Raw genomic sequence first — 57,671 nt, 5'->3', positions numbered from 1 at the left:
TAAATCTGTCTTTTGATACAGATCCGTTTAACCTTTGCTGCTAAAATTTCCTTTTTCGGATTGCAGCAAGGGGAAAACTGGCGCTAAAACGATTTTGGAATGGATGAAAGCGGCTAAAAGCCGCCAAGGATGATGTTATGACCAAACTGAGCGGCAGCGATTCCAAAAGCACGCTTTACTGTTCTTTCTGCGGCAAATCGCAGCACGAAGTCCGTAAGCTTATCGCGGGGCCGACAGTGTTTATCTGCGATGAATGTGTTGAATTATGTAACGACATCATTCGCGAGGAAACCAGAGGCGCTTTGCATAAAGGTGACGGCAGCGTGCCGACGCCACAGGAAATCTGTACGATTCTTGACCAATATGTTATCGGACAGAGTAAAGCCAAGCGGGTGCTTTCTGTTGCGGTACATAACCATTACAAGCGATTGAATCACGGCGGCAAAGATGCTGATGTCGAGCTAGCAAAATCTAATATTCTTTTGATTGGGCCGACTGGATGCGGTAAAACGCTTCTGGCAGAGACTTTGGCGCGCACCTTTGATGTGCCCTTTACGATGGCCGATGCAACGACTTTGACCGAGGCTGGTTATGTCGGTGAAGATGTCGAAAACATTATCCTGAAATTATTACAGGCAAGTGATTATAATGTAGAACGTGCTCAAAGGGGCATTGTCTATATTGATGAAATAGACAAGATCACCAGAAAGTCGGACAACCCTTCTATTACGCGCGATGTATCGGGCGAAGGCGTCCAGCAAGCATTACTAAAGCTGATGGAAGGCACCACGGCATCTGTCCCACCACAGGGGGGCAGAAAGCATCCTCAGCAGGAATTCTTGCAGGTTGATACGACGAATATCCTCTTTATTTGTGGTGGGGCTTTCGCTGGACTCGACCGGATTATTGCAGACCGCCTCGAAGGGAAATCTATCGGTTTCGGTGCACATGTCGCTGCGCCTGACGAACGCCGGACGGGTGAAATTTTGCAGGAATGTGAACCAGAAGATCTGTTGAAATTTGGTCTAATTCCTGAATTTGTAGGTCGTTTGCCTGTTCTGGCAACGCTAGAGGATCTTGATCAGAGCGCGCTGGTACGTATTCTGACCGAACCTAAAAATGCTTTGGTTAAACAGTATCAGAAGTTGTTTGAGCTGGAAGATGCCAAACTCGAATTTACTGAAGATGCTTTAGCAGCCATTGCTAAAAAAGGTATTGAACGGAAGACTGGGGCTCGCGGTCTACGTTCTATTTTGGAAGGTATCTTGCTTGATACGATGTTCGAACTGCCTTCATTAGAAGGCGTGTCCGAAATCATCGTTGATAAAGATGTGGCTGAAGGCAAAAAAGAACCGGTGCGGGTTTTTGCTCAAAAAGAGAAAGACGCTAGTCCTGGCGCAGCCTAAAAATAGTGCCTAGCGGTTTAATTTGAAAAAGAAGCGGTACTCCATATCCCTTTATATTAATCAATAATAGGGATATGAGGTGCCGCTTCTTTAGGTAATAAGCCTATCAAACGAGGATCATCGTGAATTTCGATCATTCGCTGATAGGGCTGAAAATGGTGTTTTTGATAAAAACGCAAGGCGGCGGGATGATCAGAGCTACAGCTATGTAGCCAAACGCGATTGATATCAGATTTCCATGCTTTATGCAGGGTATGAATCATCACCGGATGGCCTAATTTTTTACCAATATATTTAACATCAAGACCAAAAAAGACGATTTCACATTCTCCTTTTTTGCGAAAATCTAATTCGATCATCCCTGCAATGTGATTATCATTATCCCTAAGGCGGTAAATTTCTATTTCAGGATGCGTAATCAAAGCCTTTAACGCTCGATCGTCAAGTTCCAAGCGTGAAAACCATAACCATGGACTGCCTATTTTTAGGAAAAGGTCACGATAGCTATCTGTCTGTGGATCTTCCCATCGTTCGAGGTGATAGGGGTTGTTATCAATATCTAGAATTGTGGCGTTTTGAGAGAGCCATTTATCATCAGGCTGCTTGGTCATTTCCAAGGCAGTGACAACAGAAGCAAGTTGTCCTTTTTCCAGTAGGAGGAACGTCATTGATTATTCCCATATCGCCATTGGTGGTAGACTCATTAAAACGGCATCAGCATCACCGCCTGTTTTTAAGCCGAATAACGTGCCACGATCATAAAGAAGATTGAATTCGGTGTACCGTCCCCGATAAACAGCGAGGCGCTGAAAATCTTCTTGGTTAGCGGCTCTATTTTGTCGTCTTGCTACCAGCTTTGGAAAAATATCCAGAAAAGCCTTCCCGACATCTTTGGTAAAAGCAAAGTCAGCTGTAAAATTGCTATCAAGATAATCGTAAAAAATGCCGCCGACACCGCGCTTCGTTTGGCGATGAGGAATATCAAAATAGCGGTCAGCCCACTCGCTGAAACGACTGTAATAATCAGGATGATGTTTATCGCAGATGGTTTTTAAACTCTGATGAAATTCGGCAGTATCTTCTGCATAAGGAGTTGAGGGATTGAGGTCGATCCCACCTCCAAACCAGCTTTTGGTCGTTTGTAAAAACCGGCAATTCATATGAATATTGGGGACATGGGGATTAGCCATATGAGCGACAAGGCTGATACCTGTTGCAAAAAAATGGGGATCATCCTCGGTACCAGGAATTTTTTTTGCGAAATCAGGTGAGAAACAGCCTTTGACGGTTGATATGTTAACGCCAACTTTTTCGAAAATTTGTCCTTTCATTAAAGAGCGGATGCCACGCCCCGTCTGGATACCATAGCCTTCAGTATTTTTTTGCCATGGCGTGACTTGAAAAGACGCTGGACTGGCGGCTTGGCGCTCTATCCCTTCAAATTGCTGGCAAATGCGATCTCGCAACTGATGAAACCAGTCTGAAGTGACTTGTTGCTGTTCATTCAAAAGCATTTCATCGGACTTCATGGGCAAAGCCTCCTGTTTGACGCAAGGCTTCCGCCAAAGCGATACCGGCAGAAACAGCAATATTCAAAGAGCGGAAATCGGCGAGAAGCGGTATTCGAACTTGGTGGCTGGCTGCTTGGTGGACAAAGTCGGGTGCGCCAGCGGATTCAGAGCCGAAGAGCAGAATATCGTCGGGCTGGAACGTCATTTCAGGTAAAGGAATATCGCCCGCAGTGGTCAGTAAGACACGGCGTTCGGGACGAGTGGAAAGGAAGCTGTTCCAATCATTATGTCGCACCGGTGGCGCAATTTTCGCATAGTCCATTCCGGCACGTTTCAAGGCACGATCGGAGAAAGCAAATCCGCAAGGTTCAATGATATCGACGCCGACCCCGAAACAGGCCGCCGTCCGAAGGATGGTTCCAACATTACCGGCAATATCCGGTTGAAATAGGGCTATTCTCATTGTTGGGACTATAATAAGGCTGGATGGATTATGCCAAAAATTTTCTGGCCGATATTCGTCATTTTTATATCAAAAATTTAATCGATCCGAAAAACACGCTGAAATTATTATTTTCCAGCCATTGTCTGCATTTTGCAGGATAAGAATTGATTCAAAAATTCCGAAGCTTCTCTGAAAAGAGGATGGCTAAAAGCTGAACTCGGTTCATGGTGGAACATATCTCTGGGACATGGGGGCTAGACCAGCCATTCTTTGTGAAACGACTAATGCATCGGTCTTCTGCCCAAAATAGGCTTATCGTTGCTGGCATTTCGTTAAAAACCTCTCGGCGCACCTCAAGGCATGGCGCGTTATTGCTATTCGATACGAGAAAAGGAAACGTCGCTCCTCGCGGCCATCCACATCGCTGCCGTCGCAGAATGGATGAAGCCATAACCGGCTCTAGAATGATTTTTTTGGGCATATAGATCAAACTTGCACTGACCGATGGCGGCAACAGATAAGGGTGAGCCGCGTTATTGGGGCGGATAGTCAGGCCAATGAAGTAGGGGAGGCATAAGGTAAGACTTTGATAGAAGATGCGACGGCTTTACGAATAAGAGCCATTACCGAATGGATAAGAGTGATGACTGGGTGGTGAGTGAAAAGCTTTTCTTGATTGCGGTCTGAAAGGCAATGGTTTGAGATTATTTTGAAGCCAAGGCTTTGATAGATTGGCCTGCCGCCAAAATACACCGCTTTCTGGCCAAGAAGAGCCGAGAAGAGAGGCAACAGAATATAGGGAAAACAAGAATATAGAGAAAACAGCTTTTTCGAGATTATCTTCCTGTTATTGCGATACACCTAAATCGAGCAGAGAATATTCCCCGCCATTTTGCCATGACCGGAATTGTCGCTATATCGAGCGGATGTTTCATAGGATGAAACCGCTTCGACATATCGCCATAGATTTATAATAAAACGAAAAAATCTTCCCAGAAAATCTTTCCTCGCTTTCCTTCATGTCGCGGCTGTAAAATTATGGTTGCCTTCCTTTTTCAACAGAACCTAGCCTTTATCAATCCCAAAGCCGTGAAAGGATCGCTAACTTGCTTTTACTGGAGAATGTTGGGTCATATTAAAGAACGCTGGGTCACAAAAGATTATTTCTATTGCTGGCTGTAGCCTTATCCTTGGTAGGATTTAACTGGATTTGAGCCGTTTTCATCCATTCTAAAATCATTTTAGTGTCAGTCCCGTGGGCGTTTTATTCAAAAAATTAGAGCTTTCTCTGATAGCGTGTTAAGAGGCAATGCAAGCCTATCCTGTGCAAAGCGAACCATAAAAGTTGCCTGAATAGTATGAGGGCAGGGCTTTTATTGCTTGTTGAAAGAGATTTTTGATATCTCAATGACACATCAAGGCTCATAAAGTTTTTATTGTAGTGTGAAGGCTGCAAAAAGAGAGAAGTCGGTTTACCGTAAGGCAGTAGGGCGGGGTTGCCATAGAATATGAAGAATAGCGAAGCGAAGAATGGAAAAAGTGACATGTCGAAAGATGACGAAGGTCACTCGTTAAAAAAGACCCAATCAGACTTCCCCGAAGGTCAGCCGGAAACCTCTGATAGTCTGGATCGTCGTGATTTTTTGAATGTGGCGGCGGCAGGACTGGCGGGCATCGGCGTGTGTGGCGCAGCGATACCGTTTATTGCCCAGATGAATCCTTCCAAAGATGTATCAGAGCAGGGAAAAACCGAAGTCGATATTTCGACGGTGCCGCCCGGCCAGACCGTCAAGGTCGTGTGGCGTGACCAGCCTGTTTTTATCCGCCATTTAACCGAGCAGGAAATAACCGAAGCTAATGCGGTTGCTCTTTCTGATCTGCGCGATCCTGAAACTTTGGCACAAAGAACCAAGGCCGGTAAGCAGGATTGGTTGGTAACTATGGCGATTTGCACCCATTTGGGCTGTATTCCGCAAGGTAGTCATGCCGGAGAACCCAGAGGCGAATATGGTGGTTATATCTGTTCCTGCCATGGTTCTGCCTTTGATACCGCCGGCCGTATCAGAAGAGGCCCTGCACCGACCAATCTGGTTGTGCCGCCTTATCGTTTTATCAGTCCTTCTGTGATTTCTATCGGGTGAACTTATTATGAAGCTGTCACCACCCCCTTATCAGCCCAAAAATACTTTTACCCGATGGCTGGACGATCGTTTGCCCGTTATCCGGTTATGGCATGATGTCATGGGTAAGGGCTATCTTGTCCCTCGTAATCTGAACTGGTTATGGAATTTTGGCGTATTGGCAGGGATTGCCCTGACTATCCAGATTATTACCGGTTTGGCATTGGCGATGCATTATGTTGCCAGTAGTAATGAAGCCTTTAATTCTATTGAAGCGATAATGCGCTATGTCGGTTTTGGCTGGCTGATACGATATGGTCATATGGTGGGGGCAAGTTTGTTTTTTGCCGCGCTTTATATCCATATGTTTCGCGGGGTTTATTACGGTTCCTATAAAGCGCCGCGTGAAGTGGTTTGGTTGATCGGCGTTTTATTATTCATGCTGGCGATGGCTACTGCCTTTTTAGGATATAGTCTGGTCTGGGGGCAGATGAGTTATTGGGCTGCTCAAGTGATTACCGGCCTGTTTTCGGTGGTGCCTTTTGTCGGTGAGAAAATTCGCATTTGGGTTTTGGGCGGATTTGCGCCCAATGCTGCCACCGTGAACCGTTTCTTTGTGCTACATTTCACCTTGCCTTTTGTTATCTTGGCTGTGGTTGGCCTCCATGTCTGGGCATTGCATCGTCAGGGTTCCGGTAATCCAACCGGAATAGAAGTCAAAAAAGCCGAAGAAGTCGTTCCGATGCAGCCTTATTATATTGCCAAGGATTTTGTCGCGATTTGCGTCTTTTTATTGATTTTTTGCAGCCTTGTTTTTTTCTATCCGAATGTTTTTACCGATCCCGATAATTATATTCCGGCCAATCCCTTTTCAACTCCGGCTCATATCAAACCGGAATGGTATTTTTGGCCATTTTATGCGGTTTTACGTTCTTTTACGGTCAATTTTATGGGGATACCGGCTAAATTATGGGGCGTTTTAGGCATGGGATTGTCGGTTCTGGTTTGGGGCTTGTTGCCTTGGCTAGACAATTCACCCGTAAGATCAGGTCGCTATCGCCCTGTTTTTCGTTGTTTCTTCCTGTTATTTCTGGCCGATATTCTTCTGTTAGGTTTTTGTGGTAAGCAACCCGCGGAAGAACCCTGGATACGATTAGGGCAATGGGCATCCCTTTATTATTTCGCCTTTTTTCTGGTGATTTTGCCGATTTTACCGCTGGTTGAAAAAACAAAAGCCGTGCCTTCTTCTATCGAAGAAGCGGAAAAGAAAAGAACGGATGCCTGATATGCTCAATCTTGTCCGCCGTATCGGCTTTATACGTCTTGTCTGTTTGTTAGCGGGCTTGGCTATGTGTTTCGTTTTGTTATGGGGCGTCATCCAGCCAAGAGCAAAGCAGGAATTTGATCCGGCTGCCCGTTATCAAAAGCCATTAAAATCTTTAAAATTACCCAGTGACGGGCTAACCGGCCATTTCGATAAAAAACAGCTGCGGCGTGGTTTTACAGTTTTTCAGGCGGTTTGCGCCTCTTGTCACGGTGCCAATCAACTGCGTTTTCAGGATTTAGCCGAAATCGGCTATAGCAAAGCTGAAATTGACAGTATCCGTCAGGAATGGATTAACCGGATTCCTGATATTGACCCGAATACGGGCGAAGCTATGATGCGCCAGCCCAACCGGAATGACCGGATTACAGGGCCTTATTATAACCCGTTAGGCAGCCAAGGCATTGTGACGGCACCTGATCTATCTTTGATTACCAAAGCGAGGAAAGGGGGGGCCGCCTATGTCTATTCTTTGCTGACTGGATATGAAAGCGAACCAAAAGAAATTGCTGAACGCTATCCGCAGCTTAAAACGCCGGAAGGTAATTTCTATAACCCTTATTTCAAAGGGTTACATATTGCGATGCCGCTCGCTCTTTTAAGCGAAAATCAGGTTGAGTATAAGGATGGCACCAAGGCCAGCACCAATCAAATGGCGAAAGATGTGACAGCTTTTCTGGCGTGGTCAGCTGAACCGGAATTGGAAGACCGTCATCGCATTGGTCTCGGTGTTATTGCTTTCCTATTGGTGGCGACGGGGCTTTCTGTGGTCTGCTGTTACCGGATATGGCGGAAGTTGTGACCGTGAAAAGGCAGCGATCCAATCCATTTCTTTTAACCAGTGGGATTCGGCTTTGAATGATATTGCCATAACGGCGCACAAAACCATGGGGCATCTGGACGCTGCGTTTTTTGGGAAGAGGAAAAATGGCGGCTAGTCTTGCAGCCTCCAATGCGGAAAGATGGCTGGCATCATGATGAAAATAATATTGTGAGGCCGCCTCGACCCCGTATACACCGCGTCCGGTTTCGGCGATATTGAGATACACCTCCATAATCCGCCGCTTCGTCCAAAAATGTTCGATCAGAAAGGTAAAATAGGCCTCGATCAATTTTCGGGAATAGCCGCCATTTTGCCATAGAAAAGCGTTTTTTGCGGTTTGCTGGCTGATGGTCGAACCGCCATGAATATGGCCGCCGCTGGCATTATGTTTGGCCGCCTGTTCAATCGCTGTAAAATCAAAACCATGATGAGAACAAAAACGGCTATCTTCCGATGCGATGACAGCATCCATCATGATAGGATCTATCTGATTGAGCGGCCGCCATGTCTGATTGAGGCCATAGCCATTTATCCGGTTCATGATCATAGTCAGGGTAATCGGTGGCCTGACAAAGCGGTAAAGCCCAACCCATAACAGTGAGATTAAAAGAAAATAGACAAAAATCCGGAGAAAAAAGCGAAAAAGCCGACCCATCCTGTTTTATTCCCGATTTATCCTGCATTGCATAACAGGCGGTAACGACTGTAAAGGAAATTTTATAGCAGAGTTTTTAGGCTTTATAGCTATTTTGACGATGTTTTTTAAAAGGGTATGAAAGAGGGCAACAACCATGAAAAAGACGATCAATTCCAAATGGGTCATCGGACTATTTTCTATGGTTTTTCCGGCTCTTTCGGGTGTTTTTGTTAGTCAGGCGAGTGCGGCACCGGTCGGGATTGTCCCTTATATGGCGAATTGTTCTTCTTGCCATCAGCCAAAAGGACAGGGGTCTTCTAATCTTGCCCCAAAATTAAGCAACCGGATTGGCAAGATCGCTACGTTTGAAGATGGTCGTCGGTATATGCTTTCGGTTGTCTTTAACGGTATGGCGGGGCGTGTTGTGGTCGATAATATGCCCTTTTTGGGGGTGATGACGCCGCTGGGTTCTTTGAAAGACGAAGATATAGCGGGGGCATTAAACTATATCATGTCTTTGCAAAATATGCCGCAGATCAAGCCTTTTACGGCTGCCGAAGTGAAGGCTGCCCGTGCTTTGCCCAAAAAATCGGCTCCCCAAATGACGATCGAACGGCAAAAACTGATTGCGGCACATGGGCCTTTCTAAGAAAGGCCTAGTATTTTTCGCCGGATATCCAGACGGATTGTAGTTTTAGCGCTTCATCCATAACAACGAGATCAGCTCTTTTCCCGATTTCTATACTGCCGCGATCTTGCAGTCCCAGAAAACGGGCTGGGGTCAGAGAGGCCATGCGAGAGGCCTCAACCAATGAAATATCCGTCATTTTGATCATATTGGCAAAAGCCGTTGCCGTATCGAGCAGAGAACCTGCCAGCACGTTTTTATCATCGGTAATCCGGCCATCGCGGCGATAGATCATCTGTCCCTGCAACAGGAAATGATCTTCTTCCCATCCCGTTAAGGGCATGGCATCGGTTATCAACATTAAATGGTCAGCGCCCTTTGCCTTGTAAGCAAGACGGATATTTGACGGATGGACATGTTCCCCGTCAGCAATAATGCCCGCATAGCTGTTATCGCTATCCAAGGCGGCACCGACAACGGCAGGCGCACGGCTGGTATTTTGAGACATGGCATTAAATAAATGGGTAAAGCCGCTTGCGCCAGCCTTAATCGCCTTCATGGCGGTTCCGTAATCACTGTCCGAATGACCGATAGAAACAATCACTCCAGCCTCTGTCAGCTTGGTGATGATTGAGGCATCCATTGTTTCCGGTGCTAAGGTCAGGAGAATTCGGAAATTATCCTTATTCTTTCGGGCGCTGTCGCATAAGAAGTTGATATCTTCTTCACTGATCGGACGGATTTTGCTGGCTGCATGGATGCCACGCCGCGTCATTGCAATAAAAGGCCCTTCGATATGAAGGCCGACAATGCCCTTAATGCCAGCCTGAATAGCGTCTTCAATGGCATGAACGGCTTTTTCGATCACTGTCGTCTCTTCACTGACCAAAGTGGGTAGTAAAGATGTGGTGCCAAAAGCACGATGTGCCGCCGCAATTTTTGAAATAGAGTTTACATCAGGATGATCGTTAAAAAGGCAGCCGCCACCGCCGTTAACCTGAATATCAATAAAGCCTGCCAAAAGGATCTGATGATGCAGGTCTATGGTTGGGATATCGCAAGGCAGCGGTTGATCGGTAATGGCTTTTACCACGCCATTTTCGATTAACAGACTGTGATCGGTCAATATCGTATCTGGTGTAACGATTTGTCCGTGCGTAAAGGCAAGCTGCATCAAAACTTCTTTCGGGAGAGTGGGAAAATCAGAGACAGGCGTTAGATTTTTGAAAAGGCAAAAAATAGAAGCGAATTAAGGCGCGTAAGCCTTGAGAAAAAGAGAAACAATCTGACTAACATCGGCCTCGATTTCTTCTTTATTCGCGAGATTTTCTTGGGGGATATTATAAAGTCTGGAAGCTTTACTGCGCGCGCATAGAGAGTGAAGAAAGAAAGAGGCCGCATATTCAGGGTCTTCCTGACGGATCTGTTTCTTTTCCATGGCTGAAGCAAAATAGGATGCCAATTTCCGCATGGCGGTTTGAGGCCCTGCTTCGTAAAAAATTTTTCCGACTTCGGGGAAACGCCAACATTCAACAATTGCTAGTCGAAACAAGGCTCTTTTATCAGGTTCGATAATATTTCGACAGAAATGACAGCCATATTGGTTCAGCGTAATTTCAATTTCAGCTTGTGGATTAAGCAAATCTGTATAGACTTTGTGGAATTCACCCGCCAGCCGTTCAATCACAGCCCGAAACAAGGCTTCTTTTGAAGGAAAATGAGACCATAACGTCCCCTTTGATCCTCCGACTTTGGCCGCAATCGCTGACATGGAAGTTTCAGCATATCCTTTTTCAAGGAAAAAGCGTTTTGCCTCTTCCAGAATAGCTTCTCGGCGATCAGTACCTTTATACTGCTTTGATATATTCATAATTTCCATAATGTAAAATACTCTATGGTACGGTTTTTCCCTTGACAAAAACCACCTTCGCGCACAAGAAAAAAGTTGTACTATCTAGTACGGAAGAATTTATGCATCTTAAACGACCACTCATTACCAGTATTTCTGTAGCAGCGCTATTGCTGACAGGATGTGCCTCAATTCCCAAATTGGGAAAAGCGCCAAAAGTAAAAGACGTGCATGATTATGCAACGGCGCAATCCCTTGCCGGTAATGGTTCCGCTTGGCCGGGTGAAGGTTGGTGGAAGTCTTATGGTGATCCCCAGCTTGACCAATTGATGACCGAGGCTTTGGCAAAAGCGCCGGATATGGCGATTGCTAAGGCACGCATTTTATCGGCGGCCGGTAGCAAGCAAAGAGCAGGGGCTGGATTGCTGCCTTCGGTGAATGGGTTTGTCGGAACGGGTGCCGGTCATTTAATGCGGGATCAGGAAATCCGGCAGGGTATTAAGGAAGCGCAAGGTAAGTCAGGCAGCCCTTCCGCTGGTGGTGATAATTTCAGAGATTGGGGTGATGGCGGATCATCATTCCTGACTATTCGTTATAATATTGATATCTGGGGTGGATATCGCGCCAAATTGGCAGCGGCCACATCGGAAGCAAAAGCGGCCATCGTGGATTCCCATGAAGCCGCTTTGACCCTGACGACCAGTATCGCGGCGGCCTATGCCAATCTGTCTCGTTTATTTGAAGAACGGCAGGTTCTAAATCGGACATTGGCTGTCCGTAGCCATGTATTGGAATTGACCCAGCAAAGATTGGGGCATGGGTTGGATAATGATTCAGCCATGCAAGATGCCAGTGCAAGGCTGGCTAATGCCCAAGCTGATCTGACGGCTAATCAGGAATCCATTGATCTGGTTCGGCATCAGATTGCCGCTTTGATGGGGGCAGGGCCTGATCGCGGTATGGCGATCACGCGGCCTCAATCTGTGAAATTGCGGGCAGTCGGTTTGCCGGATAATGCGGCTTTGGATCTTTTGGGGCGGCGGCCTGATATTGTGGCCGCGCGTTTGACAGCGGAAGCCGCCGGCTATCGCGTCAAAGTAGCAAAAACCCAATTTTATCCCAATGTCAGCCTAAACGGTATTGTCGGTTATCAGACGCGCGCTTTGGAGCATATGGCTACCCATGGTCTGGCTTTGGGAGCGGCAAGTGCGGCACTTAATCTCCCTATTTTCAGAGGTGGCAGCCTGTCCGGTCAATATCGCGAGGCATGGGCGACCTATCAGGAAGCCGTTGCCAGCTATGACAAAACCTTGTCACAGGCGTTGCAGCAGGTCGCTGATGCGGCAACCAGTCAAAAACAACTTAATCTTCAGCTTGACCAAACGGTTCAAGCCCTTAATCATGCCGAACTTTCCTATAATGTGTTAGCAAACCGCTATAAAAGCGGTCTCGTGACCTATATCGAGGTTTTGCAGGGGGAGGAAAACGTCCTGACCCTGAGAAAAGCAGTCGCCGATCTTCGGGCGAGAGCCTTCCAGCTTGATGTCTCTTTGATTCAGGCTTTGGGTGGCGGTTTTACGGCAGCATAACTTTTTTTGTGAGTGACAACTATGGCAGATAACAATACCACGGTTCAGGCCGCCGCAGATCAGGGTGACAGCAAGCTGTCATTGGATAAACAGGACGCTACCCAGAATACCGCTTCCGAGCCGGATGAACAGAATAAATCCAATAGAAAACGCTGGTTACGCTCTCTAGCTATTCTGCTGATCGTGATCGCGATTATCTATGGTATCTGGTATTTCTTGGTCGGTTCCCGTCATGCGTCAACTGACAACGCTTATACTAATGCTGAATCCGCGCAGGTCATGGCCTTGGTCTCGGGGCCGGTCGCGCAGGTCTTTGTTTCCGATACCCAACAGGTTCAAAAAGGGGATTTGCTGGTTCGTCTTAATCCCGATGACCAAAAGATTTCTTTAGCAAAGGCTGAAGCTGATTTTGCAGCAGCAGAAAGAAAATTCGGACAGACTTCGGCTAGCAGTGATGCCTTGTCCCAAGCTATTGTTGCGCAGCAGGCTAATGTCGAGCAAGCTGAAGCCAATTACCTGTCCGCGCAGTCAACCTATCATCGGGCAGAAACCGACTATAACCGTCGTCGTTCCTTAGTTGAATCCGGTGCTGTGTCACGGGATGAAATGACGGCTATTTCTAATGCTTTGGAAAAAGCACGGGCGGCTTTGTTGCAAAGTCATGCTGCTGTCGATCAGGCTCATGCCGCAAAAGAAGAAGCAATCGGTAATTTTGAAGCCAATCAGGCTTTGATTAAAAACACAACGGTCAGCACCAACCCGCAAGTTCGTGCCGCCAAAGCTGCCTTGGATCAGGCGCGTTTAGACAATAGTCGTCTTGAAATTCGCGCCCCTATGGCAGGCGTTGTGACCCAAAGGCAAGTTCAGGTTGGTCAGCGTGTCAATGTCGGCACCCCGATTGCAACCATTGTGCCGATCGAACAGATTTATGTCGATGCCAATTTCAAAGAAACCCAGCTTGGCAAGGTCAAGGTTGGCCAGACGGCAACGGTCAAATCTGATCTTTACGGTGGTGATGTCGTCTATCACGGTCATGTCGTCGGTTTTTCAGGCGGCACCGGCTCTGCCTTTTCTCTTATCCCTGCCCAGAATGCGACGGGTAACTGGATCAAAGTTGTTCAGCGTTTGCCTGTCCGTATTGCCCTTGATCCCAAGGAATTGAGAGCCCATCCGTTGCGCGTGGGTTTGTCGATGGAGGCTGACATTGACCTTTCTTCAAAAAATTAGTCATCGCTTTCATGACTTTTTTGCGGGTTTTTCCTTTGGTCCTCCCGATGATCAAAGGAAGCCCGCCTCGGCGGAAGGTCTTCTGTCTGGTTCTAAACAGGCCATTGCCTGTATCATTCTGGCTTTGACCAATTTTATGGTTGTGCTTGATACAACCATTGCCAATGTTTCGGTGCCTCATATCGCTGGAGACCTTGCGGTTTCTAACTCCCAAGGCACTTGGGTTATTACCTCTTATGCGGTGGCAGAAGCTATCTGTGTGCCATTGACGGGATGGCTTTCCCGTCGTTTTGGCACCGTGCTTTTGTTCTTTATTTCGATTATTGGTTTTACCAGTTTCTCTTGCTTGTGCGGTTTTTCGCATAGCCTGATGGTTCTGTTGATTTTCCGTTGTTTGCAGGGCTTTTTCGGTGGCCCGTTGATGCCAATTACTCAAACGCTTTTGCTGCGTGTGTTCAGAAAAGAGCAGCATGCGCAAGCGATGGGTATTTGGGCAATGACGACTATTACCGCGCCAATTATTGGCCCTATTATGGGTGGTTGGTTAAGTGATAACTGGTCGTGGCCGTGGATTTTCTATATCAATATTCCTATCGGGATTATCTGTGCCATGGGTGTTTTTGCTCTGTTACGGAGTGTCGAAACCCGCACCCTGAAAGAATATATTGATAAGGGCGGCCTCACTATCATGGTTATCTGGATCGCTTGTCTCCAGATTGCCCTTGACCTTGGTCACGATCACGACTGGTTGAGCAGCCGGATGATTGTCACCCTGCTTATTCTGGCGGCAATCGGCTTCGTTGTTTTCGTGATTTGGGAGCTGACCGAAAAACAACCGATCGTTGATCTTAAGATCTTCCGGCATCGCGGCTTTACGATCAGTGTTCTGTCCCTATCCTTTAGTTTCGGGGTGTTTTTCGCTTCGGCCGTGATTATTCCGCAGTGGCTTCAACGTGTTATGGGCTATACCGCAACCGATTCCGGTCTTGTGACCGCTATGTCGGGTATTCTGGCGGTATGTTTTTCTCCTATCGTTGCAAAGTTAAGCGGTAAGGTTGATGCCCGTATTCTTGTCAGTTTCGGTATTTTATGGCTGGGAGGATGCACGGCGCTCCGCACTTTTTGGGATACCAATAGCAGCTATTGGATATTTGCGGTTCCCCAATTTTTGCAGGGTATCGGGATGCCTTTCTTCTTCGTCCCGTTGACGACCCTTGCTTTATCTTCCGTGTTGCCGGAAGAAACGACTTCTGCCGCGGGTCTCATGAACTTTTTGAGAACTTTGGCGGGGGCTATCGGAACCTCTTGGTCAACCACGGTTTGGGAAGATTATGCCCGTAAAATGCATAATGAATTGGCCAATGTCATTCCGACCCCGAATGCCATCTTGCCCGTTCTGCAAATGGGTGGGCAAAATACCCTGAAAGCCAGAGCTTTTTTCGATGCTTTGGTGGATACGCAGTCTTATGCGCTATCAACGACCCATATTTTCTTTATCAGCACGATGGTTTTTGTTGTGGCTTCTTCGGTGATCTGGTTGGCACCAGCGCCCAAGAAAAAGCAAGGAAAACAGGGATAACAGTCTTCCCGAAGATGCCTGCCTTCGTATAGAAGAAACGAAGGCAGGTAATTTAAAGGGGTAGGGGCTATTTTTACAGAACGTCTAACGGGCATGATGGGCGCATTATGCCTTATTCTGGTTGCTTTCGGCTTGTCGTCGAACCGCCGAAAAATCAAAATGCGACAGGTCTTTGGGGCATTTTTAACGCAGATTATCCTTGCTATTCTTATCCTTTATGTCCCTTTCGGGCAAAATATGATGGCGGCGATTGCCCGCTTTGTGAATAATTTTATCGGATATGCGTCAGCCGGTTCGGCTTTCCTTTTTGGCCCTTTGGCGACATCGCCTTTGGGCCATAATTTTGCGATGCAGGCTTTGCCGGTTTTGATCTTTTTTTCTTCTCTGATTTCTATTTTTTATCATCTTGGCTTGATGCAGTTTTTGGTGCGTTGGATCGGGGGGGCGATTGAGAAATTGACCCAGATCGGGCGGATTGAAGCCATCAATTGCGCAACCAATATTTTCGTTGGACAAAGTGAATCCCCCTTGGTCGTGGGACCCTATTTGGCTGAATTGCCGCCCGAAAGGCTTTTCACCATTATGGTAACGGGGATGAGTGGCATTGCCGGCACGTTATTGGCCGCTTATGCCCAGATGGGTATTCGGTTGGATTATCTGTTAACGGCGAATTTGATGGCAGCGCCCGCCGGTATCATGATGGCCAAAATGATGATGCCCGATTTGAGCGATGCCGGTGATTTTGAAGAAAAAATTGCACCTCATCAGAAAAAATCAGCCAATATTATTATGGCCGCCGCCGAAGGCGCCCAACAAGGGGTCAAGCTGGCTGTGGCTGTTGGGGCAATGGTCATGGCCTTTGTTGCCTTGATGGCTATGGCAAATGGAATCTGCCAGATGGTTGGAGGCTGGTTTGGTTGGCCGGATGTGACCTTTCAAAGTTTGATCGGCACGGCTTTCCGCCCTGTTATGTGGTTGATGGGGGTGCCTTGGGCAGAGTCAGGCGTTGCTGGTAGTCTGATGGGTGAAAAAGTTATTCTGAACGAGTTTATTGCCTATATCCATTTTGGCCAAATAACGTCCGATTTGTCTCCTCATAGCATGGCTATTGTGACTTTTGCGCTGTGTGGTTTTGCTAATATTTCATCGATTGCCATTCAAATGGCCGTGATAGGCGGGATCGTGCCGCAGCAACGGCCTGTAATTGCCCGATTGGGTGGACGAGCATTAGTCGCCGCCATTCTTGCCAATTTAATGAGTGCGACCTTAGCCGGTTTATTGGTGTCCTGAATTATGTCAAAAACGATTGCGAAATATCGGTTTAATCCGCAATTATTTGAAGAAAAATATTTATTTTTCAATATGTTATGTGGTGATTTATTAAAAGATATTGTCTCTTTTTTTAATGCTTTACATTCTCTTTTGAAAAATTTTGGATCAAGGCGACAAAGTCCTGTCAGTTCTTGGCAATATAATGTAACGAATGGCGGAAATGGGGGATATCATGCAACAATGGCTTGACCGCTATTTCAGGCTGACAGAACGCGGGACAACTATTCGCACCGAAGTCATGGCAGGTTTAACGACCTTTTTAACCATGGCTTATATTATTGTGGTCAATCCGACCCTTTTGGCACAGGCGGGCATGCCTTATGCCGCAGTCGCCGCTGCCACTTGTTTTGCGGCCGGATTTGCCAGTCTTTTGATGGGTTTTTATGCCAATACGCCTTTGGCCTTGGCACCCGGATTAGGGCTGAATGCCTATTTCGCCTTTACCGTTGTTGGGCAGATGGGCATCCCTTGGACACAAGCCTTGGGATGCGTTTTCCTGTCAGGGGCGATTTTCCTATTTCTGACTTTTGCCGGTATTCGGCAAATGATTATCAAAGCCATTCCTCATTCTCTTTTTTCGGCAACGGCGGGCGGTATCGGGCTTTTTATTGCCTTTATCGGTCTTAGAAATGCCGGCATTATTCAGGCCAGCCCATCAAGTTTGGTAACTTTGGGATCGCTCGGTAATACGCAAACGCTGTTAGCGATAGGCGGCCTTCTTCTGACAGCTATTTTAATGGCTTATCGGGTGAGGGGGGCTATCCTGATCGGTATTTTGGCCGTAACTTTCATCGGTATCTTATCCGGTTTTGTCCATTTTTCGGGCAGTGATTATAGCCCCGCCATGTTAGGTAAAACGGCCTTTGCCCTTGATATTAAGGGGGCTTTATTTCGCGGTCATAATTTCGGTTCGGCCATTATCGAGATTTTGTTCATCCTGTTATTTGTTGATCTGTTCGACAATATCGGCACCTTGGTTGCGGTGACAAAACGAGCCGGTTTAATGGATAAAGACGGCACTATTCCCAATTTGAACCGGATGCTGTTAACCGATGCGATTGCGACCTTGGTTGGTGCTTTATCGGGCACCTCTACCGTCACATCTTATATTGAAAGTGCGGCAGGGGTACAGGCCGGAGGTCGAAGCGGTTTAACCGCGGTTGTCGTGGGGTTATTGTTTCTGTGCATGTTATGGGTTGCGCCCTATGCCCAGATTATTCCGATTGGAGCAACAGCCCCCGCGCTTATTCTGGTCGGGTCACTGATGATGGCTCCATTGATTGAAATTGACTGGAATAATATCGAAGAAGCCTTGCCGTCCTTTTTGACCTTGATTGTTATCCCTTTGAGTTTTTCCATCGCGAATGGTCTGGCTTTTGGCATTATTGCCTATACGGCTTTGAAAATAGCCAAGGGTAAGCTCAAAAAAGACGATTGGTTGCTCTGTCTGTTAGCGGCTTTGTTTATTGGCCGTTTTGTTTATCTGGCGAGGGGATAACGGGATGAAAATAAGCCGATATAAAAAAATAGCCGCCCTTTTAGGGGGGCTGGCTTTATTCTATGCGCCGGCTATGGCAGCTGGGAAAAGCGGTGGCGTGGTTGTCCCGAAAAAGGTGATTTCTGAAAAGAAAGCCTGTCCCTGTCCACAAGTAAAAATTCCGGTTCGGGTGGTTGTTCTGACTGCTTTTGAAATCGGAGAAGACCAAGGCGACAAAGCAGGAGAATTTCAGGCTTGGGCGAATATCCTGCCTGAAAAAATTGATTTTCCTGCCGCGCCTAGAAATCTCCGTTTTGACCCGAAGACGGGTGTTCTGGCGATCAATACCGGCATGGGAACAGGGCAGGCCGCGACTTCGGTTATGGCTTTGGGACATGATGACCGTTTTGATTTGTCCCATGCTTATTGGTTAGTGGCAGCGATTGCGGGCGTTAATCCCAATGCGTCAAGCATTGGATCCGCGGCGTGGATTGGTAATGTCGTTGATAGCGATTTCAGCTATTGGATCGACCCCAGAGAGATGCCGTCTGATTGGTCAACCGGATCAATCCCTTGGGATAAAAAGCGGCCTTATGAAACCCCGCGCCCCGATAATTCACATAATCTTTTTGCCTTGAATAAAGGCTTGCAGAATTGGGCTTATCAGCAAACCGCACAAATAACCTTGCCGGATAATGCCACCTTGCAAAAAATAAGATCAGGCTATCCCGCCTATAAAGCCGCACTGCGCCCGCCTGAAATTGTCAAAGGTGACGAGGCAACAGGGCAGGCTTTTTGGCATGGCGTTTTATCAAATAGCCATATCGAAAAATGGGTGTCTTATTGGACGGATGGCAGTGGAAATTTTGTGATGACCGGCATGGAAGATAGCGGTATTGCGAGAGCCATTGCTGTTTTATCTAAAGAAGGCCGTGCCGATTATAATCGGGTCATGATGTTACGAACGGGTGCCAATTATACATTCCAGCCAAGCGGCAGTAATGCTGCTGCGAGTTTGGCGCATGAAGGCAGTGAGCTTTCTGGCATGCAGTCGGCTTTGGATGCCGCCTTTACCGTTGGGAACAAGGTTGTGAGCGAGATAGCCTCCCATTGGGATCAGTATCGCGATCATATACCCGCCTCTTGAGGGTTGACGATTTTCTATTAAATTTGAGTATGTTACATGAATAATCTTATAAAATTTATAGCGGCTTTGCCGAAGGCAGAGTTGCATCTGCATATTGAGGGAAGCCTTGAACCTGAATTGATGTTTGAATTGGCCAAGCGGAATAAGGTTACCTTACCTTTTCCTGATGTTGAATCCGTAAAAGCTGCCTATAATTTCAACAACTTACAAGAGTTTCTTGATATTTATTATCAAGGAACCAATGTTTTAAAAACTGAAGAAGATTTCTGTGATTTGGCGATGGCCTATTTCTATCGGGCGCATCGCGACAATGTCCTTCATAGTGAAATCTTTTTTGATCCCCAGAGCCATACAGAGCGCGGTATTCCTTTCAATGTCGTCATGAATGGTTTGTTGGCAGCTGTTACCAAAGCCGAAGCCGAATTAGGCATGTCGGTTCAGCTGATTATGTGTTTCCTGCGGCATCTGGATGAGGAATCGGCCTTTGCAACCTTGCGGATGGCTGAACCCTTCCTCGACAAGATTACCGGCGTCGGTCTTGATTCTTCTGAAGTCGGTAATCCGCCTTCAAAATTCCGCCATGTTTTTGCCGAAGCCCGTCAAAAAGGATTGAAGCTGGTTGCACATGCCGGTGAAGAAGGCGATGCTTCCTATATCAAAGAGGCTTTGGACATCCTGAATATTGATCGGATCGATCATGGCAACCGGATTACCGAAGATCGTTTGCTGATGACGCGGGCAGCGCGTTCGGCCATTGCCTTGACGATTTGTCCGCTTTCAAATCAGAAATTACAGGTTGTGCCTGACCTTCGCAATCATCCGTTACCCTATCTGTTGCGCCAAGGGCTTCGAGTTACTATAAACTCGGACGATCCCGCCTATTTTGGGGGATATGTAAATGATAATTACAAAGCCTTGGCTGAATATTGCGGCCTAAAAGCGGCTGATTTCGTTGAAATTGCCAGAAACAGTTTTCTCGGATCATTTCTTCCGGATCAAACCGTCGCAGCTTATCTGGATGTTCTGGATAAATATGTAGATTCTTTCTAAGACGCTGCCTGTTTATACAGCGGCGTCCGATTTGACACAGACATAAGGCCAGAAAGGCATAAGAACGGTTCATGATCAGGATTAAACAATGATAACCATCCTGCATGTCCTTTTGACAATTATAGGCAGTCTGGCACTGCTTATGGCGTTGGCCGGTGTGGGTTATACCATTCTGGCCGCGATTGTCGTGCTGTGGTGGCAACAAAAAGAAGTGATCAAGAGAAAGGCATGGCCTTCTGTTTCGCTGGTCAAGCCTTTGCATGGTGACGAACCTGCTCTGACAGAAAATCTTTTGACCTTTCTGAAACAAGATTATCCGGCAGAATATGAAATGCTCTGCGGGATCCAGAATCCTGATGATCCGGCAGGTGAGACCGTAAGAGAGATTGCCTCTACCAGTAATCAGACAGCTGTCCGGTTGATTGTTGATAGCAAAAGTCATGGCACTAATGCCAAGATTTCCAATCTTATCAATATCACGGCGCATATCGGCCATGATATTTTGATTATCAGTGATAGCGATATGAGTGTACCTGAAGGTTATATCCGTCAGGTGGTTCATGCGCTTGAAAAGAAAGATGTCGGGGCAGTGACCTGCCTTTATCACGGAAGAGGCGATAACGGGTATTGGTCGCGGCTGTCTGCCGCCAATATTGACTATAATTTTTTACCGTCAGTTATGGTAGGCGTTGCTCTTAGGAAAGCTAACCCTTGTATGGGGTCAACGATTGCCATAAAACGCGAGACGTTGGAAGCGATTGGCGGATTTAACAGCCTCGCCAATATTCTGGCAGATGATTATGTTTTAGGTGCAAAAGTCAGGGCGTTGGGATTAAGAGTTGAAGTAATACCGGTTATTTTGACGCATAGCTGCACAGAAACAAGTTTTTCATCCCTTGTTCGGCATGAATTGCGATGGTCAGCGACAATCAGGGATATTAATCCGGTCGGCTTTTTCGGAAGTGCGGTCACTTATCCCGTGCCTTTGGCCTTTATCGGACTGATGTTAACAAATGGATGGGTGAGCTGGCCGGTTTTTTGTCTTGCTTTGGCTTCCCGCTGGTTATTGGGGTGGCGTATAAATAGGGTGACTGGAGTTTCACGAATGGACGCGTTATTACAGCTGCCTTTTCGCGATTTACTCTCTTTCGGAATATTTTTATCGACCTTCTTTATCTCTTCTGTTGATTGGCAGGGAATGGAACTTACGTTGCATTCTGACGGGCGCATTTCGCGCAAATAGGAGTCCTTTTTATAATGATGCGTACGCTTTTTCTGCAGGCACCGTCTTTTGACGGTTTTGATGGCGGGGCTGGTTCCCGTTATCAGGCTCGCCGTGAAATCAAGAGCTTCTGGTATCCGACCTGGCTCGCACAGCCTGCAGCTCTTATTAAAGATTCAAAGCTGATTGATGCCCCGCCGCATGGCACGAAATTGCCGGAAGTTTTGGCCATCGCGCCGGATTATGATTTGGCGATTTTGCATACCTCGGTTCCTAGCTTTGCGTCCGATGTCAAAACCGCAGCGGCTCTTAAAAAAGTCAATCCGGCGATGAAAATCGGCTTCATCGGGGCAAAAGTCGCGGTCGAGGCTGATAAAAGCCTGAAAGATGCCAAGGGTATCGTTGACTTTGTCGCGCGTAACGAATTTGATTTCACGATCAAAGATGTCGCCGATGGCAAAGATTGGTCAGAAATTCTCGGCTTGAGCTATATCAATGACAAAGGCGAAATTGTCCATAATGCGGATCGGCCTTTGCTTCAGAATATGGATGAGCTGCCCTTTGTGACTCCGATTTACAAGCGTGATCTTGAAATCGAGAAATATTTCATCGGTTATCTGAAACATCCTTATATCTCGATCTATACGGGACGCGGTTGTAAGTCGCATTGTAGTTTCTGTCTGTGGCCGCAAACTGTTGGCGGGCATAAATATAGAACTCGCAGCGTCGAGCATGTGATTGAAGAAATCAAATATGCGCTGAAGACCTTCCCGCAGGTAAAAGAATTCTTCTTTGATGACGATACCTTTACCGATGATCGTCCCCGTGCCGAAGCGATTGCCCGCGAATTGGGTAAATTAGGGGTTACATGGTCTTGTAACGCCAAAGCCAACGTGCCTTATGAAACCTTGAAGGTTCTGAAAGATAACGGACTTCGTCTTTTATTGGTCGGTTATGAATCCGGTAACCAGCAGATCCTGCATAATATCAAAAAAGGGATGCGGGTCGAAACAGCCGAGAAATTTACCCGCGATTGTCATGATCTGGGTATTGCTATCCACGGCACCTTCATTTTGGGCTTGCCGGGCGAAACCCGCGAAACCATTGAACAGACCATTAAATGGGCTTGTGAAATCAATCCGCATACCATTCAGGTTTCTTTGGCGGCTCCCTATCCGGGAACCTTGCTTTATAAACAGGCCATCGAAAATGGCTGGCTTGACCAGTCACATGCTGAATTAGTGGATGAACATGGTGTCCAGATCGCGCCTTTGAGCTATCCGCATTTAAGTCATGAAGAAATCTTCCGTTCAGTTGAGACTTTCTATAAGCGCTTTTATTTCCGCCCCGGTAAAGTCTTCTCGATTGTCAACGAAATGGTTCGTGACTTTGATATGATGAAACGCCGGTTGCGCGAAGGTGTTGAGTTCTTCCAGTTCCTGCGGGAACGGAAAGAAGCTTGCTAAAAACGGAGTAAAGAAGTGAAAAAGCTGATCGTCACCGCTGATGATTTCGGAGCTGCTACCGTTGTTAATGAGGCAGTGGAAAAGGCGCATATCGATGGCGTGTTGACGGCGGCTAGTCTGATGGTGGGCGCTCCGGCTGCCTTTGATGCGGTCGAACGTGCCAGAAGACTCCCTAAATTGGGGGTTGGTCTTCATCTGGTTCTGGTCGAAGGTCGTCCGGTTCTACCACCTGATGAAATACCGGATCTCGTTGATCGAGATGGTATGTTTCGCCGCAATATGGTGAGAGCCGGTGTCGATATCTTCTTTCGCCCCGGTGTTCGGCGGCAGTTGGTGCGCGAAATCAACGCCCAATTTAGCGCTTTTGCTGCAACGGGTCTGAAACTTGACCATGTTAATGCCCATAAGCATTTTCACCTTCATCCGACGATTTCCAATCTCATTTTAGCGATTGGTCGTCGTTATGGTTTGAAGGCTATGCGTGCGCCCGTCGAACCGATCAATATTTTAGCCGAGATTGAACCGGTTACCCGTCATCTGCCCGATTATGTCGCAATGCCTTGGGCTTATGGTATTCGGAAACGCTCGGTTAATGCCGGCCTTCTTGTGCCTGATCAGACTTTTGGCATTGCATGGACGGGGCATATGACCCCGCACAGAATGTTAGGCTTGATCGAGCATTTGCCGGAAGGCTTGAGTGAAATTTATGTCCATCCTGCGGTCAGTGATGAATATGAAGGTCATGCTCAAGGCTATGAATCCATTGAAGAATGGCATGCTTTGACCGATGAAGCCGTCAAAAAAGCCCTGAAAGAGCGTCAGATAGAGCTGGGTAATTTTTCTGATTTTCTCGGGAAATAACGGCTTTAAGCCTCATTATTAAAAGCTGAAAAAATAGGAGCAGGTCTTTTAAAAAGGTTAAAAGGCCTGCTTTTCTGTTAATCAAACTTGCGATTTTGGCCTCTCTATGGAATAGACCCTTTCTATCATTTTCGGGTTCGTCCCATAGGCCGCTTAAAATCTTGGGCGGCTCTTTTCATAAGAGCGTGGCTACTTCACTTCATGACCGGCAAAAATAAAGATAAACCATGGAGCCGCATTATAATTCTGGCAGCAAGTCTGACTGGTTTTATTCTGGCTCTTTATTTTATGCACCGGATCGGTTTCCATAATATCTTTTCAGCGGTTGCCAGCATCGGTGTCGAAGGTTTTTTGCTTTTCTGTTTCTTCTCGGTGATCGTGTTGCTCCTTTTGGGTGCGGCGTGGTTTTCGGTGACGCCGAACCAATCTCTGCGGAAAATGCCGTTATTTTCATGGGGACGGACGATCAGAGAAGCGGCAAGTGAAATTCTACCCTTCTCTCAAATTGGTGGCATCATTCTGGGTGCCAGAACATTGACTGGAGCGGGTTTGCCTTTTCAGTTGGTCTATGCCTCGATGATTGTCGATATGACCGCAGAAATGGCTTCGCAGCTCATTTTCACCCTGTTTGGGGTTGGCACGATCTCTTTTTATTATTTCGGCGGCGGAAAGGCGATGTCAATTCAGCCTTTATCCTATGCCGGATTGGGCGTGATCGTTGTCATTTTGCTGTTATTTATTCTCTTCCAGCGGCCTATTTTGAATGTCGCGGGCAGTTTGGCTGAAAAAATTGTGCCTGGTGCCGGTGATAATATTCGAGATGTCTCGAATAAAATGACCGAAATTTATCACCAGCCGATGAAGTTATTGGCGTCCTTTACCTTTAATATGTTGGCGTGGGTGGTCGGAGCCTCGAGTGCATGGGTGGCCTTGCGTTTTATGGGGGTTCAGGTTTCTCTAACCGCTGTTTTGACCATCGAAAGCCTGATTTTTGCCTTGCGCAGTGCAGCTTTTATTGTTCCGGGAGCAATCGGTCTTCAAGAAGGGGCTTATATCCTGATGGCACCACTTTTTGGGCTGACGGGAGCAGAAATGATCGCTTTATCTCTTTTGAAAAGGGCGCGTGATATTTCTATTGGCGTTCCTGCTTTGCTTTTGTGGCAAATCAATGAAAGTCGACGATTACTTTAAAATTTACCCCTTGCCTGTTTTGAAAGAAATCGGTAAGGAAGTGGCCTCTGGTAAGCGGGCGTAGCATAGTGGTAATGCACTAGCCTTCCAAGCTAGCTAGGAGGGTTCGATTCCCTTCGCCCGCTCCAGCTTGTATCAGACATAAAAAAGCCGCCCTGTCTTGCGACAGTGACGGCTTGTTTTATATCCGCTCTTATTTATCGCGTGGCGGGGGTGCCATAAATTCTGCACCGATAGGATTGGGGATATTCTTGGCCAGAATAGCATCAATCTGTTTCAGATCTTCATCCGATATCTGCCAGCCAAAAACTTCATCAATACCGTCGATCTGTTCCGGCTTGCGAGCGCCCCAAAGTGCTAAAGTGGGCCCTTGCTCCAGCATCCAGCGGATAGCCAAAGCCAACACCGATTTATTGTAATGCTCTTTGGCGAGTTTCTTCAGTTCTTCAACCGCAGCCAGATAATGTTCAAAGCGCGGTTTCTGGAATTTCGGGTCTGTTTTCCGTAAATCATCGCCTGTAAAGGCACGATCAGCCGTCATTCTGCCAGAAAGTAAACCACGGCAAAGTGCACCATAGCCTAAAACGACCAGATCGTTTTTCTTGGCATAAGGCAGGATATCTTTGTCTATTTCGCGTTCAAACAGATTATAAGGCGACTGCGAAACGGCCAGCTCGGCATATTTCTTGAACTCGTCCATCTGTTGAACGGAATAATTGGAAACGCCGATAGAACGGATTTTGCCTTCTTTTCTGAGGGCTTCCAATATTGTTGCGGTTTCTTCAATCGGAACCAGCGGATCCGGCCAATGCACCTGATAAAGGTCGATATAATCAGTGCCAAGGCGGCGCAAAGAATCTTCGATTTCTTTTTTGATACGGCTGGCTGAACTGTTACGGCGCATCGATTGGTCGGGGGTTAAAGTCCAATCAAGGCCAACTTTGGTCGCAATAATCAAATTATCGCGTTGGCCTTTGATGGCTTTACCAACGACTTCTTCAGCGTGGCCACGGCCATAAGCCGGAGCGGTGTCGATGATATTGATACCAAGATCAATCGCCCGATGAATGGTTTTAATGGAGGCATCGTCATCGGTGCCGCCCCACATCCAGCCACCAATAGCCCATGTGCCTAACGCTACACGGGTTGCGGATTTATCAATCCCTTTGATCGAAATCTTGTCGAAATGAGCGGGTTTTTGCGTAGAAGTGTTCATCAGAAACTCTCCACATTTTTTAAAAAAGACCCCTGTTTTGAAAGGGGTAATCAGGCTTTACGTTATTTCGGGACAAAAATCAGATATCTCTGAAATTTTTATTGGGCCTGTTGATCCGCCTTTAAAACGGATTTGTTAAGTCAACGCGATGGGTGATCAATTGTTTCCAATTCTTTATTCAAAATTTTGATAGCTTCCGGGTAATGTGGGCTGCCGCATAGGGTCAGAGGGGCAGGGATAAAAAGCCGATGAGAGGCCGGAATCGCTTGTTTTAAAAGAGGATGCTGTAGCATTTGGCTGCCGATATCCTGCGTTGAATAACTTTTTTGCCCCATGATTAAAAAATCGGGGTGATAGGTAACGATTTCTTCCAGCGAAAGCCGCGATAGAGCCGATTTATTAAGGTTATTCGCCAGATTTTTTAGGCCAATCTTTTTCATCATATCATCAATCAGACTGCCCGTTCCGCTTAAATAGCCCTGTCTCTGGTAATAGGCGGCTGTTCGGCCATGCCCCATCGGAGGCGGTAATGTCCGAAGTTCCTTTTCCATTTTTTGGATGGCGGCTTCGCCTCTTTCGGGATGGCCGACCGCCAAAGCAACAATACGTATCTGGGCTATAATATCGGCTAGGCTATTCGCCAAAGGGAGGTCGATAATTTTAACCTGTCTGTCCTTTAATAAGGGCAGGATTTCGGCATGGCTATAGCTACTGGTGATGACCAAATCAGGATGAAGGCGCAGCAATTCTTCGGCACCGCCATAGGTAAAAGGAAGGGATTGAGCTTCCTTTGAGACCAAAGACATATCGGGATTACGGGCATAACGAGTGAGGGCGGCTATTTGAGGACGCTCTGCCAGCGCAACCAATAATTCGTCTGCGCATAAATTCAGCGATACAATACGGCGAGGTGGTTTATTATCGGTGCTGTTTGCGGATGAGGTAAAAAGACAGCAAAAGATCAGGATCAACGTCAGACCATATAAGGGACGACTGATAGTGGCTCTATTTCCTCGGTCTGAAGAAGAAATTGACAGTTCCAACAAGATTGATTGACCTCTCTTAGCCTTTCCGACTACGGAAATTTTTTTGCATAGGGTTTCCTTCGAGTGAAGGAAAATTGGGAACAAGGTGCAAAACCTTGGCTGCCCCTGCAACTGTAAACAGTTGAAACGCCAAAAAGCCACTGAATCTATTCGGGAAGGCGGTTGTTTCGATGCTGTGAGCCAGGAGACCGACCCTATGTAATCGTTCCACGACAGGACAGGGCGTTCCCGTCGAACGAGGTAAATTCTCCTCGCACGGACGATAATAGTGACCTTCAAGCCAATCGGTTTGGAGGCTGTTTTGCTGTGAGTAACAGAGGGGGGATAGATGGCGCGATTATTTCTTTTATCGACTTTGGCTTTGACAACAACGGGATTGGTTTCTTTTCAGCCTGCTTTAGCAAAAGAAGCCTATCAGGGGCAGCCGAAAACAGAGCGTGAAGGCGATAAAAAACTTCTTAGAAAACAAAAAGAAGAAATAAAAAAACAAAATCTCGAAAAGGGACAGGATAAAAAACAGGAGGTTAAGGCTTCCGACCCTGATGCCGATGCTTTGGCCGTCGCCAGCAACGATCAACCTTCTTTGGTGGTGACCGCCTCAAGAACGCCAGAAAAAGCCGATCAGGTTTCTTCGCAGGTGACTATTTTGGATAAGGCCGCCATTGACCACAGTCAGGGCATGGCGATTTCCGATATTTTGGTGAGAACGCCCGGAGTAACAGTTGCCCGTAATGGTGGATACGGAACCGCAACATCGGTCTTTATCCGTGGTGCTGAATCCGGTCAGACGATGATGGTTATTGACGGCGTTCGGATGACAGATGCTTCATCGACCAATAATGGCTATGATTTCGGCACATTGATGACGGGTGATACATCCCGAATTGAAGTGTTGCGAGGATCACAATCTATTCTTTGGGGCAGTCAGGCCATCGGTGGTGTCGTCAATATTGTGACAGCAATGCCAACGAAACCGTTGGGTGGCAGTGTCGATCTTGAAATGGGATCACATAGCACCATTAACGCCCGTGCCGCTATCGGTGGAAAAAGTGACCGGATTACATGGCGTTTGGCGGGTAATAATTTCTATACCAAAGGCATATCGGCAATCAGTCCGCGTTATGGTGGGCATGAGCAAGATGGCTATCATAACCGTTCCGCAACCGGACGGGTCAATATCAAATTGATTGACGAAGTTTCGGTGGATTTACGCGGCTATTATTCCAAGGCAATGACTGACCTCGATAGCAGCTATGGAACGCCTGATACGTCAGATTACGAAAATAAAGAGCAATGGATGGGCTATGCCGGTTTGAATGTCGCTTTATTCGACAATCGGTTACGGAACCGTTTTGGCTATAGCTATACCCAGACCAAAAGAAACGATATCAGCCCGTCTATGGAGCCATATAATACCGATACTTTTGTTGGTAATGGTCATACCAGACGCTTTGAATATCAGGGCAGTCTTGCCTTGGTCAAAAACTGGGATCTGGTTTTCGGTTATGAAAATGAGCGGAGTGGCATCAAAAGTTCTTCACCTGCTTATGGTGGATCGGATACGCGCGGTACCATCAATATCAACAGTGTTTATGGCCAGATAAAAGGCAAGATTATTAAAGGTTTTTCGGTTGATGGCGGTGTCCGTTATGACCATCATTCGAAATTCGGCGGCAATGTTCTATTTTCGGGCGGTGGTGTTTGGGCGTTTAACAACGACAATACCCTGTTTCGAGCGCATTATGGTGAAGGTTTTAACGCGCCGTCTTTATACCAAATCTATAGTGAATACGGTAATCAGAATCTGAAACCGGAAAAATCGCATGGTTGGGATGCCGGTTTTCAACAGCGTTTCTTTCATAAGCATTTGACGATTGCCGCAGATTATTTTCAGAGAACCTCCAATAATCTGATCGCCTATCTAAGCTGTCCTTATTATGGGGCATTGCCTTCCATTTGTTATGTCCCGAATACCAATACCCCGCGTTATGGCTATTATGACAATATCAATCGCAGCACAGCGCATGGTGTCGAAGTCAATGCCAGCCTTGATATTAAACGGGTATCGTTAAGCGGTAACTATACTTGGACTTCGGTTAAGGATCGTTCCGAAGGGGTTGATTACGGCTATCAATTACCAAGACGACCTAAAAATACCGCCAATGGTTCGGCTGATTATCATTGGAAATTCGGTCTTGTTACCGGAATTGCTGTCCGTTGGGCATCAAAATCATGGGATACGGTGCATAGCGAATATAGCCTGAATCCCCATATGAATCGTGGTTATACCCTGTATGATTTACGGGTGGAAATGCCGGTTTCAAAGCATCTGACTGTTTTCGGTCGGGTCGAGAATTTAACCGACAAATATTATGAAACCGCTTATCGTTACGGCACATTAGGCCGGACATTTTATGGCGGTATTCGCGCCCGTCTTTAAACGATATCGCATCAAAAAAGCCGCCCCGAATAGGGCGGCTTTTTTATGGTAAGTTTTTACCTATAATCAGACGCGCATCGGCATCAAAACATAAAGTGCCGCTGATTGATCTGAATCCCGTATCAGGGTTGGGGCGGCGGCTTCGGCCAGATGAATTTCGGCCTGATCGCTTTCAATCTGCCCCAGAATATCAAGAAGATAGCGGGCATTAAAACCGATATCCAAAGGATCGGCATCATATTCGCCCAAGACTTCTTCGGTAGCCATACCATTTTCAGGGCTGGTCACTGAAAGCGAAATTTTCCCTGCTTCGATAGACATTTTAACCGCGCGGGTTTTCTCGCTGGCAATGGTTGCAACGCGATCAACGCCCTGCATCAAATCCTTGGGTTTGACTTTCAATAATTTGTCATTGGCCGTCGGGATAACCCGTGAATAATCAGGGAAGGTGCCATCAATCAGCTTGGACGTTAAAATGGCATGACCGAGGTCAAAGCAAATTTTACTGGCTGAAAGCGAAATTTTGATTTCGTCTTCACATTCATCCAGCAATTTCCGCAATTCGACGACACATTTACGCGGAATGATAACATCCGGCATATCTTCGGCACCGGCGGGCGCAGGAATAGTCACGCAGGCGAGGCGATGGCCATCTGTGGCCGCCGCTTTCATGACATTTTCATCCTTTAAAACATGGAGGAAAATACCATTGAGATAATAGCGCGTTTCATCAACCGAAATAGCGAAACGGGTTTTATCAATAATCTGTTTCAAGCTTTCCGTCGGTAAAGCGAAATGGGTTGGCAATTCGCTTTCACTGATAACCGGAAAATCATCACGGGGCAGAGTAGCCAAACTGAAACGCGAACGACCGGCAACAATCAGCATTTTACCATCGGCAGCGCTTAACTGAATTTGTGAACCATCCGGTAATTTACGGACGATTTCAAAAAGCATATGCGCCGAAACCGTGGTTTCGCCGGGGGTATCAACTTCGGCTGACAAGGTTTCAACGACCTGTAAATCAAGATCGGTTGCCATCAGCTTTACACAACCATTGGAGGCCGCTTCAATCAGCACATTCGATAAAATCGGAATAGTGTTGCGCCGTTCTACTACCGATTGAACATGGCTAAGACTTTTCAATAAAGTCGCGCGTTCGATCGTTGCTTTCATAACTGTTTGGTCATCCCTGATTGATAAAAGCCCTTTTAAAAGCCTGATTTAAAAAGGCGGAAGAAGGTTATAATCTATTATTTTTTAAAAAACCTTAATTCTTTTCAGGCTTGGAGATTATAATTTTTCTGCCATATTTCGATCAGCCTTTGTGTATAGGGGTGATTAGGCTTGGTGAAAATAGAATATGTATTATTCTCTTCTATAACATGACCATGGTGGAGAATCACCACTCTGGTTGCAAAAAAACGGGCAAAAGCAAGGTCATGCGTTACCAGTAAACAAGTCATTTTTTCTTGTTCAGAGAGCGCCATCAGTTCTTTTCCGATTTCAACCCGATTGACACTATCCAGAGCCGAGAAGGCTTCATCCAGCAACAGTAAATCAGGATTGTTCACTAAGGCGCGCGCTATCGCCACCCTTTGACCTTGGCCGCCGGAAAGCGTTGCCGGATAACGATGCCGAAGATCGAGGGATAAGGACGCCTTGTTCAGGGCTGATTGCAAGGCTTGCTGCCGATATTCCGAGGATATTTTCTTCTGATAAAGCGCAAGGGGCTCGGTGACGGTTTTTTCAACTGTCCAAGCCGGGTCAAGACTACTGTTCGGGTCTTGGAAAACCATTTGTGCTTTTTGATAAAAAGCGAGGCGATCTTGTTTCTTTTGAAAAGAAAGAGGCTGATTTTCCCAAAAAATTTCACCGGATGATGCTGGCAGCAGGCCGGATATCAATTTGAGTAGGGTTGATTTCCCGGCACCAGATTCCCCGATGATGGCAATCCTTTCGCCTTTATAGATTTCGAGCGAGATATCCTTTAGGCGATGATCGTCTTTTTCCTGATAGGAAAGATTTTGCAGTCTTAATAAGGGGCGCGGATTATCCATTATGGGCGGGTGATTTTGGGATTGTTTGGGGGCATCCTTTCCATAGGGCGTGCTAGATAAAATCTGATGATAAGATTGGATGATCGCTTGACTATACGCCTCTGCTGGATTTGACCACCAACGGCGGCTGGCCATTTTCGAGACAAGGCGACCGTCTTTTAAAACCACGATGCGTTCTGCCATTCTGACCGCCAAGGCGGGATTATGGCTGATAAGTAAAATAGCCGTTTGACGGTTTCCCGTGGCTTTTTCAAAAATCGCCATGATTTGCGCTTCAGTCAGCATATCAAGTGCAGAACTGGGCTCATCCGCGATTAACAAAGCCGGTTTGGCCGCCAAGGCTATAGCAATAGCTGCCCTTTGTCTTTGTCCGCCGGAAAGCTGATGCGGATAGCGTTTTGCGATATCGGGAGAAAGTCCCACCTGTTCCAAGGCATTGGTCATGGCAGAGGGCTGTTTATTTTCTGTCGATTTTTCCTTGAGGCCTTCGCGGATATGTTGGGCAATAGTCATCATCGGGTCTAGAAAACGTAAAGAATCCTGACCGATAAAAGCTATCTTTTGGCCACGCCAGTCATTCATCTGTTTTTCAGGAAGCTGCATGAGATCGGTTTTTCCAACGCGGAGCGCGCCAGATAAAATCAGATTTTCAGGCAAAAGCCGCAAGATACTGCGAGCAAGGGTGGATTTCCCCGAACCGGATTCACCAAGGACAGCAACAATTTCACCCCGTCCGATACGGAATCCGATATCCTTTAACAAATAGCGGTCTTTTGCTTTGACCGTCAGATTTTCGATCGCCAAAAATGTCATAATCTATGGTCTGCTTGAGAGCGGATCAGGCCTTCACCAATCATCTGGCAAGAAGCAATCAGCCAGAAAAGCATAACCCCCGGCCAAAAGGCGAGCCATGGCGCAATATTTAGAAGATTTTGCGCGTCTAGCAGCAATCGTCCCAAAGAAGGCAAGGGCGGTTGAATGCCGATGCCGATATAGGAAAGGGCCGCTTCCGCGATAAAGGCAAAAGCAGATTGGCTGCTGGCCTGCGTCAAAAGGGGAAGCATGATATTCGGAAGAAGATGATGAAAGGCAAGAGCAAGACTCCCTTTCCCCGATAATCGGGCGGCCGCGATAAAATCCAAACGGGCGATAACGCGGCCATGGCTACAGGCCACACGAGCAAAAACCGGAATGGCATAAAGGGCAATGGCCAGCATCACATTTTGCCCGCCAGCACCGCATAATAATTGCAGTAATAATGCCGCAATCAAGGCTGGAAAGGCAAAAAGGATATCACTGGCCTGCATCAGCATTTCGCCCACCCAGCCTTTTTTAATCGCCGCGATTAAGCCGATAGGGACACCCACAGTAAAGCCCAATGCCACCGCCGGAAAGACGACCAAGCTGGAACATCCGGCGGCCATAAAGGTCTCGTGCCAGAGATCACGTCCTAGAGCATCTGTGCCGAAAAGATGATGCCATGACGGAGCTTGTAACCGATCAGATAAATCCATGGGAGGAATGAGGCCATAAAGCAGGCCGTTCCCGACTATGAGCAAGGCCAATAGAACAAGGCTGAATAAAACAAAGCGCAAAAGAAAAGGTGCAGAGCGAAAAAAGGAAATCATGGCTGTTTTAACCGTGGATCAATTGCGAGATGCAAAAGATCGCTGATAAAGCGGGCGAATAAAGTCACCATAGCGACCAGAAGAGCAATGGCCTGTATCAGAACCAGATCACGGGCGGCAATAGCCTGTAATAAAAGCCGTCCTAATCCTGAAAGATAAAAGATATTTTCGACAATGATGCTGCCAGTCAGTAAGGCGGGCAAAGACAAGGCTAGTAAGGGCAATAATGCCGGTAACGCATGGCGGAGCGCATGGCGAAGAAGCGCTTGGGAGCGGGATAATCCGCGCGCTCTTGCTGCCATGATGAAGTCTTCTTGTTCTATCCCCTGTAATTGCTGGCTAAAAGCGCGCGCCAACCATGTGGCCTGTGGCAATGCAAGCGCAATGACTGGCCAGTAAAAAGCAGGCTGGGTCAGGAGGCCAAAAGGGGAAGGCGTGTTTTCCAGCGTGAGAGGCCAATGGTAATGAAGACCGGCATAAAGCAGTAAAACAGCGATCCAAAAAGCCGGCAAAGAAAGGCCTAGCCGTGTCAATGTCAGTAGAAAAATCCGTAAAGGGCGGAAGCGAAAAAAGGCGATGGCAAGGCCAAAGAAAAAGCCAGCGGTCGCGGCAAGACAGAAAGAAGCCAGAACAAGAGGAAGCGAGATATTGAGCGCTTCTGCGATTAAATCACTGGCAGGAAGATGGTAGCTAAAACTACTTCCAAAGTCGCCATGAAGGCTATGGGTTAGCCAATTTATGTAACGGATATACGCTGGTTTATCGAGACCGAATTCCGTTTGTAGGGCAGCTAGGGCGCGGGGACTGGCTTGTAAGCCCATCATATATTCGGCCGGATCGCCGGGTAGAACGGAAATAGCCATAAAAATAACCAAGCTGGCTATCCATGAGGCCAATAAGAATTGACCGCTTTTTTTGAGAAAACCGGAAATACTGAAAAGCTGATAGCGGAAAGCGACTATCAGAAGGATTAGCCCCAACGCTGCCGAGAGCCACCCACCAAAATGCCATGAGATGGAGGACGGGATCAAATGGCTATTATGTGTCCCTTGGCTGTCGGTGAAATAGGCCGTTGTGAGATCAAAGGCCTGTGTCGGGCTGCCTCGCCATAAACCCGCTAGGTCAGCCTTGAAAACAACCAGATGAGGATATTGGAATAAAAAGACATTGGCGGCATCAAGGGTTAGAATTTTTTGGAGCGATTGTAATTTCTGATGCCGTTGGAAAGCATCGTTTTCCTGATCTAAACGAGTCAAAATCTGATGAAATTGGGCATTATGATAGCCGAAATAATAGCCTTCTTTGTCATAGATTCTGTAATCAAAAGGTTCCGCATGGTTGATAACCGTCATCTGGAAATCATGTTTTTTATAAACACGATCAAGCCATGTCGTCCATTCCAATGAATGGAGCGTTACATGGATACCAATTTTTTCCAGTTGATCGGCTACAAGTTGCCCTGAAATAGTGGCATAGCGAGAGGGTGGCAAATCAAGCGTTAATGTCAGACCGTCAGGATAACCGGCCTGTTTCAGCAAGGCTTTGGCCTTTATCGGGTCGTAAGGATAGATTGCCGTCAGATCGAGATAATCGGGGTTTTGCGGCGGGAAATGGCTGCCAATAACGCGGCCATAGCCATATAACACCGCATCAACAAAGGCTGGACGATTGATAGCGATTGAGATTGCTTGCCGTAACAAAGAATTCTGGAAAATCGGCAAATTTTGATTGAAGGCAAGGATCACTTCGCCTTCACTGGGAAAACTCCGGACTTTAAAGCGGGAGTCATCTGCCAATTCTTCAAGATTTTCGGCCACTGGAAAATCAGGAAAGAAATCAATCTGGCCTGTTTTGAGGGCGGCATAGGCCGCCAGCGCATCAGAGATAAAAAAGAAATTAAGTGTTTTTATTGCCGGTTTTTTACCCCAATAATCAGAACGGGCGACCAGCTGGATTCTTCTCCCATGTTGCCATTCTTGAAAACGAAAAGCCCCTGTGCCTACCGGTGAAATCGCCAAATTTTTGGCCGAAAAAGGCGAAACCATAGCGCAATCAGGTAAAGACAATAAGGTTAGGAAAAAGCTGTCAGCCTTTTTGAGGATAATCCGCAACTGGAAAGGCGAAGGCGTCTCAATTCTGTCAATAATCGACAGGGCTTCTTGCTGGACATTGCCAGAATGAATATCGCGGGCGCGGTTTAAGCTATAGGCTGCTGTTGCAGCGTTAAAAGCCCGTCCATCAGAAAAAGTGACCTTGTCCCTAAGGTTGAAAAGATAGACTTTGCCGTCAGGGCTAACCGTCCAATTTTTAGCCAGCCAACCTTCTATTTGGCCATTTGCCGATAATCTGACCAAACCTTCAAACAGAGTTCCATAGCTGACATCGTCGATAATAGTTGCTGCACCTGATGTGACGTCCAATGCGGGCGGTTCCATCTGTAGGGCGATGTTCAGCGTGTCTTTTGCCATAGCGGGCGTCAAAGAGACGATTGCCGAGCAAAAGAGAAAAAATACGGCTATATGGTCTGTTATCCAGCGGATAGGAGATATCCTTTTTCTTTTGGCAATAGATTAAGGATATTGCCATAATCAAAAGTGGCTATTTCCGTAAAGGTAAAAGACGGGCGGGGTTGACCGCTTTCAAGCCATGCCTGATTTCAAAATGAAGTTGAGGGCGGGGGGTATTGCCGCTTTCTCCGGCAGAGGCGATGACTTCGCCTTTTCTGACAAAATCGCCCTGCTTGACTTTGATCTTATCAAGATGGCCGTAAACACTTGTCCAGCCTTGGGCATGTTGAATCAGAATGACACCGCCTAAAACAGAAATATGGGTTCCGGTATAAGCAACATGGCCATCCTCTGTAGCGAAGATGGTTGATCCTATCGAGGCTGCAATATCCAGTCCGTTATTGACGTGGCCGTTATCTGTTCGACCATAATGGCGAATAACTGAGCCATGGGCAGGCCAACCAAAATGAAGCGGCTGTCCGGCTTTGTTATTATCATGCCGACTGGCGGGTTGGGCGCCGCCGACAATTTGTTTCACATTGAGATGATTATCGCGGGAATCTTCGCTGTGGCTTTTGAGTGAAGCCGTCGGCAATACCAGCTTCATACCCTCTCTAAGGCGATAGGGCGGCTGTAAATGATTGAGGCTGATAATCCGTTGCCATGATATTTGATAACGATGCGCCAAACTAAGGCCGGTATCACCGGATTGGACAATATAAGAAGATTGTCCCTCCGGTATCATCAATATCTGTCCTTCCCGTAAACGGTAGGGCGCTTTTAGATGGTTGCGGCTGATTAAATCATCGGATTTAAGGCCGAGCCGATGCGCGATACCGTTTAAGGTTTCGCCTGACCTAACATGGTAGATATCTGAATTTGCCGCTTGGGCAAAAGTCGAAAGACTGATGCCGCCTATAAAAAGGGCAAGGCAGAATATCTTCCAGAAAGGCAGGCTTTTTATCATTTGGCGAGTATATCCGTCAACGGTTGCAGCGAAGCGACATCCGTCAAATTAGGCGCAAGCGGTGTGACGGTGACATAATTTTGATAGGAAAGATCAAGATCGCCATTCAGGTTGTCTTTGCTGATCGCTTCCCCCAAGGCCAACCAATACCAGTCTTTCCCGCGAGGATCGACGCCTTTTTCAATATTCAGGCGGCCATAGTCACGATGACCTTGGGCAACAACCCGAATACCTTTGACATCGTCATTTTCACAAGCTGGGAAATTGACATTGTAAAATGTCCGGTTCGGCAAAGTGGAGTCAATCAGCTGTCTGATAACTTTTTCGCCCCAACTGACGGCTGTATCAAAAGAAAGCGCGCCATTTTTGAAATCAGGCGAATAAACCTGACTGAGACCGATGGAACGGATGCCTGCAATGGCACCTTCCATTGCAGCGGATACCGTACCGGAATAGGTAACATCTTCGGCCAGATTGGCACCATGATTGATCCCAGACAAGACGAGGTCAGGCGGATTATCTTTCATAATCTCTTTAATGCCCATCACCACCGAGTCAGATGGCGTGCCTGATACCGAATAATGGCGGTCATCATGTTTATAGAGGCGGCTGGGCAGGCTTAAAGTCAAAGAATGTGCCATGCCGGAACGTTCTTTGTCAGGAGCGACAACCGTTACATCGTCCGAAATTTTATGAGCGATTTCTTCCAGAATCTTGATACCCTGTGCGGCGATACCGTCGTCATTGGTTATCAGAATACGCATTAGATAATCTCCAGCTTGGTAATGCCATTCATATAAGGATGAAGCACTTCGGGAATGGTGACCGTGCCATCTTCTTCCTGATAATTTTCAAGAATAGCGACCAATGTTCGACCGACTGCAAGGCCAGAACCGTTCAAAGTATGAACCGCAGCGTTGCCTTTGCCTTCTTCGGGGCGATAGCGGGTGTTCATCCGTCTTGCCTGAAAAGCACCACAATCTGAAATACTACTGATTTCGCGATAGCAATTCTGTCCCGGCAGCCAGACTTCGAGATCATAAGTCCGCGTGGCTGAGAAGCCCATATCACCTGTGCATAGCAGAACCCGACGATAAGGGAGTTTCAGATTTTGCAAAATCTGTTCGGCACATTCTACCATCCGCATTTGTTCTGCGGTCGATTGTTCTGGCGTAGTGATCGCCACCATCTCGACTTTGTCGAATTGATGCTGACGAATGAGGCCTCTTGTATCGCGACCGGCGGCACCGGCCTCGGCACGGAAGCAGGGCGTTAAAGCGGTAAAGCGCAAAGGCAGCGCTTTTTCGTCAAGGATGGATTCCCGAACGATATTGGTCAGGCAAACTTCGGCCGTTGGAATAAGCCAGCGGTCATCTGTCGTATGGAATAAATCTTCTTCAAATTTGGGAAGCTGACCTGTGCCGAAAAGGGCGTGGTCGCGCACCAAAAGCGGCGGGGCAATTTCGGTAAAACCGTTCTTTTCAGTCTGGCAATCCAGCATATATTGGCCGATTGCCCGATTGAGGCGTGCCATAGCCCCCTTCATTAAGGCAAAACGGGCACCCGACATGGCAGCGGCGGTATCAAAATCGAGACCTAAAGCCGGTGCAAAATCCGCATGTTCTTTTGGTTTGAAAGAGAATTGGCGCGGTTCGCCCCAACGAAAGACTTCTTTATTGTCTTGTTCGTCTTTGCCTTCGGGCACGTCTTCGGCAGCGAGATTGGGGATAGTGGACAAGAAGCGTTGCAGCTTGTCACCCAAAGCGGCTTCTTCGCCTTCAAGCGCAGCCATCTTTTCTTTGATAGCGGAAACCTCGGCCTTCATTTCTTCGGCTTTGTCTTTCTCGCCCTGTTTCATGGCTTGTCCGATTTGGCGGGAAACTTCATTACGTTTCGTCTGCAACGTTTGAAGTTCCAAAGCCAATGTCCGGCGTTCGCCATCCATTTCAAGAATGGTTTTGGAAACGGGTTCAAATCCCCGACGGGATAAAGCCTTGTCGAAATTTTCAGGCTCTGAACGGATTAGTCTTATATCATGCATAGTCCTGCCTATGACAATGCTGTAAATCGAACGCAAGACCGTATAAAAAAATCCATAGTCCATCTATTTTAAAAATAGTATTTAATACTATGATACTTCTCTATCTTGTCTGATCGGTTTCCCCTGTTTAATAGAGCAAGAGTCGTGACGTGGTTGGCCATATAACAGAGTTTTCTCTGTCTTGTAGTTAGCACGCATTATACAGAGTGAAGCCTGATTTCTGCCCGGAGTGTCCTTGTTTGATGAACCGCGCAGCGAGAGGGTGGTTGCCAGCTTTAATAAAGGGAGCAAAGTATATGGCATCTAATTTCACTGCTTCTAAGGTTGATACCAACGGTATTAAAACCAGTGCTTTGGAAAAAGCGCCTTCTGTCGCCGCCCCCGATGACTATCGGCCTTCACCGGACGAGCCGTTTATGAATGAACGGCAGCAGGCTTATTTCCGCGAAAAACTGCTGAAATGGAAAGAGGCTATCCTGATTGAGTCTCGTGGAACGCTTGCCCAGCTACGCCAAGAGTCTTTGAAAGAAGCTGACCTTACCGATCGGGCATCAAGTGAAACCGACTGGTCAATTGAATTGCGGACGCGTGACCGCCAGCGCAAGCTGATTTCAAAAATTGATGCAGCTTTACGGCGACTTGATGAAGGGGAATATGGCTATTGCGAGGTGACGGGAGAGCCGATCTCGCTGGCGCGATTGGAAGCCCGACCGATTGCAACCATGACGATCGAAGCCCAAGAAAAGCACGAACGTCATGAAAAAGTATCAAGAGAAGAATAGAAACTTTAAAAAAGGACTTAAGCTTGATGGCTTAAGTCCTTTTTCTTTTATTTTAGCGAGAAAATATTTTCTTTAACGCGGAGCTTTTCTTTTTTTAGGCGATTCAGCACAGCAAAATCGGGATTGGGGCGTGAGGCCTCGGATCGTAAGCGCGCATCAAGATCGGCGTGTTTTGAAAATAATGCGGTGAGGTGATTGTTTCTCATAACGAATAATCTCCCGTTAATGCCAGACAGAATGGCCTGACTGATGAGAGTAAAACACAGATCATTCGCTATGTCGTGATACAAAATCTTTTTTGCAGATAAGTTGTATTTTTTACACGACCAATATGGCATAGAAGCAAGACGATAGCACAGATGGCTTTCATGAAGGCGATGTATCAGTAGATTTTTAAAGGATTGATGATGAACAATGACGCAATACGGGAGCAGCTGAACCTGCTACGTCAGGAACATCGGGATCTTGATATCGCTATTGAAGCCTTGGCGCTCAATAATCCGGTAGAGCAGCTCCGTTTGGCACGGATGAAAAAAAGAAAACTGCGTTTAAAAGATGAAATTACCCTTTTAGAAGACCGGTTAGTGCCTGATATTATTGCGTAATTTATCCTTTTTTAAAAAAGCCAGAATAGAAAAAGGCCACATCCTTTTGAGATGTGGCCTTTTTGTTTATAACAAGGAAATTATTCCGCGATTTGTTAGGCGGCTTGCTGCTTTAGCTTTGCATCGACAACATCGCCTTCGATTTTGGGCTGTTCGTCTTTTGCACCACCGATTTCAATTTTCCGTGGTTTTTTCTGTTCAGGAACCACGCGATCCAGTTCGATATTCAACAGACCGTCTTTGTAATCGGCACCGACAATTTTGATCGTATCCGCTAGCTGAAAGCGGCGTTCAAAACTGCGTTTGGCGATACCGCGATGCAGATATTCACGTCCTTCTTTATTCGCCGTTTCCGTTGCGCGACCTGTAATTGTAAGGACGTTTTCTTGCACGGTTACATCAAGTTCATCCTTGGAAAAACCGGCAACGGCCATAGAAATACAATAACGGTTCTCGGCTAATTTTTCGATATTGTAGGGGGGGAAACTTTCACTTTCACCGCGAGACGCCAGATCGACTAAACGGTTAATATTTTCAAAACCGACAGATGAACGCAAGAAAGGGGTAAGATCAAAAGCACGCATATTCTCTAATCCTTTAGTAAGCGACTAAATTTTTTATGTCTGCATTATGCCAGACCAACAAGTTATATGCCGAATGGCCATATCGCTTGTTGAGATTGAGATAATATAGGGAAGGGGTATTTCAAGATTTTTAGAAAATTTTTTTACATCTTTTTATCTATTTGACGCGAACCGATACCAACCTTGAATGATGATAAAAAAGAAGCCGTCAAAGGATAGAACCTGTGAGAGTAAAATTCCCCCCATTTTTACCAAAATGAGATCAGAAACCGCCAAGTCAGGTTATCTTTTAAAAGAGCGGGGTTTTAAGGTCTCGATGACTGAATAATTTATGCGACAATTAAAAAGCCCCTGACAGAAATCTGTCAGAGGCTGATGATTAGATTGTCACATCAAAAAAAAGTGAGATTATTCTTTGGTCGTTGTCTGGCCGTAGAAAACGGCAATATCTTTTTTCATCTGATGTAAGGAAGCGGGGTCTAAATAGACCATGTGGCCTGACGGATAATAACGATAGCTGATATTCGTCCGTTGTGCCGGTTCAAGCATCATATGAGAAAGGTCATATTCCGTCGCGAAAAACGGCGTTGCCATATCGTAATAACCGTTCAGTGATAAAATTTTCAGATGAGGATTTTCGCGCATAGCCGCCGATAAATCGACAGCGACATCCGGCATTTCCTGCGGGAAGGAACCCGTTGGAGCTTTATGCTTCCAGTCCCAGTTAAAGCCGGGCTGACCATAAATGCTGATACGATAATCAAGATCGCTCTGATAGCCGAGGTCACGGCCGAGATAATCCCTGAATAAAGCGTAGAACGCACCGGAAACAGCGGAGCCAGAGGCATCATATTCCGGACTTTCTCCGGCTGGTTCGGTATCAATACCCGTATAGCGGGCATCAAGACGACCTGTGGTTAAATGCCGATCACGCAATAATTCTTTTCTGAAGCTGCCTAATTCAACCCGAAGATTATTCAATTTGATAAATTCGGGCGATAATCCCGTAAAGACAGACATTTGCTGTGCGACGCGGTTTTTCTCGGCATCGGAAATCAAATCACCTTTTTCCAAGGCTGCGGCATAATCCCCCGCCGCAAAGGCGCGAGCCTGATCCAGAAAATTTTTTAAATCAGCCGGACGATTGGCTAATTTGTTATGATACCACGCAGTTGCTGCATAGCTTGGCAAATAGGCTTTATAGATATGATCGTAGCCTGCCTGACGGATGCCGTAATTTAAAATAGAGGAAAGCAGAACAACCCCGTTAAACTGCATCCCATCATTTTGTAACAAATTGACTAATTGGCCGGAACGCGTTGTGCCATAGCTTTCACCGAAAAGATATTTTGGGCTGCTCCAGCGCTGATTCTTATTAACATAACGTTCGATCGTTTTGGCAAAGGCACGCGCATCCTGATCCACGCCCCAAAAAGCGGCACCTTTTGTATCGCCCAAAGGTCGAGAATAGCCCGCGCCGACCGCATCAATAAAGACCAGATCTGATATATCCAGCATGCTATCGGGATTGACCCCAAAGCTATAAGGGGCAGGACGGATTGTGACTGGATCGGTTGTATTGACCTTTACCGGCGCAAATGAACCCACATGGAGCCATAAGCTGGAAGATCCTGGCCCGCCATTATAGAAAAAAGTGACGGGACGATTTTTGGTCGCTAGATTTTTAGTATCGAGCGTATAGGCCGTGTAGAAAACGCTGGCAGTCGGTTTCCCATTATCATCCCGAATAGTCAAAGTGCCTGCGGTTGCTTTGTAATGCAGCTCTTTGCCATTAAGGGAGACGCTGTGCTCTGTCGTCTTTTCCTGTTCGGCAACAGGCGGTTTTGCCCAATTAGACTGGATATCATCTGTCGGGACAGGATTTTGCTCTTTATTTTCGACTTTTTTATCGAAATCTTTTTTATGGCTATGATCGGCCATGGCCGGAGCCGCTAGCGTACTGGCGGAAAATAATAAGGACGTCACAAGAAGAGAAAAGCGCATCAATAAAATCCTGCTATCAGGGAAGCCTTACATTGATTGTAAAAAACATCCGTTTTTGAAGTTAACGGGTTACTAGTGTTATCGCTTTTTGTTGTTTTTTGAAACAAAATTTAGATTATAAATTATTTTAGTATAAAATGTTAAATTTTTTAAAATGTTTTGAATCTTTTTTGGGTTATTTCAGGTCTGAAATCGGATTGCGCGCCCGATTAAAAAATTCGGCCTGTTTAAGAAAGAATGAGGCAGGATAGGGGGCTAACTGCTCGGATGAAATGAAGACGGCTATCCGCTATGTATTCTAGGGAATAATATATAAAAAAAGCGCTCCCGATTTGAAATCGGAAGCGCTTTTGCTGTTTTGAAAAAAGGGTAGATTACTTGCCCTTTGACTTGTTGCCACCCGTGACATCTTTCCATGCACCAGAGAAGGCTTTACCGACTGTATTAGCCCCTTTTTTGATGCCGGTGCCGGCTTTGTCCGTGGTGTTTTCGATAGCATCGCCTGCTTTGTCAGCGGATCTTGCGATCGTGTGACCGGCATTATCGGTAGCGGTTTCGGCGCTGCTTTTGGTTTTATCCCAAGATTTATCGAGCGCATCACCGCTCTTATCCGTGGTTTTCTTGGCCGTAGATTTAGTTTTGTTCCAGCTTCTTTTGGCAGAATGGCGAGCCTTATTCGTCACATTCTTGGCACCGTCATGTGCATCTTCAGCCGTATCACTTACAGCTTTGCCAGCATTATCTGCTGTATTCTGAATGCTGTTGCCAGCCTTTTGGAAGACACCCTGCTCGGCAGCGTAAGCGGCACCCGCAATAACCGGAGAAAGACCAAAGGCCGCCGTTGCGCCCAGAAGAAAACCAAGAACAGGTTTAGTCAGTCGGTTGCTGGACATGGTCGAATGCATTCCTTTCGTTACAGATATATTCCGCTATAAAACTATAGAATATAAGTTATGTTCCATTCGCAGAATAGATATAGATCAGCCTCTATGGATATGCTATATATCGCCCATTCCATTTAAGAATAATAATAAACCATCATGCTGTTTATTTAATATTTTTATTACAGTGAATTGAAGAAATATTTTCTTGATAAAAATTATTAAAAATCTATCACCGACGATCCGTCTCTATTTCAAGATAGATAATAATTTGTTTAACCTGTTGATTATGCGAGATAATTTTATTGTCTGATTATCTTATCCGTAGCTTGCCGATTTCTGTCCAGACAATGCTGGTTTTGTGTCTTTGTATCTTTGCGAGCCTTGCCCTTTATCGTTTCATTTTGCGTCTTATTCGTAAAATTGTTGAGAATAAAGACAATCCGATTGCCAAAATATGGCTGGATAAGCTGACATCGCCCTTTCGATGGATATCCGGTCTTATCGGCGTTTATATATCGCAACAAATTCTGCCTTTTGGTAAAATCGGCGAAAGTTTGCTTAGCCGGATAGAGGCCTTTGCGGTTCCGGCTATAGCCGGATGGCTGGCCTTGGCTTTGCTGCATGCGATCAGTGATATTGTCGATATCAAAAGTCGGCGGTCAGTCGAAGGCAATGAAAGCCGAAAATTGGCATCAAGGCGGCAACGCACCCGTATGTCGATTATGATGCGAGTCGGTTCCTTTCTTATCATCATGGTGACGGTTGGCATTATGATGATGACGATTCCGGCGGTGCGTAATATCGGGGTCACCCTGATGGCTTCGGCGGGATTGGTCGGTTTGGCTGTCGGTGCCGCCGCCCAACCCATGTTAAAAAATCTGATTGCCGGTATTCAAGTCGCCTTTACCGAGCCTATCCGTATTGATGATCTGGTTATTGTTGAGACGGGCGATTGGGGTTGGATAGAAAAAATCACATTAACCTATGTCACTGTCCGTTTGTGGGATGAGAGGCGCGTTATTGTGCCTTTGGCGCGTTTTTTGGAAGCGCCTTTTGAGAATTGGACGAGAGAAGCCGAGCAGCTTATCGGCAAGGTTTTTTTATATGTCGATCCTTTGGCTGATGTCGAAAGATTGCGTGAGCATATGAAAAAAGTGGTTACTTCCAATGCCTTATGGGACGGTCGCTCCTATATTTTGCAAGTGAGTGACATGAAACCGGAATATATCGAGTTGCGTTTATTGGCGACAGCGAGGGATGCGCCTTCCTCTTGGGATCTCTGTTGTGACATCCGTGAACAGATGCTGCGTTTTATTGCCGAGAACATGCCAGAGACCATCGCGCACACAAGATTTACGATGCCGCAGCGTAAAAAACTTGATTTTTTGGTCGATGGGGTAGATGCAATTCAACGAACCCCTAAGGGAAATAAAGCAGGAGTCTAAGATGCGTGATATCGATTCCGTAATGCGTTTGGCACCGGTTATGCCGGTCCTCGTCATTGAAGATATTGCTGATGCAAAACCTATCGCAGAAGCTTTGGTTGCTGGTGGTCTGAACGTTCTTGAAGTAACGCTTCGCACCCCTTGTGCTCTTGAAGCCATCAAGATCATGAAAGAAGTTCCGGGTGCCGTTGTTGGTGCCGGTACGGTTCTGAACGCAAAAATGCTCGACCAAGCTCAGGAAGCTGGTTGCGAATTTTTCGTTAGCCCGGGTCTGACCGCTGACCTCGGTAAGCATGCTGTTGCCCAGAAAGCTGCTTTGCTTCCGGGTGTTGCTAATGCTGCTGATGTCATGCTTGGTCTTGACCTTGGTCTTGATCGCTTCAAATTCTTCCCGGCTGAAAATATCGGTGGTTTACCTGCCCTGAAGTCCATGGCTTCTGTTTTCCGTCAGGTTCGTTTCTGCCCGACCGGTGGTATCACCCCGACGTCAGCTCCTAAATATCTTGAAAACCCGTCCATTCTTTGCGTCGGTGGTAGCTGGGTTGTTCCGGCTGGCAAACCAGATGTCGCAAAAATCACGGCACTCGCTAAAGAAGCTTCTGCTTTCAAGCGCGCTGCTGTTGCCTAATAGCGCAATAGCTATTGCCTTAAAAACGCCGTCTGTTTCAACAGGCGGCGTTTTTTTATGTGTTTTGCTTAACTTCCGATAACCAGATTTATTTTAGGCGTTTGTTGCCCACGATCTCTATTATTTACCTTGTTTTTGCCGTGCTACTCGTCGTTTTTTGGGGGAGAGAAGAGAGGGCTCTCTGTTAGAGAAAACGCCAAAATTTTAGAAGATCAAAGAACGAAACCTATTGAGCCTTATTCATTCGGTATCAGTCGATTTTTCTATTTTTAAAGAATCAGCTTGATAGAATCGGATATGGAAAAGAAACTTTTTTAAATATTGCCCGTTCCTTGTTTATGGAAAAGCAAGCGATATTAGCCGGTGGTTGTTTCTGGTGCATTGAAGCCATTTTTAAAGATATTATTGGAATAATATCCGTAGAAAGTGGCTATATCGGAGGGGATGTCCCGAATCCCAGCTATGAACAGGTTTGTGAAGGCAAAACCGGACATGCCGAGGCCGTCCGTTTGACTTTTGATCCCGAAAAGATCAGCTATAGCGATATTCTTGATCTGTTCTTTGATATTCATGACCCGACGCAGCTGAACAGGCAGGGGGATGATATCGGCGTTCAATATCGTTCCGCTATTTTCCCGCTTGATAAAGTGCAGGAGCAGGTTGCTCAAGATGCGATTGTGAAAGCGCAAGCCCATAGTAAAAAGCCGATTGTAACCAAGATTGAGCCTGCCAGTATTTTTTATCCTGCCGAAGCCTATCATCAGGACTATTTTTATCAAAAAGGACAAGAAAATCGCTATTGCTCGATTGTTGTTGCCCCCAAAATAGCCAAATTCCGAAAAAGTCACCAAGATAGAATAAAAAAACAAGCAAGCACCTAGTCTCTAAGTCTTGATAAATGTTTTCAGCTTATCTCTGTGAGGTATTTTGTTCATCTCGTGGCGCAGCAGCACGCCCCAGACGGTCATTGATGGCTTTCCCAATGCCCTCTAAGGGAATGGGCGCAATCGCAATACGTGGGTAAGCACTTTTTTCGCCGCGATGCAGTGCCGAGAATAAATGGGCAGCGGCCTCGGTCAAATCACCAGAAGGAGAAAGATTGTCGTCACCGGCAATATCTCCAAAGCCAATAAGCCATTCATCCGCCTCTTTTTGAGATATATTTAACCGCACTGGCTGGCTGGGGGCGTAATGGCTGACTAACTGCCCCGGTGCGACAGGATTTTGGCCATCGGCTTTATATTCGGTAATCGGCAGGTGGCTTGATTGAGCCAGTTCTTCGCTGGTGATGGGTCCCGGACGCAGTAATTTTATCTCATCTGCCCCGATATAGATAATAGTGGATTCAAGGCCTTTGTCGGCGATACCCCCATCAAGCACCGCTGCGATCTTTCCATTAAGCGATTCTTTGACATGAAGGGCTGTGGTTGGGCTGATAGAGCCACTTTTATTGGCAGAAGGCGCTGCCAAAGGATGACCAAAGGCTTTTATCACTTGGCGCATTACCGGATGAGAAGGCATTCTGATCGCAACGGTATCAAGTCCAGCCGTCACAATAGAGGCAATTTTTGCATCTTTTTTCAAAGGCAAAACCATTGTTAATGCCCCCGGCCAGAATTTTTGCGCCAAAGACAAGGCCTCATCGTTAAATTCGACGATTTCCGCTGCCTGCTCGATATGGGCAATATGAACGATTAGCGGATTAAAAGAAGGTCGCCCCTTGGCCTGATAAATACGGGCGACAGCTTCGCCTGAAAACGCATCGGCCGCTAGGCCGTAAACCGTTTCCGTGGGAAGACCCACAGGATAGCCTCCCCGAATCAGTTGCACCGCTTTTTCGATGCCTTTTGAGTCACAGGGCAGGATTATTGTTTCATTCGAAGAAAAAAACGCATTCATCGCTTTCGGCTATCCTTTGTCGGTCACTTCTGCAAGTTTTCCCTATTTATGGGGTGAAAATCTTTTCTTTTTTATCCTGCCAAGCGTTATTTTCCTGTAATTAAAAAATAAACATATAAACACATCTTTATATTTAGCTTGACCTTTGCCTCTCGATCGGAGAGCAATGAGGAAGGATTAAGGTTCTTTGTCATTGGCAAAGCTAAGAGGGAAACTGGTGCGAAAGAATTTTCAAAGCCAGTGCTGCCCCCGCAACTGTAAACGGCGAGCAAAGATCAAAATGCCACTGATATCATTATCGGGAAGGCTGATCGGACGCGGTGACCTGTCAAGTCAGGAGACCTGCCTTAAACCAAGTCATCCACTATCGGTTTTGAAAACTGGAAACAGGCTTTTGAAACTGGTTTCTTTTCGGGGTTGAAGAGAAAAATGAGCGTTACCATTGCTAATTTGGGTTTCCCAAGAATTGGCCCGAATCGCGAATTGAAATTCGCACTTGAAAGTTTCTGGGGTGGCCGTAGCAGCGAAGCCGAGCTGAAAGAAACAGCCGCTTCCCTGCGTCGCGAAACCTGGCTGAAGCAGAAAAATCTTGGAATTGACTATATTCCAAGCAATGACTTCTCCTTCTACGATCACGTTCTTGATACCACGGTCATGTTGGGCGCTGTGCCGGAACGCTATGGTTTCAAAGGTGGAAAAGTCGATCTGGCTACCTATTTCGCCATGGCTCGCGGCACGACCTCTGCTGAAAACAGCGTCACCGCTATGGAAATGACCAAATGGTTCGACACCAATTATCACTATATGGTGCCTGAATTAGTCAAGGGGCAGAAATTCAGCCTGGCTTCGACCAAGGCTTTGGATCTTTATAACGAAGCTAAAGCCGCTGGTGTCGAAACCCGTCCTGTCGTTTTGGGCCCCGTTACGTGGTTGAGCCTTGCGAAAGGTCGCGATGTCGATCCGTTCGATTATCTCGATGACGTTTTGGCTATTTACACCGAGGTTTTGACGAGCCTTGCCAAAGCGGGTGCCAAATGGGTTCAGATTGACGAACCGGCTTTTGTTCTTGATCTGAATGACAAGCAGCGGGCAGCCTTCAAAAAGGCTTATGACGTTCTGTCTAAAACCGGCGTGTCTTTGATGCTGACCACCTATTTTGGTCGTGTCGCTGAAAATATCGACCTGTTAACCTCTTTGCCGGTTGCGGGTATCCACGTCGATCTGATCCGTGGTAGCGATGATTATGATGCGCTGTTGACCAAAGTCCGTCCTGACACGGTTTTGTCTTTGGGTGTCATTGATGGCCGCAATATCTGGCGCGCCGATCTCGATGCGCTTGTGGACTGGATTGAACCTCTGGCTGAAAAGCGTGATCTGGTTCTGGCTCCGTCTTGTTCTTTGCTGCATGTGCCGGTTGATCTGAAAGCTGAAAAGAAGATTGATCCCGAAATCACGCAGTGGTTGGCTTTTGCTCAGCAGAAGCTCGAAGAACTGGCTGTCCTGAAAACGGCTTTGACTAAAGGCCGGAATGAAGTGGCTGAAGAACTGGCTGCTTCCACTAAAGCGGCTAAAAACCGTCGTTCTTCGCCGCGTATTCATAACGAAGCCGTAGCCAAGCGTCTGGCTGCTGTAACGCCTGACATGGCAAAGCGTCAGAGCCCTTATCCGGTTCGTGCCGCAGCGCAGCAGGCAAAGCTGAATCTGCCGCTCTATCCGACGACGACCATTGGTTCTTTCCCGCAGACTTCGGAAGTCCGTCAGGCACGCGCCAAAAACCGTCGTGGTGAATTGGACAATGCCGGTTACACGCAGTTCTTGCGTGAACAGACCGCCGCTACCATCCGTTGGCAGGAAGAAATCGGTCTTGACGTTCTGGTTCATGGTGAATTTGAACGTAACGACATGGTTCAGTATTTCGGTGAACAGCTGGATGGTTTTGCCTTTACCAACAATGGTTGGGTGCAGAGCTATGGTTCCCGTTGTGTCCGTCCGCCGATCCTGTTCGGTGATGTGACCCGCCCGAAAGCGATGACGGTCGATTGGTGGTCATTCTCGCAGCAGCAGAGCGAAAAGCCTGTTAAAGGCATGTTGACGGGCCCTGTGACCATTTTGAACTGGTCTTTCGTCCGTAACGATCAGCCGCGTTCAGTCAGCTGCCGTCAGTTGGCTTTGGCTATCCGTGACGAAGTGGTTGATTTGGAAGCCGCTGGCGCAAAAATCATTCAGATCGATGAAGCCGCTCTTCGTGAAGGTTTGCCTTTGCGTCGTGCCGAATGGCAGACCTATCTGGATTGGGCAGTTGAATCCTTCCGTCTGACGGCTTCTGGTGTTCGGGATGATACGCAGATTCATAGCCATATGTGCTATTCTGAATTTAACGACATCCTGCCTTCTATCGCCGCCATGGATGCCGATGCGCTTTCCATTGAGACCGCTCGTTCGCAGATGGAATTGTTGCAGGCTTTTGCCAGCTATCAATATCCGAACCAGATTGGCCCCGGTGTTTATGACATCCATTCACCGCGTATCCCGTCTGTTGAAGAAATGGTTAACCTTCTTCGTTTGGCTCGGAAATATCTTCCGGCTGACCGTTTGTGGGTCAATCCTGACTGCGGTCTGAAAACGCGTCGCTGGGAAGAAGTGAAACCTTCCTTGTTAGCGATGGTTGCCGCAGCAAAAGAAATGCGTGCAGAAGAAAAAGCAAAATAATATCTTATTATTTTGAATTTTCTGTCAGGCATCGGGGGCTTTATCGCCTTCGGTGCCTGATTTTTTATCTGTATCTGTGTGAAGAAAAGACAAAAACAGGCGGTTTCTGGAAGGGATTCCAAAAATCGATAGCGCAGGTCGATAAAATCGTCCTTGCAAAAAAGAAAATATTCTGTTCCCAAAGAAGCAGGGTTGAAAAAAGGCAGAAAGGCTGTGTTGAGCCGAGACTGCCTATTCAGTAAGGGGGGACAGTTTGTTGCTATCAAAAAACAGAACAGACCAAGAAAAAACAATCATCGGGCATCCGCCAGGTTTATTTTTACTATTTTTCACCGAAATGTGGGAAAGATTTTCATTCTATGGAATGAGAGCGCTTCTGATATTTTACTTAACCAAACATTTTCTTTTCAGTGATAGTAAATCTTATAGTATTTATGCGGCCTATGCCTCCTTGGTCTATATTATGCCAGTTATCGGCGGTTTTATTGCCGATAAACTTTTAGGAGGGCGAAAAGCCGTTCTTTATGGCGCGGTATTGATTACCATCGGCCATTTTTTAATGGGTTTTGAAGGCAATGGCGGCAATCAGTCTTTGGCTGTAAATTGTTTTTATATCGCCTTGGCCTTTATCATTGTCGGAACCGGATTTTTAAAAGGCAATATTTCGGCGATTGTCGGCAGCCTATATGATAAAAATGATCTGAGACGTGATCCGGCCTTTACCATTTTTTATATGGGGATCAATCTTGGCGGTGCATTGGGCCCGTTGATTTGTGGCTATGTCGGAGAAAAATACGGCTGGCGTTATGGTTTCGGTATGGCTGGCGTTGGCATGGCTATCGGTCTTCTGATTTTTGTTTTTTGCCGTCCACTTTTGAAGGGACGAGGGGAATCTGCCTGTCCTGAAAAATTGGCACAAAAAGTTTTCGGCCTTTCAAAAGAAATTTGGATTTATATCCTCAGTGTTACCGCTATCGTCTTTTCGGGGATTTTGCTTAACTATTATCAGATTGTCGGGCAATTGCTGGGTATTATCGGTATCTTTTTGGTTATCTATATCTTTTATTCTGCCATTCGTTTGCCGTCTATTGCCCGTGATCGGCTTTTTGCTGCTATGATTTTAATGATTGGATCGGTGCTTTTTTGGTCTTTGTTTGAGCAGGCAGGATCCTCGCTGAATATGTTCACCGATCGCTATACCGACCGTCATATCGCGGGTGTGGATATTGCGACCTCGATGTTTCAGTCTCTTAATTCGATCTATATCATTCTTTTGGCACCTGTGATGGCTGGTCTTTGGACATGGTTGAATAAACGGAATTTAGAGCCGTCTACTTTTTTTAAATTTGGTATGGGGCTAGTCGGCTTGGGGCTTGGTTTTCTGGTTCTGGTGGCCGGAGCCAAAATGAATGCCCATCAATTAACGCCGGTTCTCTTTATTTTCCTGATTTATCTTTTCCATACCCTTGGTGAATTATGCCTGTCGCCAGTAGGATTAGCGGCTATTACCCGCTTGTCACCTGTGCATATGGCTGGCTTGATGGTTGGAACGTGGTTTTTCTCGACTGCTTTTGGGGAATATGGTGCCGGAATGATTGCCAAGATGACCAGTAATGGTAGCGGCGATGGATTTCACAATATTCTGAATGTTTATTCTTCTATCGGTTGGCTTTCCGTTGTATTTGGCGGAGGCATATTTGTTTTGACACCTGTTTTGAAAAAGCTGTTGCACGAAAATGAGGCGTAGTCTTGCGAGACTTCTTCTTCATTCTGGCGGCTGTAAGTCTTAAAGTTTGATCGGAAAGGACGGTAATCGCGCATGTCACGGCAATATTTTGGAACGGATGGTATCCGTGGTTGCACGAACAAGGATCCGATGACAGCCGATGTTGCGATGAGAGTAGGGCAGGCCGCCGGTGCCTATTTTAAACGGGGGCTGCATCGTCATCGTGTCCTAATTGGGAAAGATACCCGATTATCCGGCTATATGGTAGAATCCGCTTTGATGGCGGGTTTTACCAGTGTTGGGATGGATGTTGTTCTGGTAGGCCCTCTGCCAACCCCGGGGGTAGCTCTTTTGACCCGATCAATGCGGGCTGATCTGGGTGTTATGATTTCTGCCAGCCACAATCCTTTTTCCGATAACGGCATCAAACTTTTTGGCCCCAATGGCTATAAATTATCGGAAGAGGAAGAAAAAGCGATCGAAGAGGCGATTGACCAGCCGCCTCTATTGGCAGCCCCTGCCGATATTGGGCGGGCGCGGCGTATTGACGATGCGCAGGGGCGCTATATCCATGCGGTGAAATCGAGTTTTCCTGAATCTTTACGGTTGGATAAATTGCGTTTGGTTCTGGATTGCGCCAATGGCGCAGCCTATCAGGTTGCCCCCGCCGTTCTATGGGAATTAGGGGCTGAGGTGATTACTTTGGGCGTTGCGCCTAATGGTCTTAATATCAATGACCATTGCGGTTCGACTGATCCTTCGGCTTTGCAAAAGAAAGTGCTGGAAACGCGTGCGGATTTAGGCATTGCCCTTGATGGCGACGCTGATCGTGTCATCATCGTCGATGAAAAAGGCGAGATTGTCGATGGCGATCAGATCATGGCTTTGATCGCAACCTCTGCCCAAAAACGGAATTTGTTAAAAGGGAATACGACGGTTGCGACCGTTATGTCTAATTTGGGGCTGGAACGCTATTTATCCAAATTGGGTATTCAGCTTTTACGCACCCAAGTAGGCGATCGCCATGTCGTCGAAGCAATGCGGGCAGGGGGCTATACTGTCGGCGGTGAGCAATCCGGTCATATCATTCTGTCTTATCACACAACGACAGGAGATGGACTGGTTGCAGCTTTGCAGGTTTTGGCTGATTTGGTTCAAAGCGATAAAAAGGCCAGCGAATTGCTGCATGTTTTTGATCCGTTCCCCCAGCTTTTGAAAAATGTTCGTTATAGCAGTGGACAGCCTCTTGAGGATGAATCTGTCTGTGAAGCGATATCCGAGGCAGAAGAAAGCCTGAAGGGCAAGGGACGGTTGCTGATCCGTAAATCGGGAACCGAGCCTTTAATCCGCGTCATGGCGGAAGCCGAAGACCCTGATCTGGTGCATCAGATCGTTGACCATATATGTGAGACCGTTCGTCGTGCAGCCTAAAATACCGGAAATTAGCGTCGATCAACCGGCGCGTATTCTGACCATTGCCGGTTCTGATTCCGGCGGAGGGGCAGGGATTCAGGCCGATATTCGGTCAATTACTATGCTGGGTGGTCATGCCCTGACCGCGATTACCTCTTTAACCGCGCAAAATACCCAAGGTGTTTCCGCGATTGACGTTATTTCGCCCCAGATGGTCATTGCCCAGATAGACGCCGTGGTAACTGATATTGGGGTTTCTGCGATCAAAATCGGCATGATTGGAAGCGGCGAAGTTGCCGTGGCAGTTGCTGATTATCTCGAAAAAATACCTAATATTCCAGTTGTTCTTGATCCAGTAATGGTAGCGACCAGTGGATCAGCCTTGGCAGATGAAAAAACGATCCAAGCCTTTGATCGATTGATGTATCGGGCTGATTTGATTACGCCGAACATCCCTGAATTGGAAGTTTTGACAAAACAGGATTGTTCTTCTGATGCCTCGTTGATAGCGGCTGCGCAGCAATTGGCACGGCATTATGACTGCCCGATATTGGCAAAAGGCGGTCATGGTGAAGGCGAAATTTTGACCGATAGATTAGTGATGCCGGATGGCGAGGTCATATCATGGCAGGATAGCCGTATCCCGACCCAAAATACCCATGGGACAGGATGTAGCCTTTCTAGTGCTATTGCGACCTCATTGGGGCAAGGATTGCCTTTAAAAGAGGCCATTACTAGGGCGCGTCAATATATCAGAACCGCTTTGGAAAAAGCGCCGTCTTTAGGGAAAGGGCATGGGCCTATTGGTCATACTTTAGGCATAAGTGCTTTTGACCGCTGGTTTCTGGAAAATAACTGATGGTTGCAGGCTCACCTAAAACTTCCAAGAAGACGCTACCTGATCTGTCTTATGAAGATCGGATCGAAGGCGTAGTTTTCGGGGTTGATGAAGTTGGCAGAGGCCCTCTAGCGGGCCCTGTCATGGCCGGAGCCGTTTATCTTCACCGTGAGCATATTCCCGAAGGGATAAATGATTCAAAAAAACTGACCGCGCGCCGTCGCCATCTTTTATCCGACATGCTGCATAATCAGGCTGATTATGCAACGGGAATGGCGAATGTTCATGAGATTGACCGGATCAATATCCGGCAAGCCAGTCTTTTGGCGATGAAGCGGGCAGTAGAGGCCTTGATACAAAAAATAGGTAGGGAACCTGATTGTATTTTAGTGGATGGCCGCGATATTCCTGATTGGCCGTGGCCATCATTGCCTATTATCAAAGGGGATAGTCTTTCTTTGTCGATTGCGGCGGCCTCTATTGTAGCCAAAGTCGAACGGGATGAAATAATGGTAAAAGCCAGCCAAGAATATCCCGGCTATGGTTGGGAACACAATATGGGATATCCGACAAAGGAACATCGTGAAGCCATTCAAAGATTAAAGCCAACAAAATTCCATCGCCGGAGTTTTTCACCTATTCGCCAATTTTATGAAAATGTAGATTAGGATGCCTTTGACCTCTTTTTCGTTACTTTTTCTACATTTTTTGAAGCTATAAAATAATCACTTCAATCATTATCCATAACCGCTTTTGTATTTTTACAATGAAGCCTCTTGACCGAAGAGTCGCATTGAATCACAGTAAAGTCGGGTTTCTGTGAAAGGATCAGTATTTATGCGCCTTGCCGAATGTGTATCACGCATGAGTGAAGAAGACATCGGAGGCGATACAGAGTTATCTGACAGCCCGACTTTACCGTTAAACAGTATTTTGGCCGGTAATTGCATCGAGATTTTAAAAACGCTGCCTGATAATTCGGTTGATCTTATTTTTGCTGATCCGCCTTACAATCTTCAATTAAGTGGTGAGCTTTTTAGACCGGAAGGCAGCCGTGTCGATGCTGTTAATAACGCATGGGATAAATTCGATACTTTTGCCGCCTATGACCATTTTACCTGTTTGTGGCTGAAAGAAGCGCATCGCGTTTTAAAAGAAGATGGCACGATTTGGGTTATTGGCAGCTATCACAATATTTTCAGGGTAGGCACCGCCTTACAGGATCAGGGCTTTTGGATATTAAACGATATCATCTGGCGTAAATCCAATCCGATGCCCAATTTTAAAGGTCGACGATTTACCAATGCCCATGAAACCCTGATATGGGCTTCAAAATCAGATAAATCCCGCTATGTCTTTAATTATGCCTCTTTGAAAACTTTTAATGATGACCTTCAGATGCGGTCTGACTGGTTATTACCGATATGTTCAGGAAATGAGCGTTTAAAAGGAGAAAATGGGCAGAAGATACATCCGACCCAAAAGCCCGAAGCCTTGCTGTATCGGATTATATTGGCTTCATCGCGTCCCGATGATGTCATTCTTGATCCTTTTTTTGGCACGGGAACCACGGGCGTTATTGCCCGCCATCTTCGGCGGCATTGGATCGGAATTGAACAAGACCCGACTTATATTAAAGCCGCCCAAGCCAGAATAGATAAAGCCGAAGTATTTGATGAAGCCTTGATGGGGCAGGCCTCTAATAAACGGAAACAACCTCGCGTTACCTTTGGTTGTTTGATGGAAAACGGTTTTATCCGTCCCGGTCATATTCTATATGACAGTCGCCGCCGCTTTAAAGCGGTTGTGAATGTTGATGGTGCGTTGCAATCGGCCGATGGTCGGTCAGGATCTATCCATAAGCTGGGTGCCCAATTACAACAGGCCGTTTCCTGTAATGGCTGGATTTTTTGGCATTTTGAAGAAAATAATATTTTGTTGCCGTTAGATATCTTACGACAACGCTATCTTGCCGAGAATCCTTGATGTCTTTTTATAACCAAAATGTTTCAGTACCTGAAATGACCGATATCCGTCTTTATTTTTGTCCGACCGCCTTTGTGAATGCACCGATGGCGCCTTCGGGTGCAACATTTCGTTTGGCTGGAGGCTTGAAATGGTTTGGCGCTTTTTCCGTTATCATGGTTTCAAAAGGCGAAATTGTTCAAGAACGGGTGATTTCTGTTGCGGATATCAATAGCTTTTTGAACAGCCTTTCAACAGAAATGCAGTTGGATGCCTATAGAACCATTTCAAGGATTGTGGCACCAAGAGCAGCTATCCAATTAGGTAAAAGCCAGATCCGGTTAGACCATACCCATATTGTCGGTATTTTAAATGTGACGCCTGACAGTTTTTCAGATGGCGGTTTATATCAAGATAACGTTGATGCGGCCTGTGACATGGCCAAGGCGATGATGGATCAGGGCGCATCTTTGATTGATATCGGCGGCGAATCTACCCGTCCCGGAGCCGAAGCCGTATCAGAAGAAGAAGAAAAATTGCGGGTCATGCCGGTGATTGAGAAGCTGAAAGAAGCTTCTCTCCCGATATCGGTTGATACCCGGAAATCCTCGGTGATTTCCGCTGTATGGGAACAGACCCCGGCTATTTTTAATGATGTATCTGCTTTGAGTTGGGACAAAAATTCTCTCTTTGTCGCAGCAGAAAAATCTTATCCTGTCATTTTGATGCATCATGAAGAAGGCTCAATCCATGAAGGGTCTTCTAAAAAAATTCTGATCGAGGTTTATAACTGGCTCGAAAAGCGTATAGAGGTTGCGGAAGCGGCCGGTATTAGCCGTGACCGGATCATTATTGATCCCGGTATCGGTTTTGGTAAAAGTTTTCAGGATAATCTTGCCTTGATCCGTGGCATTGCCTTGTTCCACGGTTTGGGGTGTCCCTTGATGCTGGGGGCAAGTCGTAAAAAACTGATTATTACCTTTGCAGGTGACACCCATCCTCAAGAAAGATTGGGCGGCTCTTTGGCGATTGCGCTTCATGCGGCCGATCAGGGTGTCCAATTATTGCGCGTCCATGATGTCAGAGATACGGCGCAAGCGCTGACTGTCTGGCAGGCTTTATACTAATCAGGCCTTAGCCTTATGGGGTGAGTTTTGAAAAGGTGAAATATTTTGCCTTTTCATGCCCTCATCCTGCATCTTTTTAGCGCCTAGGGCGTTATGATTGTTTTAAATTAAAGGAGAATCTGTGTCCCCTATCCGTGGACGAATCAGTCGCACCAAAGACGTCTTTTCTTATGTCGGCGCCTCACTTTGGATTTTGCTGGCTTGGGATATTCTGGTTACGGCTCTTTATGTCTATAATCCCGAATGGCCTTTATGGATGGAGGTGCCAACTGC

General features: G+C 46.7%; 51 protein-coding genes, 1 tRNA gene and 2 riboswitches (1 of these 54 running past the window's edge). Of the genes, 32 read left to right on the top strand and 20 right to left on the bottom strand.

The window, feature by feature from the left end; genetic code table 11:
* The first annotated feature begins 137 nt into the window (after positions 1-137).
* Positions 138-1,406 (top strand): ATP-dependent Clp protease ATP-binding subunit ClpX, encoded by a 1,269-nt coding sequence (clpX, locus tag ZMOB_RS01840; RefSeq protein ID WP_011240806.1) that lies wholly within the window; start codon positions 138-140, stop codon positions 1,404-1,406.
* 56 nt (positions 1,407-1,462) lie between these two features.
* Here clpX and ZMOB_RS01835 read toward each other — a convergent pair whose 3' ends face one another.
* The 3 genes from ZMOB_RS01835 to ZMOB_RS01825 are packed head-to-tail and all read right to left on the bottom strand — an operon-like array spanning position 1,463 to position 3,380.
* Entirely contained in the window at positions 1,463-2,074 is a 612-nt protein-coding gene (locus ZMOB_RS01835; protein ID WP_014500463.1) for a GNAT family N-acetyltransferase, read from the bottom strand.
* Positions 2,075-2,077: 3 nt separating this feature from the next.
* Complete coding sequence (gene hemF, locus ZMOB_RS01830; protein WP_014500462.1) at positions 2,078-2,935, bottom strand: oxygen-dependent coproporphyrinogen oxidase; 858 nt, start codon at positions 2,933-2,935, stop codon at positions 2,078-2,080.
* On the bottom strand, positions 2,922-3,380 hold the full coding sequence (locus ZMOB_RS01825) for a tRNA (cytidine(34)-2'-O)-methyltransferase (protein WP_011240809.1): 459 nt from the start codon (positions 3,378-3,380) through the stop codon (positions 2,922-2,924). The genes hemF and ZMOB_RS01825 overlap by 14 nt, the downstream gene beginning before the upstream one ends.
* A 1,526-nt stretch (positions 3,381-4,906) precedes the next feature.
* Here ZMOB_RS01825 and petA point away from each other — a divergent pair.
* From petA to ZMOB_RS01810, 3 genes are read left to right on the top strand one after another with little or no spacing between them, the layout of a single operon-like run.
* Positions 4,907-5,503 carry a ubiquinol-cytochrome c reductase iron-sulfur subunit gene (petA, locus tag ZMOB_RS01820; RefSeq protein ID WP_014500460.1) on the top strand — a complete coding sequence of 199 codons (597 nt, stop codon included), beginning with the start codon at positions 4,907-4,909 and terminating at the stop codon, positions 5,501-5,503.
* A gap of 7 nt (positions 5,504-5,510) precedes the next feature.
* Positions 5,511-6,767 carry a cytochrome b gene (locus ZMOB_RS01815; protein ID WP_011240811.1) on the top strand — a complete coding sequence of 419 codons (1,257 nt, stop codon included), beginning with the start codon at positions 5,511-5,513 and terminating at the stop codon, positions 6,765-6,767.
* A gap of 1 nt (position 6,768) precedes the next feature.
* On the top strand, positions 6,769-7,608 hold the full coding sequence (locus ZMOB_RS01810; RefSeq protein WP_014500459.1) for a cytochrome c1: 840 nt from the start codon (positions 6,769-6,771) through the stop codon (positions 7,606-7,608).
* Here ZMOB_RS01810 and mtgA read toward each other — a convergent pair.
* Positions 7,538-8,284, bottom strand: a complete 747-nt coding sequence (gene mtgA, locus ZMOB_RS01805) for a monofunctional biosynthetic peptidoglycan transglycosylase (RefSeq protein WP_014500458.1) — start codon at positions 8,282-8,284, stop codon at positions 7,538-7,540. The two genes, ZMOB_RS01810 and mtgA, sit on opposite strands and share 71 nt — an antisense overlap.
* Positions 8,285-8,420: 136 nt before the next feature.
* Between mtgA and ZMOB_RS01800 the strand changes: the two genes are divergently transcribed.
* A complete protein-coding gene (locus ZMOB_RS01800) occupies positions 8,421-8,915 on the top strand; it encodes a c-type cytochrome (RefSeq protein ID WP_011240814.1) in 495 nt (164 codons plus the stop codon).
* A 7-nt stretch (positions 8,916-8,922) separates the two neighbouring features.
* Here ZMOB_RS01800 and nagA read toward each other — a convergent pair whose 3' ends face one another.
* Both nagA and ZMOB_RS01790 read right to left on the bottom strand, forming a co-directional pair.
* On the bottom strand, positions 8,923-10,068 hold the full coding sequence (gene nagA / locus ZMOB_RS01795; protein WP_014500457.1) for an N-acetylglucosamine-6-phosphate deacetylase: 1,146 nt from the start codon (positions 10,066-10,068) through the stop codon (positions 8,923-8,925).
* Between the two features lie 75 nt (positions 10,069-10,143).
* Positions 10,144-10,764, bottom strand: coding sequence for a TetR/AcrR family transcriptional regulator (locus tag ZMOB_RS01790; protein WP_237331470.1), 621 nt, complete (start codon positions 10,762-10,764; stop codon positions 10,144-10,146).
* A gap of 101 nt (positions 10,765-10,865) precedes the next feature.
* Here ZMOB_RS01790 and ZMOB_RS01785 point away from each other — a divergent pair, with 101 nt between their 5' ends.
* The 13 genes from ZMOB_RS01785 to ZMOB_RS01725 all read left to right on the top strand — a co-directional run bounded on the left by ZMOB_RS01785 (position 10,866) and on the right by ZMOB_RS01725 (position 25,012).
* Positions 10,866-12,332, top strand: coding sequence for an efflux transporter outer membrane subunit (locus tag ZMOB_RS01785; protein WP_014500455.1), 1,467 nt, complete (start codon positions 10,866-10,868; stop codon positions 12,330-12,332).
* Positions 12,333-12,353: 21 nt separating this feature from the next.
* Complete coding sequence (locus tag ZMOB_RS01780) at positions 12,354-13,559, top strand: HlyD family secretion protein (protein ID WP_011240818.1); 1,206 nt, start codon at positions 12,354-12,356, stop codon at positions 13,557-13,559.
* Complete coding sequence (locus tag ZMOB_RS01775) at positions 13,537-15,138, top strand: DHA2 family efflux MFS transporter permease subunit (protein ID WP_011240819.1); 1,602 nt, start codon at positions 13,537-13,539, stop codon at positions 15,136-15,138. The genes ZMOB_RS01780 and ZMOB_RS01775 overlap by 23 nt, the downstream gene beginning before the upstream one ends.
* A 93-nt stretch (positions 15,139-15,231) precedes the next feature.
* A complete protein-coding gene (locus tag ZMOB_RS01770; RefSeq protein ID WP_014500454.1) occupies positions 15,232-16,428 on the top strand; it encodes a NupC/NupG family nucleoside CNT transporter in 1,197 nt (398 codons plus the stop codon).
* A 3-nt stretch (positions 16,429-16,431) separates the two neighbouring features.
* Positions 16,432-16,659, top strand: coding sequence for a hypothetical protein (locus tag ZMOB_RS01765; protein WP_011240821.1), 228 nt, complete (start codon positions 16,432-16,434; stop codon positions 16,657-16,659).
* A complete protein-coding gene (locus ZMOB_RS01760) occupies positions 16,643-17,968 on the top strand; it encodes an NCS2 family permease (protein WP_011240822.1) in 1,326 nt (441 codons plus the stop codon). The genes ZMOB_RS01765 and ZMOB_RS01760 overlap by 17 nt, the downstream gene beginning before the upstream one ends.
* 4 nt (positions 17,969-17,972) lie before the next feature.
* Positions 17,973-19,094, top strand: coding sequence for a purine nucleoside permease (locus ZMOB_RS01755; protein ID WP_011240823.1), 1,122 nt, complete (start codon positions 17,973-17,975; stop codon positions 19,092-19,094).
* A gap of 36 nt (positions 19,095-19,130) precedes the next feature.
* Complete coding sequence (locus tag ZMOB_RS01750; protein ID WP_012817038.1) at positions 19,131-20,144, top strand: adenosine deaminase; 1,014 nt, start codon at positions 19,131-19,133, stop codon at positions 20,142-20,144.
* Positions 20,145-20,232: 88 nt separating this feature from the next.
* Entirely contained in the window at positions 20,233-21,387 is a 1,155-nt protein-coding gene (hpnI, locus tag ZMOB_RS01745) for a bacteriohopanetetrol glucosamine biosynthesis glycosyltransferase HpnI (RefSeq protein ID WP_011240825.1), read from the top strand.
* A gap of 14 nt (positions 21,388-21,401) precedes the next feature.
* Positions 21,402-22,832 (top strand): hopanoid biosynthesis associated radical SAM protein HpnJ, encoded by a 1,431-nt coding sequence (gene hpnJ, locus ZMOB_RS01740; protein ID WP_012817037.1) that lies wholly within the window; start codon positions 21,402-21,404, stop codon positions 22,830-22,832.
* 15 nt (positions 22,833-22,847) lie between these two features.
* Positions 22,848-23,693 carry a hopanoid biosynthesis-associated protein HpnK gene (gene hpnK / locus ZMOB_RS01735; protein WP_011240827.1) on the top strand — a complete coding sequence of 282 codons (846 nt, stop codon included), beginning with the start codon at positions 22,848-22,850 and terminating at the stop codon, positions 23,691-23,693.
* Positions 23,694-23,894: 201 nt separating this feature from the next.
* Positions 23,895-24,884, top strand: coding sequence for an HpnL family protein (locus ZMOB_RS01730; protein WP_014500453.1), 990 nt, complete (start codon positions 23,895-23,897; stop codon positions 24,882-24,884).
* Positions 24,885-24,938: 54 nt separating this feature from the next.
* Positions 24,939-25,012 (top strand) — tRNA-Gly (locus ZMOB_RS01725).
* A gap of 65 nt (positions 25,013-25,077) precedes the next feature.
* Here the strand turns inward: ZMOB_RS01725 and ZMOB_RS01720 are convergent.
* Both ZMOB_RS01720 and ZMOB_RS01715 read right to left on the bottom strand, forming a co-directional pair.
* Positions 25,078-26,100 carry an aldo/keto reductase gene (locus tag ZMOB_RS01720; RefSeq protein ID WP_011240829.1) on the bottom strand — a complete coding sequence of 341 codons (1,023 nt, stop codon included), beginning with the start codon at positions 26,098-26,100 and terminating at the stop codon, positions 25,078-25,080.
* Positions 26,101-26,240: 140 nt separating this feature from the next.
* Positions 26,241-27,146, bottom strand: coding sequence for an ABC transporter substrate-binding protein (locus ZMOB_RS01715; protein ID WP_014500452.1), 906 nt, complete (start codon positions 27,144-27,146; stop codon positions 26,241-26,243).
* A 33-nt stretch (positions 27,147-27,179) separates the two neighbouring features.
* Positions 27,180-27,357, top strand: a riboswitch (cobalamin riboswitch).
* A gap of 117 nt (positions 27,358-27,474) precedes the next feature.
* Here ZMOB_RS01715 and ZMOB_RS01710 point away from each other — a divergent pair.
* Positions 27,475-29,586, top strand: a complete 2,112-nt coding sequence (locus ZMOB_RS01710; protein WP_011240831.1) for a TonB-dependent receptor plug domain-containing protein — start codon at positions 27,475-27,477, stop codon at positions 29,584-29,586.
* A gap of 66 nt (positions 29,587-29,652) precedes the next feature.
* Here the strand turns inward: ZMOB_RS01710 and dnaN are convergent, their stop codons facing one another.
* The 7 genes from dnaN to serS form a co-directional block, all read right to left on the bottom strand.
* Positions 29,653-30,762, bottom strand: coding sequence for a DNA polymerase III subunit beta (gene dnaN, locus ZMOB_RS01705; RefSeq protein WP_011240832.1), 1,110 nt, complete (start codon positions 30,760-30,762; stop codon positions 29,653-29,655).
* A 104-nt stretch (positions 30,763-30,866) separates the two neighbouring features.
* Positions 30,867-32,459 (bottom strand): ABC transporter ATP-binding protein, encoded by a 1,593-nt coding sequence (locus ZMOB_RS01700; RefSeq protein ID WP_014500451.1) that lies wholly within the window; start codon positions 32,457-32,459, stop codon positions 30,867-30,869.
* The gene (locus ZMOB_RS01695; protein ID WP_014500450.1) at positions 32,456-33,274 is read right to left on the bottom strand and encodes an ABC transporter permease; all 819 of its coding nucleotides are present in this window, start codon (positions 33,272-33,274) and stop codon (positions 32,456-32,458) included. The genes ZMOB_RS01700 and ZMOB_RS01695 overlap by 4 nt, the downstream gene beginning before the upstream one ends.
* Positions 33,271-35,742, bottom strand: a complete 2,472-nt coding sequence (locus tag ZMOB_RS01690) for an ABC transporter substrate-binding protein (RefSeq protein WP_252507294.1) — start codon at positions 35,740-35,742, stop codon at positions 33,271-33,273. Before ZMOB_RS01690 ends, ZMOB_RS01695 begins: the two co-directional genes overlap by 4 nt.
* A gap of 130 nt (positions 35,743-35,872) precedes the next feature.
* Positions 35,873-36,748: a M23 family metallopeptidase gene (locus ZMOB_RS01685; RefSeq protein ID WP_014500448.1), complete on the bottom strand. Its 876-nt coding sequence runs from the start codon at positions 36,746-36,748 to the stop codon at positions 35,873-35,875.
* Complete coding sequence (surE, locus tag ZMOB_RS01680) at positions 36,745-37,512, bottom strand: 5'/3'-nucleotidase SurE (protein ID WP_012817029.1); 768 nt, start codon at positions 37,510-37,512, stop codon at positions 36,745-36,747. The genes ZMOB_RS01685 and surE overlap by 4 nt, the downstream gene beginning before the upstream one ends.
* Complete coding sequence (gene serS, locus ZMOB_RS01675; RefSeq protein ID WP_011240838.1) at positions 37,512-38,789, bottom strand: serine--tRNA ligase; 1,278 nt, start codon at positions 38,787-38,789, stop codon at positions 37,512-37,514. The genes surE and serS overlap by 1 nt, the downstream gene beginning before the upstream one ends.
* Before the next feature lie 296 nt (positions 38,790-39,085).
* Between serS and dksA the strand changes: the two genes are divergently transcribed.
* Entirely contained in the window at positions 39,086-39,571 is a 486-nt protein-coding gene (gene dksA, locus ZMOB_RS01670) for an RNA polymerase-binding protein DksA (RefSeq protein ID WP_011240839.1), read from the top strand.
* A 47-nt stretch (positions 39,572-39,618) separates the two neighbouring features.
* On the opposite strand, the gene ZMOB_RS09765 is transcribed toward dksA, so the two are convergent.
* Positions 39,619-39,777 (bottom strand): YdcH family protein, encoded by a 159-nt coding sequence (locus ZMOB_RS09765; protein ID WP_011240840.1) that lies wholly within the window; start codon positions 39,775-39,777, stop codon positions 39,619-39,621.
* A 201-nt stretch (positions 39,778-39,978) separates the two neighbouring features.
* On the opposite strand from ZMOB_RS09765, the gene ZMOB_RS01665 reads away from it, so the two are divergent.
* Positions 39,979-40,176, top strand: coding sequence for a YdcH family protein (locus tag ZMOB_RS01665; protein WP_011240841.1), 198 nt, complete (start codon positions 39,979-39,981; stop codon positions 40,174-40,176).
* A 95-nt stretch (positions 40,177-40,271) separates the two neighbouring features.
* Here ZMOB_RS01665 and ZMOB_RS01660 read toward each other — a convergent pair whose 3' ends face one another.
* From ZMOB_RS01660 to ZMOB_RS01650, 3 genes are all read right to left on the bottom strand, one after another.
* Positions 40,272-40,760 carry an Hsp20 family protein gene (locus tag ZMOB_RS01660; RefSeq protein WP_011240842.1) on the bottom strand — a complete coding sequence of 163 codons (489 nt, stop codon included), beginning with the start codon at positions 40,758-40,760 and terminating at the stop codon, positions 40,272-40,274.
* A 408-nt stretch (positions 40,761-41,168) separates the two neighbouring features.
* Positions 41,169-42,764: a S10 family peptidase gene (locus ZMOB_RS01655; protein ID WP_014500447.1), complete on the bottom strand. Its 1,596-nt coding sequence runs from the start codon at positions 42,762-42,764 to the stop codon at positions 41,169-41,171.
* Positions 42,765-43,138: 374 nt separating this feature from the next.
* Positions 43,139-43,657, bottom strand: coding sequence for a hypothetical protein (locus ZMOB_RS01650; protein WP_011240844.1), 519 nt, complete (start codon positions 43,655-43,657; stop codon positions 43,139-43,141).
* Positions 43,658-43,950: 293 nt separating this feature from the next.
* Here ZMOB_RS01650 and ZMOB_RS01645 point away from each other — a divergent pair, with 293 nt between their 5' ends.
* The 3 genes from ZMOB_RS01645 (at position 43,951) to msrA (ending at position 46,602) form a co-directional block, all read left to right on the top strand.
* Positions 43,951-45,093, top strand: coding sequence for a mechanosensitive ion channel family protein (locus ZMOB_RS01645; RefSeq protein WP_014500446.1), 1,143 nt, complete (start codon positions 43,951-43,953; stop codon positions 45,091-45,093).
* A gap of 1 nt (position 45,094) precedes the next feature.
* Positions 45,095-45,721 (top strand): bifunctional 4-hydroxy-2-oxoglutarate aldolase/2-dehydro-3-deoxy-phosphogluconate aldolase, encoded by a 627-nt coding sequence (gene eda / locus ZMOB_RS01640; RefSeq protein ID WP_011240846.1) that lies wholly within the window; start codon positions 45,095-45,097, stop codon positions 45,719-45,721.
* A gap of 338 nt (positions 45,722-46,059) precedes the next feature.
* On the top strand, positions 46,060-46,602 hold the full coding sequence (msrA, locus tag ZMOB_RS01635) for a peptide-methionine (S)-S-oxide reductase MsrA (protein ID WP_014500445.1): 543 nt from the start codon (positions 46,060-46,062) through the stop codon (positions 46,600-46,602).
* Positions 46,603-46,630: 28 nt separating this feature from the next.
* Here msrA and ZMOB_RS01630 read toward each other — a convergent pair whose 3' ends face one another.
* Positions 46,631-47,620, bottom strand: a complete 990-nt coding sequence (locus tag ZMOB_RS01630; protein WP_014500444.1) for an L-threonylcarbamoyladenylate synthase — start codon at positions 47,618-47,620, stop codon at positions 46,631-46,633.
* Positions 47,621-47,783: 163 nt separating this feature from the next.
* Positions 47,784-47,984, top strand: a riboswitch (cobalamin riboswitch).
* Between the two features lie 65 nt (positions 47,985-48,049).
* Here ZMOB_RS01630 and metE point away from each other — a divergent pair.
* The 8 genes from metE to ZMOB_RS01590 form a co-directional block, all read left to right on the top strand.
* Complete coding sequence (gene metE / locus ZMOB_RS01625) at positions 48,050-50,329, top strand: 5-methyltetrahydropteroyltriglutamate--homocysteine S-methyltransferase (protein ID WP_014500443.1); 2,280 nt, start codon at positions 48,050-48,052, stop codon at positions 50,327-50,329.
* 253 nt (positions 50,330-50,582) lie between these two features.
* Positions 50,583-52,076: a peptide MFS transporter gene (locus ZMOB_RS01620; protein WP_011240850.1), complete on the top strand. Its 1,494-nt coding sequence runs from the start codon at positions 50,583-50,585 to the stop codon at positions 52,074-52,076.
* Between the two features lie 72 nt (positions 52,077-52,148).
* Positions 52,149-53,486 (top strand): phosphoglucosamine mutase, encoded by a 1,338-nt coding sequence (gene glmM / locus ZMOB_RS01615; RefSeq protein WP_011240851.1) that lies wholly within the window; start codon positions 52,149-52,151, stop codon positions 53,484-53,486.
* Positions 53,476-54,327 carry a bifunctional hydroxymethylpyrimidine kinase/phosphomethylpyrimidine kinase gene (thiD, locus tag ZMOB_RS01610; RefSeq protein WP_014500442.1) on the top strand — a complete coding sequence of 284 codons (852 nt, stop codon included), beginning with the start codon at positions 53,476-53,478 and terminating at the stop codon, positions 54,325-54,327. Before glmM ends, thiD begins: the two co-directional genes overlap by 11 nt.
* Positions 54,327-54,974, top strand: a complete 648-nt coding sequence (locus ZMOB_RS01605; protein ID WP_014500441.1) for a ribonuclease HII — start codon at positions 54,327-54,329, stop codon at positions 54,972-54,974. The genes thiD and ZMOB_RS01605 overlap by 1 nt, the downstream gene beginning before the upstream one ends.
* A 169-nt stretch (positions 54,975-55,143) precedes the next feature.
* On the top strand, positions 55,144-56,292 hold the full coding sequence (locus ZMOB_RS01600) for a site-specific DNA-methyltransferase (protein WP_014500440.1): 1,149 nt from the start codon (positions 55,144-55,146) through the stop codon (positions 56,290-56,292).
* Positions 56,292-57,398, top strand: coding sequence for a dihydropteroate synthase (gene folP, locus ZMOB_RS01595; protein ID WP_014500439.1), 1,107 nt, complete (start codon positions 56,292-56,294; stop codon positions 57,396-57,398). Before ZMOB_RS01600 ends, folP begins: the two co-directional genes overlap by 1 nt.
* Before the next feature lie 121 nt (positions 57,399-57,519).
* Positions 57,520-57,671, top strand: partial view of a bestrophin family protein gene (locus ZMOB_RS01590; RefSeq protein WP_011240856.1) — the start only. The gene runs 712 nt beyond the window's last position; 152 of the gene's 864 nt are visible here — the first part of the coding sequence; its start codon is at positions 57,520-57,522; its stop codon lies beyond the right edge, outside the window.

Source organism: Zymomonas mobilis subsp. mobilis ATCC 10988 (assembly GCF_000175255.2).
Lineage (GTDB): Bacteria > Pseudomonadota > Alphaproteobacteria > Sphingomonadales > Sphingomonadaceae > Zymomonas > Zymomonas mobilis.
The sequence above is the reverse complement of the archived record's forward strand: the minus strand, read 5'-3'. Positions and strand labels throughout refer to the sequence as shown.

Coding starts and splice junctions, on each gene's coding strand:
- clpX (WP_011240806.1), top strand. CDS start 138: ATGACCAAACTGAGCGGCAGCGATTCCAAAAGCACGCTTTACTGTTCT.
- ZMOB_RS01835 (WP_014500463.1), bottom strand. CDS start 2,074: ATGACGTTCCTCCTACTGGAAAAAGGACAACTTGCTTCTGTTGTCACT.
- hemF (WP_014500462.1), bottom strand. CDS start 2,935: ATGAAGTCCGATGAAATGCTTTTGAATGAACAGCAACAAGTCACTTCA.
- ZMOB_RS01825 (WP_011240809.1), bottom strand. CDS start 3,380: ATGAGAATAGCCCTATTTCAACCGGATATTGCCGGTAATGTTGGAACC.
- petA (WP_014500460.1), top strand. CDS start 4,907: ATGTCGAAAGATGACGAAGGTCACTCGTTAAAAAAGACCCAATCAGAC.
- ZMOB_RS01815 (WP_011240811.1), top strand. CDS start 5,511: ATGAAGCTGTCACCACCCCCTTATCAGCCCAAAAATACTTTTACCCGA.
- ZMOB_RS01810 (WP_014500459.1), top strand. CDS start 6,769: ATGCTCAATCTTGTCCGCCGTATCGGCTTTATACGTCTTGTCTGTTTG.
- mtgA (WP_014500458.1), bottom strand. CDS start 8,284: ATGGGTCGGCTTTTTCGCTTTTTTCTCCGGATTTTTGTCTATTTTCTT.
- ZMOB_RS01800 (WP_011240814.1), top strand. CDS start 8,421: ATGAAAAAGACGATCAATTCCAAATGGGTCATCGGACTATTTTCTATG.
- nagA (WP_014500457.1), bottom strand. CDS start 10,068: ATGCAGCTTGCCTTTACGCACGGACAAATCGTTACACCAGATACGATA.
- ZMOB_RS01790 (WP_237331470.1), bottom strand. CDS start 10,764: ATGAATATATCAAAGCAGTATAAAGGTACTGATCGCCGAGAAGCTATT.
- ZMOB_RS01785 (WP_014500455.1), top strand. CDS start 10,866: ATGCATCTTAAACGACCACTCATTACCAGTATTTCTGTAGCAGCGCTA.
- ZMOB_RS01780 (WP_011240818.1), top strand. CDS start 12,354: ATGGCAGATAACAATACCACGGTTCAGGCCGCCGCAGATCAGGGTGAC.
- ZMOB_RS01770 (WP_014500454.1), top strand. CDS start 15,232: ATGATGGGCGCATTATGCCTTATTCTGGTTGCTTTCGGCTTGTCGTCG.
- ZMOB_RS01765 (WP_011240821.1), top strand. CDS start 16,432: ATGTCAAAAACGATTGCGAAATATCGGTTTAATCCGCAATTATTTGAA.
- ZMOB_RS01760 (WP_011240822.1), top strand. CDS start 16,643: ATGCAACAATGGCTTGACCGCTATTTCAGGCTGACAGAACGCGGGACA.
- ZMOB_RS01755 (WP_011240823.1), top strand. CDS start 17,973: ATGAAAATAAGCCGATATAAAAAAATAGCCGCCCTTTTAGGGGGGCTG.
- ZMOB_RS01750 (WP_012817038.1), top strand. CDS start 19,131: ATGAATAATCTTATAAAATTTATAGCGGCTTTGCCGAAGGCAGAGTTG.
- hpnI (WP_011240825.1), top strand. CDS start 20,233: ATGATAACCATCCTGCATGTCCTTTTGACAATTATAGGCAGTCTGGCA.
- hpnJ (WP_012817037.1), top strand. CDS start 21,402: ATGATGCGTACGCTTTTTCTGCAGGCACCGTCTTTTGACGGTTTTGAT.
- ZMOB_RS01730 (WP_014500453.1), top strand. CDS start 23,895: ATGACCGGCAAAAATAAAGATAAACCATGGAGCCGCATTATAATTCTG.
- ZMOB_RS01720 (WP_011240829.1), bottom strand. CDS start 26,100: ATGAACACTTCTACGCAAAAACCCGCTCATTTCGACAAGATTTCGATC.
- ZMOB_RS01710 (WP_011240831.1), top strand. CDS start 27,475: ATGGCGCGATTATTTCTTTTATCGACTTTGGCTTTGACAACAACGGGA.
- dnaN (WP_011240832.1), bottom strand. CDS start 30,762: ATGAAAGCAACGATCGAACGCGCGACTTTATTGAAAAGTCTTAGCCAT.
- ZMOB_RS01700 (WP_014500451.1), bottom strand. CDS start 32,459: ATGACATTTTTGGCGATCGAAAATCTGACGGTCAAAGCAAAAGACCGC.
- ZMOB_RS01695 (WP_014500450.1), bottom strand. CDS start 33,274: ATGATTTCCTTTTTTCGCTCTGCACCTTTTCTTTTGCGCTTTGTTTTA.
- ZMOB_RS01690 (WP_252507294.1), bottom strand. CDS start 35,742: ATGGCAAAAGACACGCTGAACATCGCCCTACAGATGGAACCGCCCGCA.
- ZMOB_RS01685 (WP_014500448.1), bottom strand. CDS start 36,748: ATGATAAAAAGCCTGCCTTTCTGGAAGATATTCTGCCTTGCCCTTTTT.
- surE (WP_012817029.1), bottom strand. CDS start 37,512: ATGCGTATTCTGATAACCAATGACGACGGTATCGCCGCACAGGGTATC.
- serS (WP_011240838.1), bottom strand. CDS start 38,789: ATGCATGATATAAGACTAATCCGTTCAGAGCCTGAAAATTTCGACAAG.
- dksA (WP_011240839.1), top strand. CDS start 39,086: ATGGCATCTAATTTCACTGCTTCTAAGGTTGATACCAACGGTATTAAA.
- ZMOB_RS09765 (WP_011240840.1), bottom strand. CDS start 39,777: ATGAGAAACAATCACCTCACCGCATTATTTTCAAAACACGCCGATCTT.
- ZMOB_RS01665 (WP_011240841.1), top strand. CDS start 39,979: ATGAACAATGACGCAATACGGGAGCAGCTGAACCTGCTACGTCAGGAA.
- ZMOB_RS01660 (WP_011240842.1), bottom strand. CDS start 40,760: ATGCGTGCTTTTGATCTTACCCCTTTCTTGCGTTCATCTGTCGGTTTT.
- ZMOB_RS01655 (WP_014500447.1), bottom strand. CDS start 42,764: ATGCGCTTTTCTCTTCTTGTGACGTCCTTATTATTTTCCGCCAGTACG.
- ZMOB_RS01650 (WP_011240844.1), bottom strand. CDS start 43,657: ATGTCCAGCAACCGACTGACTAAACCTGTTCTTGGTTTTCTTCTGGGC.
- eda (WP_011240846.1), top strand. CDS start 45,095: ATGCGTGATATCGATTCCGTAATGCGTTTGGCACCGGTTATGCCGGTC.
- msrA (WP_014500445.1), top strand. CDS start 46,060: ATGGAAAAGCAAGCGATATTAGCCGGTGGTTGTTTCTGGTGCATTGAA.
- ZMOB_RS01630 (WP_014500444.1), bottom strand. CDS start 47,620: ATGAATGCGTTTTTTTCTTCGAATGAAACAATAATCCTGCCCTGTGAC.
- metE (WP_014500443.1), top strand. CDS start 48,050: ATGAGCGTTACCATTGCTAATTTGGGTTTCCCAAGAATTGGCCCGAAT.
- glmM (WP_011240851.1), top strand. CDS start 52,149: ATGTCACGGCAATATTTTGGAACGGATGGTATCCGTGGTTGCACGAAC.
- ZMOB_RS01605 (WP_014500441.1), top strand. CDS start 54,327: ATGGTTGCAGGCTCACCTAAAACTTCCAAGAAGACGCTACCTGATCTG.
- ZMOB_RS01600 (WP_014500440.1), top strand. CDS start 55,144: ATGCGCCTTGCCGAATGTGTATCACGCATGAGTGAAGAAGACATCGGA.
- folP (WP_014500439.1), top strand. CDS start 56,292: ATGTCTTTTTATAACCAAAATGTTTCAGTACCTGAAATGACCGATATC.